Origin of the sequence: Actinomadura sp. 6N118 (genome assembly GCF_044326415.1) — a bacterium.
GTDB lineage: Bacteria > Actinomycetota > Actinomycetes > Streptosporangiales > Streptosporangiaceae > Spirillospora.
In genome coordinates this window covers 54451-111578 of sequence record NZ_JBIRAZ010000030.1, presented here as the reverse complement: position 1 = coordinate 111578, position 57128 = coordinate 54451, and the positions used below count along the sequence as shown (strand labels likewise).

The 57128-nt window shown below is 67.2% G+C and carries 53 protein-coding genes (1 of these 53 running past the window's edge); 34 read left to right on the top strand and 19 right to left on the bottom strand.

The features are described from left to right. Both ACH34W_RS48585 and ACH34W_RS48580 read left to right on the top strand, forming a co-directional pair. The coding region (locus ACH34W_RS48585; protein ID WP_395968060.1) for a hypothetical protein at positions 1-195 on the top strand (195 nt) is incomplete at its 5' end. A 486-nt stretch (positions 196-681) separates the two neighbouring features. Continuing rightward, positions 682-1410 carry a cutinase family protein gene (locus tag ACH34W_RS48580; protein ID WP_395968059.1) on the top strand — a complete coding sequence of 243 codons (729 nt, stop codon included), beginning with the start codon at positions 682-684 and terminating at the stop codon, positions 1408-1410. Between the two features lie 361 nt (positions 1411-1771). Here ACH34W_RS48580 and ACH34W_RS48575 read toward each other — a convergent pair whose 3' ends face one another. The 4 genes from ACH34W_RS48575 to ACH34W_RS48560 all read right to left on the bottom strand — a co-directional run bounded on the left by ACH34W_RS48575 (position 1772) and on the right by ACH34W_RS48560 (position 4313). Continuing rightward, entirely contained in the window at positions 1772-2053 is a 282-nt protein-coding gene (locus ACH34W_RS48575; protein WP_395968058.1) for a DUF6504 family protein, read from the bottom strand. 202 nt (positions 2054-2255) lie between these two features. Continuing rightward, the gene (locus tag ACH34W_RS48570) at positions 2256-2645 is read right to left on the bottom strand and encodes a nuclear transport factor 2 family protein (RefSeq protein WP_395968057.1); all 390 of its coding nucleotides are present in this window, start codon (positions 2643-2645) and stop codon (positions 2256-2258) included. Between the two features lie 289 nt (positions 2646-2934). Further along, entirely contained in the window at positions 2935-3840 is a 906-nt protein-coding gene (locus ACH34W_RS48565) for a phosphotransferase family protein (protein ID WP_395968056.1), read from the bottom strand. Positions 3841-4106: 266 nt separating this feature from the next. Then, positions 4107-4313 carry a hypothetical protein gene (locus ACH34W_RS48560; protein ID WP_395968055.1) on the bottom strand — a complete coding sequence of 69 codons (207 nt, stop codon included), beginning with the start codon at positions 4311-4313 and terminating at the stop codon, positions 4107-4109. 382 nt (positions 4314-4695) lie between these two features. On the opposite strand from ACH34W_RS48560, the gene ACH34W_RS48555 reads away from it, so the two are divergent. Continuing rightward, on the top strand, positions 4696-5379 hold the full coding sequence (locus tag ACH34W_RS48555) for a lysophospholipid acyltransferase family protein (RefSeq protein ID WP_395968054.1): 684 nt from the start codon (positions 4696-4698) through the stop codon (positions 5377-5379). 191 nt (positions 5380-5570) lie between these two features. On the opposite strand, the gene ACH34W_RS48550 is transcribed toward ACH34W_RS48555, so the two are convergent. Next, complete coding sequence (locus ACH34W_RS48550; RefSeq protein ID WP_395968053.1) at positions 5571-6020, bottom strand: carboxymuconolactone decarboxylase family protein; 450 nt, start codon at positions 6018-6020, stop codon at positions 5571-5573. 83 nt (positions 6021-6103) lie between these two features. On the opposite strand from ACH34W_RS48550, the gene ACH34W_RS48545 reads away from it, so the two are divergent. The 3 genes from ACH34W_RS48545 to ACH34W_RS48535 all read left to right on the top strand — a co-directional run bounded on the left by ACH34W_RS48545 (position 6104) and on the right by ACH34W_RS48535 (position 9699). Beyond that, positions 6104-6982 (top strand): sigma-70 family RNA polymerase sigma factor, encoded by an 879-nt coding sequence (locus ACH34W_RS48545; protein ID WP_395968052.1) that lies wholly within the window; start codon positions 6104-6106, stop codon positions 6980-6982. Positions 6983-7377: 395 nt separating this feature from the next. Next, positions 7378-7551 carry a hypothetical protein gene (locus ACH34W_RS48540; protein WP_395968051.1) on the top strand — a complete coding sequence of 58 codons (174 nt, stop codon included), beginning with the start codon at positions 7378-7380 and terminating at the stop codon, positions 7549-7551. Positions 7552-7794: 243 nt separating this feature from the next. Further along, positions 7795-9699, top strand: coding sequence for a 1-acyl-sn-glycerol-3-phosphate acyltransferase (locus ACH34W_RS48535; protein WP_395968050.1), 1905 nt, complete (start codon positions 7795-7797; stop codon positions 9697-9699). A 105-nt stretch (positions 9700-9804) separates the two neighbouring features. On the opposite strand, the gene ACH34W_RS48530 is transcribed toward ACH34W_RS48535, so the two are convergent. From ACH34W_RS48530 to ACH34W_RS48520, 3 genes are all read right to left on the bottom strand, one after another. Continuing rightward, positions 9805-11019 (bottom strand): hypothetical protein, encoded by a 1215-nt coding sequence (locus ACH34W_RS48530; RefSeq protein ID WP_395968049.1) that lies wholly within the window; start codon positions 11017-11019, stop codon positions 9805-9807. Continuing rightward, positions 11019-11591: an RNA polymerase sigma factor gene (locus tag ACH34W_RS48525; protein WP_395968048.1), complete on the bottom strand. Its 573-nt coding sequence runs from the start codon at positions 11589-11591 to the stop codon at positions 11019-11021. The genes ACH34W_RS48530 and ACH34W_RS48525 overlap by 1 nt, the downstream gene beginning before the upstream one ends. A 163-nt stretch (positions 11592-11754) precedes the next feature. Next, on the bottom strand, positions 11755-13266 hold the full coding sequence (locus ACH34W_RS48520) for a DHA2 family efflux MFS transporter permease subunit (RefSeq protein WP_395968047.1): 1512 nt from the start codon (positions 13264-13266) through the stop codon (positions 11755-11757). A 190-nt stretch (positions 13267-13456) separates the two neighbouring features. Between ACH34W_RS48520 and ACH34W_RS48515 the strand changes: the two genes are divergently transcribed. Continuing rightward, complete coding sequence (locus ACH34W_RS48515; protein WP_395968046.1) at positions 13457-13894, top strand: hypothetical protein; 438 nt, start codon at positions 13457-13459, stop codon at positions 13892-13894. Between the two features lie 10 nt (positions 13895-13904). On the opposite strand, the gene ACH34W_RS48510 is transcribed toward ACH34W_RS48515, so the two are convergent. Then, the gene (locus ACH34W_RS48510; RefSeq protein WP_395968045.1) at positions 13905-14927 is read right to left on the bottom strand and encodes a LacI family DNA-binding transcriptional regulator; all 1023 of its coding nucleotides are present in this window, start codon (positions 14925-14927) and stop codon (positions 13905-13907) included. A 200-nt stretch (positions 14928-15127) separates the two neighbouring features. Between ACH34W_RS48510 and ACH34W_RS48505 the strand changes: the two genes are divergently transcribed. The 12 genes from ACH34W_RS48505 to ACH34W_RS48450 all read left to right on the top strand — a co-directional run bounded on the left by ACH34W_RS48505 (position 15128) and on the right by ACH34W_RS48450 (position 28723). Then, complete coding sequence (locus ACH34W_RS48505; protein WP_395968044.1) at positions 15128-16636, top strand: sugar ABC transporter ATP-binding protein; 1509 nt, start codon at positions 15128-15130, stop codon at positions 16634-16636. Then, positions 16633-17718 carry an ABC transporter permease gene (locus ACH34W_RS48500; protein ID WP_395968043.1) on the top strand — a complete coding sequence of 362 codons (1086 nt, stop codon included), beginning with the start codon at positions 16633-16635 and terminating at the stop codon, positions 17716-17718. Before ACH34W_RS48505 ends, ACH34W_RS48500 begins: the two co-directional genes overlap by 4 nt. Positions 17719-17755: 37 nt before the next feature. Next, the gene (locus ACH34W_RS48495; RefSeq protein WP_395968042.1) at positions 17756-18751 is read left to right on the top strand and encodes an ABC transporter permease; all 996 of its coding nucleotides are present in this window, start codon (positions 17756-17758) and stop codon (positions 18749-18751) included. Beyond that, complete coding sequence (gene rhaS, locus ACH34W_RS48490; protein WP_395968041.1) at positions 18751-19812, top strand: rhamnose ABC transporter substrate-binding protein; 1062 nt, start codon at positions 18751-18753, stop codon at positions 19810-19812. The genes ACH34W_RS48495 and rhaS overlap by 1 nt, the downstream gene beginning before the upstream one ends. Before the next feature lie 24 nt (positions 19813-19836). Then, positions 19837-20157, top strand: coding sequence for an L-rhamnose mutarotase (locus ACH34W_RS48485; protein WP_395968040.1), 321 nt, complete (start codon positions 19837-19839; stop codon positions 20155-20157). 26 nt (positions 20158-20183) lie between these two features. Next, entirely contained in the window at positions 20184-21359 is a 1176-nt protein-coding gene (gene rhaI / locus ACH34W_RS48480; RefSeq protein WP_395968039.1) for an L-rhamnose isomerase, read from the top strand. Positions 21360-21365: 6 nt separating this feature from the next. Next, on the top strand, positions 21366-23396 hold the full coding sequence (locus ACH34W_RS48475) for a bifunctional aldolase/short-chain dehydrogenase (RefSeq protein WP_395968038.1): 2031 nt from the start codon (positions 21366-21368) through the stop codon (positions 23394-23396). After that, complete coding sequence (locus ACH34W_RS48470) at positions 23396-24124, top strand: (Fe-S)-binding protein (RefSeq protein WP_395968037.1); 729 nt, start codon at positions 23396-23398, stop codon at positions 24122-24124. The genes ACH34W_RS48475 and ACH34W_RS48470 overlap by 1 nt, the downstream gene beginning before the upstream one ends. A 23-nt stretch (positions 24125-24147) precedes the next feature. Then, positions 24148-25530: a lactate utilization protein B gene (locus ACH34W_RS48465; RefSeq protein WP_395968036.1), complete on the top strand. Its 1383-nt coding sequence runs from the start codon at positions 24148-24150 to the stop codon at positions 25528-25530. After that, positions 25527-26150 carry a lactate utilization protein C gene (locus ACH34W_RS48460; RefSeq protein ID WP_395968035.1) on the top strand — a complete coding sequence of 208 codons (624 nt, stop codon included), beginning with the start codon at positions 25527-25529 and terminating at the stop codon, positions 26148-26150. Before ACH34W_RS48465 ends, ACH34W_RS48460 begins: the two co-directional genes overlap by 4 nt. Continuing rightward, positions 26147-27586: a rhamnulokinase family protein gene (locus ACH34W_RS48455; RefSeq protein WP_395968034.1), complete on the top strand. Its 1440-nt coding sequence runs from the start codon at positions 26147-26149 to the stop codon at positions 27584-27586. The genes ACH34W_RS48460 and ACH34W_RS48455 overlap by 4 nt, the downstream gene beginning before the upstream one ends. An 861-nt stretch (positions 27587-28447) precedes the next feature. Further along, complete coding sequence (locus tag ACH34W_RS48450) at positions 28448-28723, top strand: hypothetical protein (protein WP_395968033.1); 276 nt, start codon at positions 28448-28450, stop codon at positions 28721-28723. Positions 28724-29321: 598 nt separating this feature from the next. Here ACH34W_RS48450 and ACH34W_RS48445 read toward each other — a convergent pair. After that, a complete protein-coding gene (locus ACH34W_RS48445) occupies positions 29322-30326 on the bottom strand; it encodes a helix-turn-helix transcriptional regulator (protein ID WP_395968032.1) in 1005 nt (334 codons plus the stop codon). Between the two features lie 103 nt (positions 30327-30429). Between ACH34W_RS48445 and ACH34W_RS48440 the strand changes: the two genes are divergently transcribed. Continuing rightward, the gene (locus tag ACH34W_RS48440) at positions 30430-31953 is read left to right on the top strand and encodes an MFS transporter (RefSeq protein WP_395968031.1); all 1524 of its coding nucleotides are present in this window, start codon (positions 30430-30432) and stop codon (positions 31951-31953) included. Positions 31954-32079: 126 nt separating this feature from the next. Then, positions 32080-32529: a hypothetical protein gene (locus tag ACH34W_RS48435; RefSeq protein ID WP_395968030.1), complete on the top strand. Its 450-nt coding sequence runs from the start codon at positions 32080-32082 to the stop codon at positions 32527-32529. Between the two features lie 141 nt (positions 32530-32670). On the opposite strand, the gene ACH34W_RS48430 is transcribed toward ACH34W_RS48435, so the two are convergent. Continuing rightward, the gene (locus ACH34W_RS48430) at positions 32671-33081 is read right to left on the bottom strand and encodes a C40 family peptidase (RefSeq protein WP_395968029.1); all 411 of its coding nucleotides are present in this window, start codon (positions 33079-33081) and stop codon (positions 32671-32673) included. A 1210-nt stretch (positions 33082-34291) separates the two neighbouring features. Between ACH34W_RS48430 and ACH34W_RS48425 the strand changes: the two genes are divergently transcribed. Together ACH34W_RS48425 and ACH34W_RS48420 are read left to right on the top strand one after the other, a co-directional pair. Further along, entirely contained in the window at positions 34292-35059 is a 768-nt protein-coding gene (locus ACH34W_RS48425; RefSeq protein WP_395968065.1) for a hypothetical protein, read from the top strand. Between the two features lie 2 nt (positions 35060-35061). After that, positions 35062-35568 carry a hypothetical protein gene (locus ACH34W_RS48420; RefSeq protein ID WP_395968028.1) on the top strand — a complete coding sequence of 169 codons (507 nt, stop codon included), beginning with the start codon at positions 35062-35064 and terminating at the stop codon, positions 35566-35568. Between the two features lie 100 nt (positions 35569-35668). Here the strand turns inward: ACH34W_RS48420 and ACH34W_RS48415 are convergent, their stop codons facing one another. Continuing rightward, positions 35669-36088 carry a VOC family protein gene (locus ACH34W_RS48415; protein ID WP_395968027.1) on the bottom strand — a complete coding sequence of 140 codons (420 nt, stop codon included), beginning with the start codon at positions 36086-36088 and terminating at the stop codon, positions 35669-35671. Positions 36089-36321: 233 nt separating this feature from the next. Next, entirely contained in the window at positions 36322-37719 is a 1398-nt protein-coding gene (locus ACH34W_RS48410) for a condensation domain-containing protein (protein ID WP_395968026.1), read from the bottom strand. Between the two features lie 195 nt (positions 37720-37914). On the opposite strand from ACH34W_RS48410, the gene ACH34W_RS48405 reads away from it, so the two are divergent. Both ACH34W_RS48405 and ACH34W_RS48400 read left to right on the top strand, forming a co-directional pair. Continuing rightward, entirely contained in the window at positions 37915-38166 is a 252-nt protein-coding gene (locus tag ACH34W_RS48405; protein WP_395968025.1) for an acyl carrier protein, read from the top strand. Next, entirely contained in the window at positions 38163-39383 is a 1221-nt protein-coding gene (locus ACH34W_RS48400) for a beta-ketoacyl-[acyl-carrier-protein] synthase family protein (protein WP_395968024.1), read from the top strand. Before ACH34W_RS48405 ends, ACH34W_RS48400 begins: the two co-directional genes overlap by 4 nt. Positions 39384-39571: 188 nt before the next feature. Here the strand turns inward: ACH34W_RS48400 and ACH34W_RS48395 are convergent, their stop codons facing one another. Together ACH34W_RS48395 and ACH34W_RS48390 are read right to left on the bottom strand one after the other, a co-directional pair. Then, on the bottom strand, positions 39572-39814 hold the full coding sequence (locus tag ACH34W_RS48395) for a hypothetical protein (protein ID WP_395968023.1): 243 nt from the start codon (positions 39812-39814) through the stop codon (positions 39572-39574). 361 nt (positions 39815-40175) lie between these two features. Then, on the bottom strand, positions 40176-41129 hold the full coding sequence (locus ACH34W_RS48390) for an alpha/beta fold hydrolase (RefSeq protein ID WP_395968022.1): 954 nt from the start codon (positions 41127-41129) through the stop codon (positions 40176-40178). A 336-nt stretch (positions 41130-41465) separates the two neighbouring features. On the opposite strand from ACH34W_RS48390, the gene ACH34W_RS48385 reads away from it, so the two are divergent. The 6 genes from ACH34W_RS48385 (at position 41466) to ACH34W_RS48360 (ending at position 48252) form a co-directional block, all read left to right on the top strand. Next, a complete protein-coding gene (locus ACH34W_RS48385) occupies positions 41466-41906 on the top strand; it encodes a DUF6653 family protein (RefSeq protein ID WP_395968021.1) in 441 nt (146 codons plus the stop codon). Positions 41907-41913: 7 nt separating this feature from the next. Next, entirely contained in the window at positions 41914-42639 is a 726-nt protein-coding gene (locus tag ACH34W_RS48380; protein ID WP_395968020.1) for an immunity 26/phosphotriesterase HocA family protein, read from the top strand. A gap of 893 nt (positions 42640-43532) precedes the next feature. Next, positions 43533-44219 carry a hypothetical protein gene (locus tag ACH34W_RS48375; RefSeq protein ID WP_395968019.1) on the top strand — a complete coding sequence of 229 codons (687 nt, stop codon included), beginning with the start codon at positions 43533-43535 and terminating at the stop codon, positions 44217-44219. Between the two features lie 1684 nt (positions 44220-45903). After that, positions 45904-46794 (top strand): ParA family protein, encoded by an 891-nt coding sequence (locus ACH34W_RS48370; RefSeq protein WP_395968018.1) that lies wholly within the window; start codon positions 45904-45906, stop codon positions 46792-46794. Positions 46795-47120: 326 nt separating this feature from the next. Continuing rightward, on the top strand, positions 47121-47582 hold the full coding sequence (locus ACH34W_RS48365; RefSeq protein WP_395968017.1) for a hypothetical protein: 462 nt from the start codon (positions 47121-47123) through the stop codon (positions 47580-47582). A 544-nt stretch (positions 47583-48126) separates the two neighbouring features. Then, a complete protein-coding gene (locus ACH34W_RS48360; protein ID WP_395968016.1) occupies positions 48127-48252 on the top strand; it encodes a hypothetical protein in 126 nt (41 codons plus the stop codon). A gap of 38 nt (positions 48253-48290) precedes the next feature. On the opposite strand, the gene ACH34W_RS48355 is transcribed toward ACH34W_RS48360, so the two are convergent. The 4 genes from ACH34W_RS48355 to ACH34W_RS48340 form a co-directional block, all read right to left on the bottom strand. Continuing rightward, positions 48291-50411, bottom strand: coding sequence for a hypothetical protein (locus ACH34W_RS48355; protein ID WP_395968015.1), 2121 nt, complete (start codon positions 50409-50411; stop codon positions 48291-48293). A gap of 2306 nt (positions 50412-52717) precedes the next feature. After that, positions 52718-52945 carry a hypothetical protein gene (locus tag ACH34W_RS48350; RefSeq protein WP_395968014.1) on the bottom strand — a complete coding sequence of 76 codons (228 nt, stop codon included), beginning with the start codon at positions 52943-52945 and terminating at the stop codon, positions 52718-52720. A 273-nt stretch (positions 52946-53218) separates the two neighbouring features. Then, on the bottom strand, positions 53219-53557 hold the full coding sequence (locus ACH34W_RS48345) for a hypothetical protein (protein WP_395968013.1): 339 nt from the start codon (positions 53555-53557) through the stop codon (positions 53219-53221). Between the two features lie 867 nt (positions 53558-54424). Beyond that, positions 54425-54790, bottom strand: coding sequence for a winged helix-turn-helix transcriptional regulator (locus tag ACH34W_RS48340; protein WP_395968012.1), 366 nt, complete (start codon positions 54788-54790; stop codon positions 54425-54427). A gap of 112 nt (positions 54791-54902) precedes the next feature. On the opposite strand from ACH34W_RS48340, the gene ACH34W_RS48335 reads away from it, so the two are divergent. The 3 genes from ACH34W_RS48335 to ACH34W_RS48325 all read left to right on the top strand — a co-directional run. After that, positions 54903-55409: a luciferase family protein gene (locus ACH34W_RS48335; protein ID WP_395968011.1), complete on the top strand. Its 507-nt coding sequence runs from the start codon at positions 54903-54905 to the stop codon at positions 55407-55409. Positions 55410-55814: 405 nt separating this feature from the next. Further along, positions 55815-56786 (top strand): zinc-binding dehydrogenase, encoded by a 972-nt coding sequence (locus tag ACH34W_RS48330; protein WP_395968010.1) that lies wholly within the window; start codon positions 55815-55817, stop codon positions 56784-56786. A 302-nt stretch (positions 56787-57088) separates the two neighbouring features. Beyond that, a protein-coding gene (locus ACH34W_RS48325; RefSeq protein ID WP_395968009.1) for an ATP-binding cassette domain-containing protein crosses the window boundary here: on the top strand, positions 57089-57128 show its beginning. Its footprint extends 866 nt past the window's final position; only the first 40 of its 906 coding nucleotides appear in the window; it begins with the start codon at positions 57089-57091; the stop codon falls past the right edge of the window.

Here is a 57128-nt window from a genome sequence, read left to right as displayed (position 1 = left end):
ACCGACATCGACAAACTCGCCCTATGCTGCGGCTGGCACAACCGCTGGAAACACACCCACCCCCACCAGATACACATCACCACCACCGACGACGGCCGCTACCGATACCGGGCACTGCCACCTGACGAGGTCGCCAGATCCAGACACGGCAGACCCGTCCAGGCCGACAACCCCTGGCACGACCACGCGGCCTGACCACCCCGCACACCCCCAGCCCTGTAGTAGCCCGGCGCACCCCCAGCGCCGGGCCTACAGGCACGCCCCCACCCCGGCACAACCACCCCCATGACCCCACCAACCCGCAGCACAGCCGGATCCAGATCGGCAGATCTCAACAGCCATACGTGTCAGCGCTTAACAGGTCGTAATCAACGCCAGCCCGCCAAGTGAGCTCACCGCAGGTGCACGCGCTATCCGGGAGGGTCAGCTTCGGCTCGCGCTCTACACCGCGGCAGCGTCCGTGCGGCTCGCTACAAACCGGGCTGAGATTCCAATAGGCCCCATGCGCAAAACGCGACGCTTCCCTTAGCGGCGAGCTGACAACGCGCTCGCCATCTCGGCGAAGGTGGCTGTTCATGACAAATGGCCAAGGCTTATTCGCTCAGTTGGACGCGTAGTACGGCGCTGGCGTCGTCGCGACACTTCGGCCGAATCCCCACCCCGAGCGGAAGGAGCCGCGTCATGCGGTCCGTCACTCACAGATCCGGCCGGCGAATCCTGACGGGCGCCGCCGCCATGGCCCTGGCCGCCGGAGGCGTCGCCACCGTCACCGCGGTGCCCGCCGCCGCGGCCGAGTGTAAGGCGGTCAGCGTCATCTCCGCCCGCGGCACCTGGGAACCCCAGGAAGGAAGCTGGCTACAGAAGCCGATGGGCGACCTGATCCTGCAGAAGTTTCCCGGCCAGGCCAAGTACACCGAGCTGACCTATCCGGCCCAGCCCTCGTTCAACACCAGTGCACCCGTGGGAGTCGGCAACCTGATCAGCACCCTCAACTCCGAGACGCAGGCGTGCCCGAACCAGAAGTACATCCTGCTGGGCTACTCGCAGGGCGCGGGCGTGGTCGGCGATGCATTGGCCGCGACCTCCGCCCGCATCTGGGGCGCGGACAAGGGCACGGTCAGTTCCGCGGCCAGCAGCCGGATCGCCGCGATCGTGATGTTCGGTGACATTCGCTTCCGGGCAGGCGAGCCGTTCAACGTCGGCACCTTCGAGCCGGGCAAGCAGTCGGGTAACCCCCCGCCCCGCCCCCTGGGTGCGCTCAACACCTACAGCTCCCGCATCCAGAACTACTGCGTGCGCGACGACTTCGTCTGCCAGGGCAGCACCGGCAACTTCATCGCCCACCTCTCGTACTTCACCAACGGAATGACAACTCAAGGCGTGAACTACGCCGTCGCAAAGGTCGGATAGCCGAAGAAGTGACGTGGGCGTCCCCCTGAGGACGCCCACGTCAGAAACCCTCGCTCAGACGCCTCCCGCCTCGACCAGAATCGGTAGCCAGCGCCTTAATCGCGCCAGATGTAGTCAGCAGCAGCCGCGGCACACCGGCGTACGCGGCGGGTGCTTCCATTGGGCGAAGTCCCCTCGCTTCGGCTGTGATGACCAGCCGCTGGTAGTTCATCTTGTCTCCACTGACCCGCGTCCAGGTGACCACACCGCGCCACTCCCCTGTGTTCTCGTGCTTGACCCAGGCGAGCAGATACCCATGCGCCTGAACGCCCGACAGCCAGACGAGGGGTGGGCAGTAGAGGTGTCCTTCGAACCGCACGGGTCAGTCGACCAGCCCGATGAGCCGCCAGGTCATGGACGCCTCGTCCAACGCCAGTTCGGCTTGCCCGGAGCCGCCGCTACTGGAAGCCTCTACCAGCCAGTGGCGGATCTGCTGTGACTCCCCGCCGGCCAGGGACACCTCCTCACGCCACCAATCACGGGTGGTGACCCAGTAGTCCAGCACCGGCCCGGCCTGGTAGACGCGACGTCGCCACGTCCACCGCAACGGTCTGCCGATCTGATCGGTCTGCACACCCGTGATCCGCTCGTTGTAAACCCTCACACCCCGCATCATGTCGAACATGCGTTCTAAACGCCACTCGCGCAACCGATTCGCCATCAACGGCTGACGTGTGTGACGGCCATCGATACCTGTCACATGCCAGCGCTTTCTGTCACCGTGATCGACTATCCGGCCCTCCGGTCGCCAGTCGCTCGGCGTAGAGCGCGGCGATTCGGTCGATGGGGCCGCGCGCTGGGTGTGCTCAGGCCGATGCCGCTGTGGTGATGTGGCTGAGGACGCACAGCCAGCGGCCACTCCGGTGGACGAACACGTCGGTGGTCCACTCGTCGGCGTCGAACCGGTGGCCCTGGTGGTGTGCGGTGTTGGTCACCCGCCCGGTGAGAACCGCGGTCTCGTCATAGATCCGAACGCGTGGCTCGCTGACGAGGTCCATTGCCGAGTGGGTCAGCTCACCGGAGGCGACCAAGGCCAGGAAGTCCGCCTTGGATGCGACGCCCGACTCCGAGACGATCACCCAGTCATCGGACATGAAGTTCGCGATACGCGTGGCATCGTTGGACACGATCGCCGCTGCCCATTGCTGGGAGGTGGCGACCAGCTCGGCATACTTCGCCTCGGCGGGATCAGGCATTCCTGTGCCCTCGCTCATAAGCTGCCCGACTACTGAGAACCGCGAGATGACAACTGCCTCTGGTAAGCAGTGACAGCTATCGATGGGAACCCGACACAAACACCCAGCATACGGCCCAGGCCAGGTGACACTATCGATGGGGGTCACAACGTGACTCACCACTTCAGTTGGCCACTCCACTGGCGAGGTGCCAGTTGCCGCTTGCGACTCCAGCTATAGATGGCAGCTCCCAGCTTTTGTTGGCGGCTGGGGCTTAAGGACTACTCGTAGCGGTCGGGCTCGTGCGGCCTCACATCTGGAAGGTCAGCATGTCGATCTCGCCGCCTGGCGCGGAGGGGTCGAAGCCGTGCTCGATCAGCCAGCGGATCGGTCGCAGGGTTCGTAGCGACCACCATGCGCGGATCACCTCGAGGTCGACGTCGGTGCCGTAGCCGGCGATGACGTCGCCGAGGTGTTCCTGATGTCCGAGTGTGAGGGTGGCGAGGTCGAACAGGGCGTCGCCTTGGGCCGCCTCGGTCCAGTCAATCACGCCGGTGATCTGGTCACCGTCGGTGAACACGTGGGTGACCTGGAGGTCGCCGTGGGCGAACACCGGTGTCCATGGCCGGAGTGCGGCCTCGGCGATCTGGCGGTGGCGCGTGACCACGTCGGCGGGAAGGACGCCGTTGGTGATGAGCCATTCGCATTCGCCGTCGATGTGCGCTGCGACCTGGTCGGGGCTTCGACCGGGCCATGGCGGCAGCGGTGCCTCGTGCAGCTTGCGTACGGCGGCGCCCGCCGCGGCCCACGCCGCCGACGACGCGGTCGACGGTTCGCCCAGGCGGCCGAGTGCCTTCCCTGGGAGGGCGGCGAGCGCGAGCACGGGCGGCTTGCGCCACAGGATCCGCGGCGTCGGGATCGGCGCCAGAGCCATCGCCTCGACCTCGACGTCGGTACGCGCCTGGTCAGCGTCGATCTTCAGGAACACCTCGCCGACCCGCAAGGTCGCGCACTCGTGATGGGCGACGACGACCTCGACCTCTTCCACGTCGGCCATTATCGCGCGGTGATCGCCGACGTCACCGGGTTTATCCGTGCGACTGCGCTCTCCGACGGGCAGGCTCATAAGCTCCCGGATGAGGTCCAGCACGTCCTGGTCGGCTTCCCTGTGGAGCTTCAACCGGGTGATGTCGTCCAGGACCAGGGCCGTGGTCATAGATCGCGTTCTTTGCTCGGCGCCGGTGCGGTGGCGGGTCTCGGCTGGTGCGGATGACGTGATCGACCGACAGCGGCCCGGCCAGGGCGACGAACGCGGCCGCATTGCCGTCGGCGAACTCCTGGACCTCAACGCCCGCGGCTTCGGCCAGCACGTTCTTCAGCGAGTTGTCGTCAGTGCCGGTCTGGAGACGGACGTGCCCGCCACGGCGCAGGAGAGCCCCGATCATCTCGACGACGACCTGGGCTCTCCGCGAGCGACGAAGATCAGGGCTGGAGGCAGCCCACCACCGGTACCTCAGCCGGGACCTGGAGGGCCGAGGGATCGATGAGAGCCGTGACCTTGCCCACGTCGCCGGCGACGCACGTGACAAGCGCACTCGGGTCGACCTCGGCGGAGGAGGGAGCGGCCGTCAACATCAGGATGGCGGCGGGAACCAGGACAAGAGCAGCGGAACGTGCGAGGACACGCACAAGTGGCTCCTTTTCAGGCGGGGACAGGGCCGCAATTCCAGTCGAAACAGCGGAATGCTTTCAACACACTACTTAAAGTAGTCACCCCCTGTGGGGGCATCGAAAGACAGGAACGATGGCCTTCGGGGTCAAGGATGTTCACTTCCACGCCAGAGACCTCGAGTTCGGGATTGGCCGGAAACTCGATGGCCCCGGCACCTGGGATCCAGGACGAGATCGCCGCTGTCGTGGTGGCCAGGCTATTTGCCGCCCGTGATCTCATGAGCTGCCCGAGGTGTGTCTGAGGAGCGGGCAAGTACGGAGATCTACATGTTTCCGGCGTGTGATCTTGTAACTGGCCGCCACCGCGCCGCCGTGGTCGCGGACCGTAGTGTCCCGGGCCATGGATGTTGAGCGCCTGATGTATCCGTTGGTGAAGTACGTGGTGTTCGGCCCGGCGATGCGGGTCATGTTCCGACCTCACGTCAGCGGATTGCACCATGTTCCCCGCCGGGGACCGGTCATCTTGGCGGCCAACCATCTCGCGTTCATGGATTCCTTCGTTCTGCCGCTGGTGGTGCCACGGCGGGTGCGCTTTCTCGGTAAGCAGGAGTACTTCACGCGCTCGGGCGTCCGAGGCAGGGCGATGGCCGGCTTCTTTCGCGGCCTCGGCGCCATCTCAGTCGACCGGTCCGGCGGACGCGCGGCGCTGGAAGCACTCGACACCTCGGCTCGGGTGCTGGAGGGCGATGGGGTGTTCGCCATCCACCCCGAAGGCACACGATCCCCGGATGGGCGCCTTTACCGAGGGCACACCGGGGTGGCGCGACTGGCGCTGCGCACCGGTGCTCCCGTCCTGCCGGTGGCGATCGTGGGAACCGACCGGGTCCAGCCGCGCGGCCGGGCCGTACCGAAGATCGGCCGCATCGGGGTACGGATCGGTGCCCCAATGAGCTTTGCGGAACGGAACGCGGGCGCGCCGCGCGGCCGGAGGTCCCGCGAGGTCACCGACGAGATCATGCAGGCGATCCAGGGGCTGTCGGAGCAGGAATATGTGAACGAGTACGCACCCCGTCCCGCCGCCTGATCCCCACGCGGCCATCGATCGCCCTGCTGCCCTAGATCTCCCACGTCCTGCATCTGGTTGAAGGACCAGGCGGCTTTGCCGACCTCCTCACGCCACCCCCGCACACCTGATCGTCAACGTTCTCGCTCATCGCACTCCTCGAGGTCATCTAGGAGCTGCCAAGGGCCGGGCCAGCTGCCAGGCCGCCCGGGTCACCAGGTTTTGCCGGCCTGTTCCCGGACGGTGTGGTTGAGCCGGTTGAAGAAGTTGGTCAGCGCGATGTTCAGGATGATCGCGGATAGCTGCTTCTGGTCGAAGTGGGCGGCGGCTGCGTCCCAGATTTCGTCGGTCACGCCTGATGCGCCATCCTGGATCCGGGTGGCGGCCTCGGCCAGCGCGAGCGCTGCCCGTTCCGCCTGGGTGAAGAAGGGTGTTTCGCGCCAGGAGACCACGTTGTGCAGGCGCTCGTCGGACTCCCCATGCTTCTTGGCCGACGCGACGCCGGCAAATACGCAGGGGCTGCACCCGTTGATCTGGCTGGCCCGCAGGTGGACCAGTTCGATCACGAGAGGGTCGGCGCCACCGGCGTGAACCGCCTTGTTGAGCAGCTGGATCGCCGTCATCACGTCGGGATTCACCGGGCCGTTCATGCGTGCTTGCATCGATCTTGCTCCTTCGTCGGTTACCTGTGCCCGTCCGGGGCCGTCATCACCTATGACGGAGCAGATCCAAGGAAGGTAACGACATGTCCGACACCAGCCCGACGGACCCGGTGGCTGAGGCGTTCCAGAGCCAGCGCGACCGGCTGCGCGCGGTCGCCTACCGCATGCTCGGATCGCACGCCGACGCCGAGGACGTGGTCCAGGAGGCCTGGTTGCGGCTCTCCCGCCAGGACGCAGCGACCATCCACAACCTCGCCGGCTGGCTGACCACGGTGGTCGGCCGGATCAGCCTGGATGTTCTGCGATCGCGCCAATCCCGCCCTGAGGCGTCCTATGACGACCGGCTGCCCGAGCTCGTGGTGACGGTTGACGATGGCCTTGCGCCTGAGGACGAGGTGGCGCTCGCCGACTCGGTCGGGCTCGCGCTGCTCGTCGTCCTGGAGTCGCTCGGGCCGAGTGAGCGGCTGGCGTTCGTTCTGCACGACCTGTTCGGGGTGCCGTTCGACGAGATCGGCCAGATACTCGGCAAGTCGACCGCTGCCACCAAGATGCTCGCCAGCCGCGCCCGCAGGAAGGTGCAGGTGACCGAACGGCAGGCGGTCATCGGACAGGAGCAGCGAGAGGTGGTCAACGCCTTCCGTGCGGCGGTGGTCAGTGGCGATTTCGAGCGGCTGCTGCGCGTGCTCGACCCGGACGTGAAGCTGATCGTCGACACCCCCGACGGCGTGGTCGTCACCCTCGGCGCCACCAAGGTCGCCGCCGGCGCGCAGATGTCCTCCGGCGCAGTCGCGCGGGAGCGCGCGGTGCTTGTCAACGGCCTGCCCGGGTTCGTCTCCTGGCGCGAGAACGGAACTCCGCTCTCGGTCATCGCGTTCACCGTCATGGACGGCCGGATCGCCGGCATCACGGTCCTGATCGACCCGGCCAAACTCGCGTCGATGGACCTGCCGGATCCGGTGTGAGTCACGGTAACGCCCGCCATCCTGTTATGTCTCCGTCAAGGAACTCTCCCGAGGAGACGTCCAGGGCTCGGCAACCGAGGACCTGGCCGATCTCGACGACGATCGGCACCACGTCGTCGCCGACTCCACCAGGCCCCACGTCGGGTCTGACAGATCGATCAGGGGCACGTGTCGCCGCAGCAGATCCTGCACGTCTCGCAACGGGCCGATAGGCCCCGGGTCGAAGTCCTTGGGCAATTCATCGACACCGACGACTTCGCCGGGGGCCTTCAACACCAGCACATCCCAGCTCACAACAACCTCCGCATTGACTCCACCGCAACCTACGATGCGGCCTGGCGCCGGCGGGTTGCGGACACCAGGAATGTTGCGGACACCAGGAATAGTGTCCACGCATGGAGGAGAATCCCCTCGTTCGTGAGGTCTTCCCCGACCTGGTCGCCGAGTTGGTGGCCCTGCTGGAGGAGGAAGGCGAGAACATGCTGGCCATCAGCGCGTGGGATCTCCGCTTGGTGGCCGAGTGCGGTTGCGGTGACGACTTCTGCCAGAGCCTCATACAGCAGCAGTGATCCCGGTCCCGACAACGGCTGCAGGAGCTCCGGGCAGACCCTGACCTCAACGCCTCACCCGCAGTTGACCCTCTGCAAGCCCTGGTGCCGGTAAGTTCTAACCTCACCACTCTCCGTATCTTTTCATGTCGCGAGAGTAGGCAACCGTCTATCGGGATGCGGTGGAACGGGCCGGCGCAGGCCCCCGCGCCTGCGCCGATCTGGCGTCGTCCCCACAGTCCTGCGTCGAGAACGGAAGGGGCCATGAGGAGAAGCAGTCTCGGACCTGTCATCAAGGACGTACTCGGCGCTCCGGCGGTCCAGGCCGAGGCCGCCGGGCTCGCCGCCCAGCTGGGGCTGTCTACAGGTGACGCCGAGGAGAAACTCGAAATCTACCTGCGGCTCCTGGTCCCGTCACAGGAAGAGCGAGCCACACGCCTGCTGCACGCGATTTCACATCCGGTGGTGTGCTGCTGGAATCTGCAAGCGGAACGTTCCGCGGCAGCCGAGCTCCGCCGCCTTGCCGAGCGTCACCCGCTGGTCTTCCTGCCTGCGCACCGCTGTTACGCCGATCCCATGGTCCTGGCCACGACCCTTCGGGCAGTCGGGCTCCCACCGACCGTCCGGTTCACCGGGGACACCATGGCCTTCTGGCCCATCGGGCATCTGGGCCGTCGTGCGGGTTCGGTGTTCATCCGGCGCAGCCTCGCCGGGGATCCCCTGTACGCGCTGGCTGTACGCAGTTACCTCAGGTACGCGGTGCGTCATGGATACAACCTGGAGTGGTATCCCGAGGGCGGCCGCTCACGGACTGGCCGGCTGCGCCCGTTCCAGCACGACCTGATCCGCGATCTGGTCGATGTACTGGACGACAGCCCGTCCGGTGATGCCTACGTGGTGCCGGTGACCATCGCCTACGAGCTCCTCCCCGATGCCGAGAGGCTGGTCGCTGAGGACGCCGGACTCGCCAAACGCCGCTGGCTGTTCGGACAATGCCGGACCAGCCGGCGGTTGCGCGGTGGGCGTGCCTGGATCTGCTTCGGCACACCGTTCTCGGTCCGGGAATGCACCGGCCCATCCCCAACCGGGCGAAGCACCGATGCGATAGGCGTGGGCTGCGAGGCGGCTGAAACGCCCACCAGCGGGTGGAGGGCCACCCGTGCCGTGGGCGCCGAGCTGGCACGCCAGCTCCAGGCAGCGACGCCGGTGACCCCGAGTTGCCTGCTCATCCTGCTCCTGAACGGGGGGCACCGCGAGCCGCGCGATGTGTGGCAGATCATGCGTGAACTCAAGCCGCTCATGGCGTTCATCAGCGACCGCAGTATCCCCGCGGTCAACCTGCATTCACTGACCTCACAGGGCGAGGTCCAGCGGGCGCTGGGCCGGCTGATGCGCGCCGGCGCCGTCACCGCCGAAACCCCTCGCCCCACCTCCCCCCGCCGCTACCGGATCGGCCCTGAACAGGCCCACCTGGCTGCGTTCTACCAGGAACAGGCCGCCCATTGGTTCGTCCCGCGCGCCATCGCCGAACTCGTCCTCGCCACCGCCGCCGACGGCACGGCGTCCGCAGTCGAGTCACGAGCACTGCGCCTGCACGCGATGCTCGACGGCCTGATCCCGCTGCCCGAGCCGGCAGAGTTCCTGGAGGCGCTCCGCCGCGAACTCGCCGCGATCGGCTGGACGGATGGAGAAGTGGACGCCGTCGTGGCGCCCAACTCCCCCACCCGCCTGCTGGCTGCCCAGCCGTTCCTGCTGGCCCACCGCCTGCTCGGCGGCCCTCTAGAGGCGGCGCTCGCAACGGCCACGGCCCTGGCCGAGAGCGATGTGCAGGCGGAACGCTGGCAACTTCCGCCCGGTCAGGGAGCACTCACCGGACGCTGGCCCGAATCACGGTCACGAGAACGATGGCGCGCCGCGACCATTGCCGCCGACAAAGCCACTACCGGCGAGAACGCCCCAGCCATGGACACGGCTGACTCTTCCAGAGAAAGGCGGCGAGCATACGCCGCCGAACTGGCCGTCCTCGTCCACGGCCTGGACATGGCCGCCGACCTCGACGCCCACGCCGCCGGCGGCCCACCTGCGCCCCTGCCCCGCGCCGACAGCAGGCCCGTGGCCAGCAGCAGCCATGATGCAAGCAGGAACGACGAAGGGCAGGAGAGGCCATGACCGCCACCGATCCCAGGCACCCTGCCCAGCGCCAACGGCCGAGCAGGCCCCGTCTCGCTCCCGGGCCCTCCGCACACCCGGTAGCGAGGTAGTGCTGCTCGCCAGTCAGCGCGGCGGTTTCCCGCGATCGAATTCCCTCACCCAGGCCGGATAGAAAGACTCGGGATCGGCGTTCGTCCACTCGGCCCTCTTGACGACCTCGAAGAACTGGCGGATGCCCGGCTTGAGGTTTGCGTTCTTCGTCCCGGGGGTGACCACCACGGCTTGGCTCGCGGTGAGGAGCCCAGTCGTCCGTTCGATGAACAATTGCCACTCCAGCGTCCCGAACGCGGTGTCGGTCTGCCGCATCGCGATGGCCTGCCCCTTCCTGCCCATGGGATCAGTCGCGGTCACGATCTGGACGCCCTTGAGGCTCGCCAGGATCCGGTACGTGGCGACGCGCACCCGATCGGACACCGGCCGTTCGATGAGCAGCATCGACGCGCGCGTGAACAGGTAGAGGTCGGGGTCCTTGAGCCGCCTGTGGTCGAACTTCGTGGCGTAGTTCAGCAGCCACGCACGCAGCTTGGACGGGTCGGCCGGCAACTTCCGTGCGGTCTCCACATCGAAGTCGAGATGCGCGCCCTCACCGATCACCGGGCCCCTCTCGGACTGTCCCGATGCCTCGACACCGCGTTCCTCCAGCGTAGGACGCCCGTCGACCCCGATGCCTCCGGTCGGTCCGTGGCTCACGGTGGGGCCGGGACGGCCATCCTTGACCCACAGCCTCCGGTCTTCCGGGCTCACCGGCCGCACGCCGATCTCGTGCTCCTCGTCGCTCCAACCCCTGGACGACATACCGTTGCCCAGGGCGTTGTCAGTCGTACCGGAGATTTGGTACTCGCCGCCCGTGACCTCGACCGTGTAGGGGCCATGCGCGGACCGTACGACCGCTGTTCGGCCCCCCACCAGATGCGTGTACCAGTAGCGGCCTTCCTTGATGTTGCGTTCCTTCGCGTTTGCTGCCGCCAGCATGAAGTTGGCCGCAGGGCCACTGTGCCCTGCGAGCGGTTCCGGGCTATACAGCGGTCGCGTGCTCCACAGGTGATACGCCCCACCTGCTGCCAGTGCGACGGCGGTCATCCCCGCGACCAGCGCCAACCTGAAGCGCGGCTGGGTCGAGCGCCTCCACGGTCGAGCCTGGCCCGCCCACGGTCGAGCCTGGCCCGCGCGCTTCCTGGTGGCCTCATTGGTGAGCCGCCGCCACACCTCCTCCTTTGTCTGCGGCGAAGCAGGCCGCTCCTCGGTCAGCGCGTCGCTCAGCATCTTCAGCTCGTCCATCACTGACCCTCCGTCATCGGATCGACGCCCCCGAGCGCCTCACGTACCTTTTTCCTCGCCCTGCTCAGCCGCGAAGCGACCGTCCCGTACTCCACACCAAGCGCCTGCGCGACCTCCGGGTAGGTCAGGTCGGCCAACGCGACCAGCAGCAGCGCATCCCGCTGCCCGCTGGACAACTTCGCCAGAGCCGCCCCCAACTGCCCCCTCACAGCGGTGGCGGACACCTGCGCCGCCACCGCCTCCTCATGGCCCTCCTCTTCTGGCGCGTCCTGCTGCATCCGGGCCATCGCCCGGTAGCGGCGTACCTCGTTCCGGCGATGGCGACTGACGAGCCTGGTCGCGATTCCGTACAGCCAGGACCGCACCGCCCCCTGCTCGGGATCGAACTGGTCCCATTTGCGGAACGCGATCATGAAAGTCTCCGCCGCGATGTCATCGGCGGTGTCCGCGCCCAGCCGACGGTCCACGTAGCGGTGGATCTCGTCGTAGTGGTCGTCGAAGATCGCGGCGAACCCGTTCGGCAGATCTGCGGGTCTCCCGCGCGGCCGTCTGAAGGCCTGGATGGCACTCATATCCCTACTCGCCCGAAGCCCGCACATCCCATCCCATCCGTACGAACCGTTCCATCCTTCCGGCTCATCCGACGAGGAAAGGCGAGGGCGCCCGTGAAGCGATCCGTGCGATCAAGCCGGAGACCACCACACTCGCTGGCCTACGGATCGACAAGGCGTGGCTTCACGCGGATCGCCCGGCCACGTCCGGCGATGCGGTGTCGCGGACGCCGGCGGCTGTCGCCTGTGGTGGCGCTGTCATGGCAACCGGTCGTTTGGCCGGTATGCCGAGCGCGACGAGCATGCCGATGAACGCGAGTGCCGAGAGCGCGCCCATCGCCGCCGCGAAGCCCTCGCTGAACTCCTCGGCTGACGCGTAGCCACCCACGCTCGCGAAGATGGCGACGGCGACGGCGACGCCGAACACACCGCCGAAGATCCGCAGCATCATGAACGCGCCGGATGCCTGGCCGATCTCCTGTGGTTGCACCGCTCCGACGACCGCCTTCTGTGCCGCGGGCATGGCCATGGTCAGACCGACCCCGCCGACGATCAGCGCGGGCAGCAGTTCGAGATAGCCGGTGTCGGTGTCGGCGACCACGGCGATCCAGCCCGTTCCGACCGTCTGGAGCAGCAGGCCGCCGACCACGAACACCCGCTCCCCGATCCTGTCGGCCAGCGCGCCGGCGATCGGCGCGCACACCATCAGCGTCGCGGTCCACGGCATCAGCCGCAGGCCGGCACCGAACGGCCCCTCACCGAGCACGGTCTGGAAGTACTGCGCGAGGAAGAACAACGTCCCGTACAGCGAAGCGAACACGGCGAAGTTCGCCGGGTTGGCCGTGGCGAACGCCCTCACCCGGAAGAACCGCATCGGCAACATCGGCGCCTTCGTCCGTTGCTCCCAAAGCACGAAGGCGACCACCAGCGCGACTCCGAGCACCAGCGCGCCCACGACTTCCGCGCTGCTCCAACCCGCCGCGTTCCCGCGCACCAGACCCCAGACGATGCCGAACGCGCCCAGCGTCACGAGCACGACCCCTCCCAGGTCGAACCGGCTGTTCGGGCCGACACTCTCGTCCACGCGCCGCGCCGTGAGCATGATCGTGATCAGGCCGAGCGGCAGGTTCAGCCAGAAGATCCACTGCCAGGCCAGCCCCTCGGCGATGACACCACCGATGAACGGGCCGCCGAACGTCGCCAGGCCCGTCAGGCCCAGATACAACCCCATCGCCTTGCCCCGCTGCCTCGGCGGGAACATCGCACTGATCAACGTGAGCGACAGCGGCAGCACCATCGCGGCGCCGACACCCTGCAACGCCCGGGCCGCGATCAGCGACCCGATGTTCGGGGACACCGCGCAGGCCACCGACGCGACGGTGAACACCGCCAGGCCGGCGACGAACATCCGCCGGCGCCCGAACCGATCGCCCAGTGCCGCTCCGGTCAGCAGCAGCACCGCGAACGTCAGGTTGTACGCGTTGACCGTCCACTCAAGTGATTCGAGCGATGCCGTCAGATCCTGCCGGATCGTGCTCAGCGCCGTGGTCACGATCATGCTGTCCAGGGCCATCATGAACGACGCCAAAGAAGCGAGCCCCAACACCCATGCCTGCTTGGGCGTCATTCGCCCTTTCTCATTACCTATTACGTCGGTGCTCAACCGTTCATCCTCTCCCGGTGGGTCCTCTCGCATGGATGGACACCACCAGTCCGGAAAACTGGTCGCTGTCGGCCGTACCAGACTGTGGCGCCAGGCTGTGGCCCTCTTCTCCGGGCCAGGATTCGGTGTGGATTGGGTTGGGCGGTGGTTCGCCCGGGCTGGGGCTGCCAGGGTGCCGGTGAGGATCGCTGATGTTCACCTGTCGAAGAGAGGAAGCACCAGCATGAAGGGTTCCCTTCGCGTGGCGGGCCTGCTCTTGGCCACCGCCGTGGCCACCACTGCGCTGCCAGCGGCGCTGCCGGGCGTCGCTGTCGCGGCCAGCGGCATTCCCGCTGCGCCCGCGCCCACTTCCGCTGCGCACGGTGCCGGCCAGGGTGGATCCGACCCTGAACTGGCCCGCTTGCTCGACAGGCTCACGCGGCTCGACCTGCTGCAGAGGCTTGGGGTCCTGAAGAAGATGAACGCCAAATACCCCGGCATCGGCGCCTTTCTCGACAGGCTTCAGGCGATCTCTGTGACGGAGCTCCTGGGCCAGTCCATCCCGGCGTCACCCGAAAACAAGTCGGCCACCAACCAGCTGGCCGATCCCACCTACAGGGGCGCCATGGACGGCTTCAGGGCCCGCCCCAAGCACAAGGTCCTGAAGGAGTCAGTGGACTAGCGCGCCCAGGTCAGCGGGTGGTGGACTCGCGGATCACCAGCTCGGGCTGGAAGAGGATCTCCTGGTGGGCGTGGTCGTCGGGGTTGTCGCACTCCTCGAGGAGGAGTTCGGCGGCGATCCGTCCGAGCTGGTACGTCGGCTGGCGGATCGAGGTGAGCTGGACGGCCGAGGCCGTCGCGAACTCGATGTCGTCGTAGCCCATCAGCAGGACCCGCTCGGGCACGCGGACGCCCTGTTGCAGGAGCGCCCGCAGGACTCCCATGGCGAGCAGGTCGTTGGCGCAGAAGATCGCGTCGGGGAGTTCGGCCAGCAGATGTTCGGCGGCCTCCTGGCCCGAACGGGGGGTCAGGTCGGACGCCTCGACCTCGCGCAGCGTCGCGCCGGGGATCTGCCTGACCGCCTTGAGCGCGCCCGCGCGGCGGTCGGCGCACTGGCGGATCGTCAGCGGCCCGGACACGTACGCGATGTCGCGCGCTCCTTGGTCCAGCAAGTGGGCGACGGCCGTTTGCCCGCCGGCGATGTCGTCGACGCTGACCGAGCACTGCTGCGGGCGGGTGGCGGCGTGGTCGAGCATGACGGTCCCGATGCCGCGTTCGTGCAGCAGCTTGAGCCGGTCGCGGCCGTCCTGCACCGGGGTCACCAGGACGCCGCGGACACCCTGCTCGGCGAGCATCCGCACGTTCCTGTCCTCGCGCTCGACCGAGGTCGCGGAGCTGCAGAGGATCACCGCGTAGCCGCGTTCGCTCATCAGGTCCTCGACGCCCGCGGCCAGCGCGGTGAAGAACGGGTTGGCCAGGTCATGCACCATCAGGCCGACGAGCTTGCCCTGACCCGCCCTGAGGCTGGAGGCCGATCCGTTGCGGACGAAGCCGAGCTCGCTGATGACCTGCATGACGCGGGCGCGGGTGCCGGCCGCGACTCGTTCGGGCCGGTTCAGCACGTTGGAGACCGTCCCGGGTGAGACCCCCGCGGCGAGCGCGACCTCCTTGATGCCGATCGTCCCGTCGCGGTGGTCGGGATCACTGCTCGCCATGGGCCCTCGCTGGCTGTCCGTGGGTGAACGGGTGAAGCATGCCACATGCCGGAGCGCGAAGTAAAACGTGTCAATCGGTTAGGTCTCTTTGCTCTCCGGGTCTTGACTGGTGTCCCAGCTCACATCTACTGTCCACACCACATTCGGAATTAAAACGATTTTTACCTAAGGGACCCAGAGATGAGACCAGGAGGCCGCAGGTGAGCGATCCGACGCCCGTGCTGGCGCTTGCCGACGTGAGCAAGTCGTTCGGCGCGGTCAAGGCTCTGCGCGGGGTCCGCCTGAGCCTGTTCGCGGGGGAGATCCACGCACTGGCCGGGGAGAACGGGGCGGGCAAGTCCACGCTGGTGAAGACCTTCGCCGGTGTGCACCGCCCCGACGACGGCCAAGTCCTGCTGAACGGCGAACCGGTGGTCTTCCACAGCCCGGCCGACGCCCAGCACGCCGGGCTCGCGGTGATCTACCAGGAGCCCACGCTGTTCCCCGACCTCACGGTCGCGGAGAACATCTTCATGGGCCGCCAGCCACGCGGCGCGTTCGGCCGGCTCGACCGGGGCGCGATGAACGCCGCCGCCGAGGAGCTCTTCGCCCGGCTCGGGGTGGTGCTGGATCCGGCCGGGCCCGCGCGCGGCCTGTCGATCGCCGACCAGCAGGTCGTCGAGATCGCCAAGGCGATCTCCCGCGACGCCAAGATCCTGATCATGGACGAGCCGACGGCGGCGCTGACCGGACGCGAGGTCGATCGCCTGTTCACCGTGGCCCGAACGCTGGCGTCCCAGGGCTGTGCGCTGCTGTTCATCTCGCACCGGCTGGAGGAGATCTTCTCGCTCTGCGAGCGCGTGACGATCCTGCGGGACGGCGCCTGGATCGCCACCGAGACCGTGTCCGACCTCACCGAGGACGACCTCGTCCAGCGCATGGTCGGCCGCGAGCTGACCGAGCTCTACCCGAAGGTGGCGGTCGACCCGGGCGAGGTCGCCCTGGAGGTGTCCCGGCTGACCCGCGAGGGCGTCTTCACCGACGTCTCGTTCAACGTGCGGCGGGGCGAGATCGTCGCGCTCGCCGGGCTGGTCGGCGCGGGCCGGTCCGAGGTCGCCCGGGCGATCTTCGGCGTCGACCGCTGGGACGCCGGGTCAGTGGCGGTCGAGGGCAAGCCGCTGCGCACGGGGTCACCGACGACCGCGATGGCCGCCGGTGTCGCGCTGGTGCCCGAGGACCGGCGGCAGCAGGGCCTGGTGATGGAGCTGTCGATCGAGCGCAACATGGCGGTCACCGGGATGAAGCGGCTGCGGCGCGGCCCGATCATCCGTGGTTCGGCCGAACGCGCCCTCGCCACCGACTGGGCCACGCGCCTCCAGCTCAAGTACTCCCGCCTGTCGGACGCCGTGGGCGTCCTGTCCGGCGGCAACCAGCAGAAGGTCGTCCTCGGCAAGTGGCTGTCGACCGGCCCGAAGGTGCTCATCGTCGACGAACCGACCCGGGGCATCGACGTCGGGACCAAGGCGGAGGTCCATCGCCTGCTGTCGAACCTGGCCGCCGAGGGCCTGGCCGTTCTGATGATCTCGTCCGACCTGCCCGAGGTGCTCGGCATGGCCGACCGGATCCTCGTCATGCACGAGGGACGGCTGACCGCCGAGATCGCCCGGGCCGACGCCACCGAGGAGAAGGTCATGGCCGCCGCCACCGGACGCGGGGAGGCCGCAGCGTGAACGCCACGCACGTGAACGTCGCGCGCATGAACGGCACCCTGGAACGCCTGGGCCGGATCCGCGAGCTCGGCATCGTCGGCGCGACGGTCCTGCTGTTCGTCGTCACCGGGCTGGCCAACTCCGGGTTTCTCTCGTTCGACAGCTTCCGCGACATCCTGCTCAACGCCTCGATCATCGGACTGCTGGCCATCGGCCAGGCCATGGTGATCATCACCCGGAACGTGGACCTGTCGGTCAGCTCGATCACGGGACTGTCCGCGTTCATGGCGGGTGTGCTGCTGGCCGACCACAAGGGCCTGCCGGTGATCGTGGTGGCCATCGCGTGCATCGCGCTCGGCGCGGTATGGGGTGTCGTCAACGGTGCCCTGGTCGCCTATTTCCGGATCCCGGCGCTCGTGGCGACGCTCGGCACGCTGTACGTGATCCGCGGTGTCGACTACTGGTTCGCCGGTGGCCGCCAGGTCAACGCGGCCGACATGCCCTCGGGCTTCCTGTCCCTCGGCACCGCGAAGATCCTCGGGATGCCGGTGCTGCCGCTGATCACCCTGGCGGTGCTGGCCGCCGTCGGCTGGGGGCTTGCGAACCTCCGGTCGGGCCGTGAGCTGTACGCGATCGGCTCGAATCCCGACGCGGCGGTCCTGGCCGGCGTTCCGGTCACCCGGCGCCTGCTGACGGTGTTCGTGCTGAACGGGGCGATCGCGGGACTCGCCGGAGTGTTGTGGGCGGCGCGGTTCGGCACGCTCGACGCCACCGTGGCCACCGGCAAGGAACTCGACGTGGTCGCCGCGGCCGTCGTCGGCGGCGTGGCGATCTCCGGTGGCGTCGGCAGCGCATGGGGCGCGGCGCTCGGCGCGCTGCTGCTGACCTCGATCAGCAGCGCCCTGGCCGTGCTGAAGGTCGACTCGCTCGCCCAGTACGCCATCAACGGCGCGCTGCTGCTCGCCGCGATCGTCCTGGACCGGCTGCTCGCGCTGCGGCTCGCCGCACGGTTGCGCAAGAAGAGCCGTGAACGGTCCGTCGAGACCACCCCCGATGGCCGCGGCGGCGGCCCGATGAACACGGTCGCGGAGGCAACCCGATGAACGTCGACACCGCCCCGATGGTCGCGGAGGTGACCCGATGAACGATGTGAAGAACAGGCTGATGTCGTGGGAGAGCGCGCTGCTGGTGCTGCTGATCGGCTCCTGGTCGGTCGCCTCCCTCACCGTGGAGGGCTTCGCCGGCACGTCGAACATGTCGTTCCTCCTGCTGGACGTCTCGGAGATCGCACTCATGGCGATCCCGCTGACCCTCGTCGTCATCACCGGTGAGATCGACCTGTCCGTGGCCTCGACACTCGGCCTGACCAGCGCGATCATCGGCACGCTCTGGGACGCGGGCCTCACCCTCGAGTCGATCTTCGCGATCGCGCTCGTCGTCGGCGCCGTCTGCGGCCTGGTCAACGGGCTGCTGGTGACCCGGCTCGGGCTCCCCTCGCTGGCCGTCACGATCGGCACCCTTGCCCTGTACCGAGGACTGGCGTACGTGGTGCTCGGGGACAAGGCCGTGGCCGACTTCCCGCAGGCCTACACCGGCTGGGCGACCGGCTCCATCGGCCCGATCCCCAAGCCGATCCTGCTGGTCGCTGTCCTCGCCGTGATCGCCGGGGTGATCCTGCACGCGACCCCGCTCGGCCGGTCGGTCTTCGCGCTCGGCTACAACCAGGAGGCGGCCTACTTCGCCGGGATCCGGGTGAAGCGCATCAAGCTCTGGCTGTTCGTCGCGTCCGGCGTGTTCGCCTCCCTGGCCGGGATCGTCTACACCTTGCGCTACTCCAGCGCCCGCGCCGACAACGGCACCGGCCTGGAACTGGCCGTCGTCGCGGCCGTCCTGCTCGGCGGGGTGTCGTTCTTCGGCGGCCGGGGCACGCTCCCGGGCGTCCTCACCGGCGTCCTGGTGTTCGGCGTGCTGCGCAACGCGCTCATCCTCGCCGACGTGTCGAACGAGGTCCTCAACTTCGTGACCGGCCTCCTGCTCATCTCCTCCGTACTCGCTCCCAACCTCGCCACGCTCGTCCGGAATCGCAAGTCCCGGACGGTCACACCACCACCCCTCATGGAAGGAACGTCCGTCTGATGTCACTTTTGCCAAAGCTCACGGCACTGGCCGTGGCGAGCGTGCTGCTCACCGCCTGCGGCGGAACCACGAAGGACGACGCGAAGACCGAGGCTCCGGCGGCGGGCGGCGGCGCCAGCGCCAACCCCAACGCGCCGCTCAAGTCCGGGCTGAAGATCGCCTTCCTGCCGAAGCAGATCAACAACCCCTACTTCACGATCGCCAACAAGGGCGGCGCCGACGCCGTCTCGGCGTTCAAGGGCGAGAGCAAGGAGGTCGGCCCGTCCGACGCCAGCGCCTCCAGCCAGGTGTCCTACATCAACACCCTGACCCAGCAGAAGCAGGACGTCATCGTCATCTCCGCCAACGACTCCAACGCGGTCGTCCCGGCGCTCAAGAACGCACGTAACGCGGGCATCAAGGTCGTCACCTACGACTCCGACGCCGCCGTCGCGGGCCGTGACGTCTTCATCAACCAGGCCAGCGCCGAGGACATCGGCCGCACCGAGGTCCAGCTGCTCGCCAAGCAGATCGGCAACAAGGGCAAGATCGCGGTCCTGTCGGCGACGCCGAACGCCACGAACCAGAACACCTGGATCGAGTTCATGAAGGACGAGCTCAAGAAGCCCGAGTACAAGGACATCCAGCTCGTCAAGGTCGCCTACGGCAACGACGACGACCAGAAGTCGTTCACCGAGACCCAGGGCCTGCTCAAGTCCTACCCGGACCTCAAGGGCATCATCTCGCCGACCACCGTCGGCATCGCCGCCGCGGCCCGGTACCTGTCCGGCTCGCCGTACAAGGGCAAGGTCGCGCTGACCGGCCTCGGCACGCCCAACCAGATGCGCAAGTTCGTCAAGGACGGCACGGTCAAGGAGTTCGAGCTCTGGAACCCCGCCGACCTCGGCTTCCTGGCCGCGTACGCGGGCGGCGCGCTCGCCTCCGGGCAGATCACCGGCAAGGAGGGCGAGACGTTCGAGGCCGGCAAGCTCGGCAAGAAGACGATCGGCAAGGACGGAGTCGTCATCCTCGGCCCGCCCACCGTCTTCAACACCGGGAACATCGACCAGTTCGACTTCTAGAGGTTCTAGAGGCCGATGGCTCCCATGCGACGGGTTTGTTTTCTCCTGAAGGTCCGCCAAGACCGGCTTGAGGAATACCGAAGGGCTCACGAGCGCGTCTGGCCCGAGATGCTGGACGCGCTCCGTGAGACCGGTTGGCGCAACTACTCCCTCTTCCTGCGCGAGGACGGCCTGCTCGTCGGCTATCTCGAGACCGACGACTTCGCCGCCGCGCTCGCCGGGATGGCCGCCACCGACGTCAACGCCCGCTGGCAGAACGAGATGGCTCCCTACTTCGAGGACCTGGACGGCACCGCTCCCGACACCGGGATGGTGCCGCTCACCGAGGTCTTCCACCTTGACTAGAAGCGCTGATTCGGGGATGAGAGACGATGACTGACAGCACCCCCCCGCCGGGCGGCATCGCCGGCCTGGACGATTTGATGATCGAGACGCCCTCGTGGGCGTATGGCAACTCCGGCACGCGTTTCAAGGTCTTCGCGCAGCGGGGGGTGCCCCGCGACCCGTACGAGAAGATCGCTGACGCGGCTCAGGTGCATGCGTTCACCGGCGCCGCCCCGACCGTCGCTCTGCACATCCCCTGGGACAAGGTCGACGACTACGCGGCGCTCGCGGAGTACGCGCGCTCGCTCGGGGTCGGCCTCGGGGCGATCAACGCGAACGTCTTCCAGGACGACGACTACATGCTCGGCTCGGTCACCAACCCCGACCCCGGCGTGCGGCGCAAGGCGATCGACCACCTGCTCGAGTGCGTCGACATCATGGACGCCACCGGGTCGCGCGACCTGAAGTTGTGGTTCTCGGACGGGACGAACTATCCGGGCCAGGACGACATCCGCACCCGCCAGGACCGTCTGGCGGACGCCCTTGCCGAGGTGTACGAGCGGCTCGGCCAGCACCAGCGGATGTTGCTGGAGTACAAGCTCTTCGAGCCGAGCTTCTACACGATGGACGTGCCGGACTGGGGCACCTCGTTCGCGCACTGCGTCGCCCTCGGCCCCAAGGCGGTCGTCTGCGTCGACACCGGCCACCACGCGCCGGGCACCAACATCGAGTTCATCGTCGCGATGTTGCTGCGCGCGGGGAAGCTCGGGGCGTTCGACTTCAACTCCCGCTTCTACGCCGACGACGACCTGATGGTCGGCTCGGCCGACCCGTTCCAGCTGTTCCGGATCATGCACGAGGTCGTCCGCGGCGGCGGGCTCGACCCGGCGACCGCGGTGGCCTTCATGCTGGACCAGTGCCACAACATCGAGCCGAAGATCCAGGGCCAGATCCGCTCGGTGATGAACGTCCAGGAGGCCACGGCCAAGGCGCTGCTCGTCGACGCCCCCGCGCTGAAGGCAGCGCAGGACACGGGCGACGTGCTGGGCGCCAACGCCGTGCTCATGGACGCCTACAACACCGATGTCCGCCCGCTGCTCGCGCAATGGCGCGAGGACAAGGGGCTGTCGGCCGACCCGATCGCCGCGTACAAGGCGTCGGGCTACTTCGAGAAGATCGTCGCCGAACGCGTCGGCGGCACCCAGGCCGGATGGGGGGCCTGAACGACCATGAGCATCGTCGAAGAACTCCTGAACCGCAGCCACACGCTCGGATCGGACCCGCGCAACACCAACTACGCCGGAGGGAACACCTCCGCCAAGGGCGCCGAGACCGACCCGGTCACCGGCGAGCCCGTGGAGCTGATGTGGGTCAAGGGCTCGGGCGGTGACCTCGGCACGCTGACCGCCGCGGGCCTGGCCGTGCTGCGGCTGGACCGGCTGCGCGCCCTCGTGGACGTCTACCCCGGGGTGGACCGCGAGGACGAGATGGTCGCGGCCTTCGACTTCTGCGCGCACGGGAAGGGCGGCGCGGCACCGTCGATCGACACCGCCATGCACGGTCTGGTCGAGGCGGAGCACGTGGACCACCTCCACCCCGACAGCGGCATCGCGATCGCGACGGCGGCCGACGGCGCGGCGCTCACTCAGGCGATCTTCGGGGACCGGGTCGCGTGGGTGCCGTGGCGGCGCCCGGGCTTCCAACTGGGGCTGGACATCGCGAAGATCAAGGCGGAGAACCCGCAGGCGATCGGCGTGATCCTGGGCGGCCACGGCATCACCGCCTGGGGTGAGACCTCGGCCGAGTGCCAGGCCAACTCCCTGGAGATCATCCGCACGGCCGAGACGTACCTGGTTGAGCACGGACGTCCCGACCCGTTCGGGCCGGTGCGTTCTGGCTACGAACCGCTGCCGGAGGCCGAACGGCACGCCCGGGCGGCCGAGTTGTTCCCGCTGCTGCGCGGGATGGCGTCCACGGACCGGCCCCAGGTCGGGCACTACACCGACAGCGACGTCGTGCTGGAGTTCCTCTCCCGCGACGAGCACCCGCGACTGGCCGCGCTCGGCACGTCCTGCCCAGACCACTTCCTGCGTACGAAGGTCGCGCCGCTCGTCCTCGACCTGCCTGCGAACGCACCGCTCGACCAGGTCAAGGAGAGGCTGGGCGAGCTGCACGCCGCCTACCGGGTGGAATACGAGGCCTACTACCAGCGCCACGCCACCCCCGACTCGCCCGCGATGCGCGGCGCCGACCCCGCGATCGTGCTGGTGCCGGGCGTGGGGATGTTCTCGTTCGGCGCGAACAAGCAGACCGCCCGCGTGGCCGGCGAGTTCTACGTGAACGCGATCAACGTGATGCGCGGCGCCGAGTCGGTCTCGTCCTACCGGCCCATCGACGAGGCCGAGAAGTTCCGCATCGAATACTGGTCGCTGGAGGAGGCCAAGCTCCAGCGCATGCCGAAGCCCAAGCCGCTCGCGACACGCGTCGCGTTCGTGACCGGCGGCGGATCGGGCATCGGCGCGGCCACCACCCGGCGGCTCGCAGCCGAGGGCGCCTGCGTGGTCGTCGCCGACCGCGACCTCACGTCGGCGGAGAAGGTCGCGGCCGAGCTCGGCGGGACCGACGTGGCGATCGCGGTGGCAGCCGACGTGACCAGCGAGGACGACATCCGCTCGGGCCTGGCCGCCGCCGTCCTGGCCTTCGGCGGGGTGGACCTGGTGGTCAACAACGCCGGCCTCTCCCTGTCGAAACCCCTCCTCGAGACCACCATCGCTGACTGGGACCTCCAGCACGACGTCATGGCCCGCGGCTCGTTCCTGGTGTCCCGGGAGACCGCCAAGATCATGATCGACCAGGCCATGGGCGGCGACATCGTCTACATCTCGTCCAAGAACGCGGTCTTCGCAGGCCCCAACAACGTGGCCTACAGCGCCGCCAAGGCCGACCAGGCCCACCAGGTCCGCCTGCTCGCCGCCGAGCTCGGTGAACACGGCGTCCGCGTCAACGGCATCAACCCGGACGGCGTCGTCCGCGGCTCGGGCATCTTCGCGTCCGGCTGGGGCGCCAACCGTGCGGCGGTCTACGGCGTCGAGGAGGAGAAGCTGGGCGAGTTCTACGCCCAACGGACGCTCCTCAAGCGCGAGGTGCTCCCAGAGCACGTGGCCAACGCGGTCTTCGCGCTCACCGGCGGCGACCTCACGCACACCACCGGCCTCCACGTCCCAGTCGACGCCGGAGTCGCGGCGGCGTTCCTCCGCTGATGAAGATCGCACTCTTCGTCACCTGTGTGAACGACACGCTCTTCCCGGAAACGGGCAAGGCTGTCGTCACCATCCTGGAACGCCTAGGGCACGAGGTGGACTTCCCGCTAGCCCAAACATGCTGCGGCCAGATGCACCTCAACAGCGGCTACCCCCACCACGCACTCCCCCTGGTGGAAGCGTTCACGACAACCTTCGAAGGCTACGACGCCATCGTCGTTCCATCAGGCTCCTGCGCCGCGATGGTCCGTGACTGGCACAGCACTGTCGCCCACGAGGCCGGACGACCAAAGCTGGGCAAACGCGCGGAGTCGCTCGCCCCACGCGTTCACGAGCTCTCCGAACTCCTCGTCGACGTCCTAGGCGTCACCGACGTGGGCGCGGTCTTCCCGCATCGGGTCACCTACCACCCGACCTGCCACGGCCTGCGGATGCTGAAGCTCGGCGACCGGCCACAACAGCTGCTCAGGGAGGTCGACGGCCTAGAGCTGGTCGACCTCCCCGACGCAACCGAATGTTGCGGCTTCGGCGGCACGTTCGCCCTGAAGAACGCCGACGTGTCGGCGGCCATGTGCGCTGACAAGGTCGCCGCCGTCAAGCAGACCCGAGCCGAGGTGCTCTGCGCCGTGGACAACTCCTGCCTCATGCACATAGGCGGCACGCTCACCCGCCAACGCAGCGGCGTCCGCGTCATGCACCTGGCCGAAATCCTGGCGAGCACAACATGACCGCCCCAGGCGACGCGGGGAGGATGCCTACTTATGTCGGGCTGCCCTCGTTCCCGAAGGCGGCTCGCGAGGCGGTCGCCGACACCAGGCTGCGGGCCAACCTCGCCCACGCCACCGGGACGATCCGGGAGCGGCGGGAGCGGGCCGTCGCCGAGCTGCCCGACTGGGCGGAGCTGCGGGAGTCGGCTCGGCAGATCAAGGATCACACGCTGCGGCATCTCGACCACTACCTGCGGATGCTGGAGGAGAAGGTCACCGCGGCCGGTGGGACGGTGCACTGGGCGCGTGATGCCGACGAGGCCAACGCCATCGTCGCCCGGCTGGTCGAGGAGACCGGCGAGCGGGAGGTGGTCAAGGTCAAGTCCATGGCCACGCAGGAGATCGGGCTGAACGAGGCGCTCGCCGAGCGTGGCATCACCGCGTACGAGACCGACCTCGCCGAGCTCATCGTCCAGCTCGGCGACGACCGGCCGTCGCACATCCTCGTCCCCGCCATCCACAAAAACCGGGCCGAGATCCGCGAGATCTTCCAGCGGACAATGCCGTCGGCACCGGCCGACCTCACCGATGAGCCCGCTGCGCTGGCCGAGGCCGCGAGGCGGCATCTGCGGGCCAAGTTCCTATCGGCCAAGGTCGCAGTCTCAGGCGCGAACTTCGCGATCGCCGAGACCGGCACCGTCCTGGTGGTCGAGTCGGAGGGCAACGGCCGCATGTGCCTGACGCTTCCGGACACTCTCATCACCGTCATGGGCATCGAGAAGCTCCTGCCGACCGCCCGCGATCTCGAGGTCTTCCTGCAGGTACTCCCCCGCTCCTCGACTGCGGAACGGATGAATCCCTACACCTCGGCCTGGACCGGGGTGCATGCCGGAGACGGGCCGTCGGCGTTCCATCTCGTGCTGCTCGACAACGGGCGGACCGCCATCAACGCCGATCCCGTGGGACGCGAGGCATTGCGTTGCATCCGCTGCTCGGCCTGCCTCAACGTATGTCCCGTCTACGCGCGCGCAGGCGGGCACGCCTATGGCTCGCCCTATCCCGGGCCCATCGGCGCGATCCTGTCACCCCAGATCAGGGGCATCGGGTCTGACGTCGATGCCTCACTTCCCTTCGCGTCGTCTCTGTGCGGAGCGTGTTATGAGGTGTGCCCCGTCGCCATCGACATTCCTCGAATCCTCGTCCACCTGCGGGCCCGGGCACCCAAGAAGGCGCCCGAGCGGCTGGCGATGAGCGCCGCCGCTTGGAGCCTGCGTACTTCCAAGCGGCTGGCCGCCGTACAGCAAGCCGCTATCCGGGGGCGGCGGTTCGCCCGTCACGTCCGGGTGCCCAGGGCCTGGGCGGATACGCGTGACCTGCCCGTCCCGCCCGCCCAGTCGTTCCGCCAATGGTGGAAGGAAGGCCGTTGACCAGCGCACGCCAAGCCATCCTGGACCGGCTCCGCAGTTCCGGCGCAGACGATCCCGCAGCCGACTCCGGCGTTGGCGATCCGGCAGCCGAGTACGACCAGATCACTCGCGGCTACCTGATCCGCCATCACGAGCATGACCTCCGCGAGCTGCTGGCCGAACGGCTCGCCGACTACCGCGCCATCGTCCACGACGCGCCGGTCGGCGAACTCCCCGAGGCCCTGCTCAACGCGCTACGCGAAGGACCGTACGTGATACCGCCCGACCTCCCGGCCGAGTGGATGACCGGACTCGCGGACCGCATGGTCACCGAGCCGTACGACCTGGAGGCCGTCGCCGGCGTGATCACCGGCTGCGCTGTCGCGATCGCCGAGACCGGAACGATCGTGCTGGACCACGGGCCCCGTCAGGGACGCCGGGCACTCACCCTCGTTCCCGACCATCACCTGGTCGTCGTCACGCCCGACCAGATCGCCGCCGACGTCCCGGAAGCCCTGGCACGCCTCGACCTGACGCGTCCCTTGACGTTCATCTCGGGGCCCTCGGCCACCAGTGACATCGAACTGTCCCGGGTCGAGGGAGTCCACGGCCCCCGCACGCTGGAGGTATTCCTCAGATGACCACGTTCGCCGCGGTTGATCTCGGCGCGTCCAGTGGGCGCGTCATCACGGCGGACGTCGGGCCTGACCGGCTCGACATCACCGAGGTGCACCGCTTCGCCAACCGGCCGGTCCACGTCAACGGGACCTTGCACTGGGACGTGCTGGGCCTGTACCGCGACATCGTCGACGGGCTCACACGCATCGAGTCCGACCGCCTGGCTTCGGTCGGCATCGACTCATGGGCCGTCGACTACGGGCTCGTCGACGAGGATGGCCGGCTGCTCGGCAACCCCGTCCACTACCGCGACGGCCGTACCGCCGCGGTGATCGACAAGGTGCACGCGCGCATATCCGCTGAGCGGCTCTACCAGATCAATGGTTTGCAGTTTCTCCCGTTCAACACCCTCTATCAGTTGGCGGCCGAGCCGTTCCTGGCCCGGGCGGACACCTTCCTGCTGATTCCTGATCTGATCTCCTTCTGGCTCACCGGTGAACGGGGGGCGGAATGGACCAACGCCTCCACCACCGGGCTCTGGCAAGCCCGTACTGGAGGCTGGTCGGATGAGCTCATCGGCGCTCTCGGCCTCCCGCGCAAGATCTTCCCGGAGCTGCGACTGCCGGGTAGCCCCGCGGGGAGGCTGCTGGATCTCGGCCGACTCACGGGCACCCCCGTGACAGCCGTCGCTTCCCATGACACCGCGTCGGCGATCGCCGCGATCCCCGTCACCGACCAGAAGTTCGCCTACATCTCGTGTGGCACCTGGTCGCTGGCCGGAGTCGAGGTCGACGCACCGATTTTGAGTGAGGAAGGACGAGCCGCCAACTTCACCAATGAGGCTGGTGTCGACGGCACCGTCCGGTATTTGCGCAACATCATGGGGCTCTGGCTGCTCACCGAATCACTGCGTACCTGGAACCTTGGTGCTTCCGATCTACCTGCCCTTCTCGATCGCGCAGCTGAGGTGGCGGCCTTGCGCTGCGTCATCGATCCCAACGATCCGTCGTTCGTGTCACCGGGCGACATCCCCGCCCGTATCGCGTCCTACTGCGAGCGCACCGACCAGCCGGTACCGCACACCCGCGCCGAATATGTCCGCTGCATCCTGGACAGCCTCGCCCTCGGTCACCGGACCGTGATCCACCAGGCGGCAGAGCTGTCCGGGCACGAGGTCGAGGTCGTCCACCTCGTCGGCGGGGGGTCCCACAACCCCCTCCTCTGCCAGCTCACCGCCGATGCCCTCGGTCTGCCCGTCATCGCCGGGCCTGCCGAAGCCACCGCATTGGGCAACATCGGTGTGCAGGCACGGGCGGCCGGGCTGATCGGAGACCTCAGCGATCTGCGCGCGCTCATGGCCCGAACACAGCCCCTGCGTCGCTACGAGCCCACCGGCTCGCTGACGCCGTGGGAGAACGCGGCGCAAACCCTGGCCAGCAGGACGAACGAATTGGCATAAGACTCCTGTTTCCCGGCGCCACGAATTCGGGGCGTAGAGGACGTCCCGACCCGGGGCACCTGTAGGTCGGCCCTGACAAAAGACACCCTTGAATGGAGCCGCCCAACGGTGGGTTCACACCGCCTGCGGGGCGGCTATCCATTCAGCAGGAAGAGCGCAGGCAAGCCGCTCTCCCGCCGGAGGAGGGCATCGATTCGGGCCCTGAACGGCGACCCGATGATCCTTACCAGTCGGTAAGTAATGTGTGTCTGACATTCGGCTGGAGGGCACCGATCACGACGGCCCGGTGGCGGCCGGGCGTTCGGGGTGGATGCCTGCTACCAGCGGCCCATGTGTCCACACGCACTGTGTCCACACGCACTCCGCGGCCGCGTCATCGACCTGCTGTCTGGCGGGGGCGGAGTGGAGTTCGAGAAGCGTGGAACCGTGCCGGGCCAGTGACGCATTGGGGCACGAGGCCAAGGCGACGTCGGCGCTCTGCTGATCAAGGGGGCGTGGGCGTCTGTGATCTCCTCCGGGGAGCTGCGACAGGGCTTTGCATGTCCGGGTGGGTTGTTGATGTTCTTGCCCTGGAAGCATACCTCTTCTTGTGGCTCTCTGTAGCTTGTTCGCTACCGAACGCCATTCTTGGTTCATCTCGAACGTCCTGGCTTTGCCTGTATTTGAGCCGCAACAAGGGGGCCGAGGCGGAGCGGCGCTCAAAGAAGTGCCTGATCAGAACCGTGATCAAGGAAGATCTACCGGACATATCTTGCGACACTGCACAACTCGGGCTTATCACTGAGAGTGAGATATCAGTCACAAACAGTGGTGGAGCGGGCATTACGCAGCGTCTACCGCTGCGACACAGAGGAGAGCAGTGTGAACACCAGGCACCTTCTTGCGGGCACTGTCGCGACAGCCGGGATTCTCGCCGGTGTCCTTGCCACGACGTCTCCCGCTCAGGCGAGCACCATCAACGCCTCAACGGTCAAGCCGGTCACATCCACCGTCAGCCAGGCCGGCTGCTGGGACGACGAATGCGACCACCATCACCATCACAGCCGCCACCATCACGGTCATGGCCACGGCGGCGGGCATCACGACGTGGATATTCAGCAGTGCTTTGGCCTGCTTCTGTTGCTGTCCTGCACCTGACAGCAGCTAACCAGCGCAGATCAGAAGCCCGGACGGGAAGCTTCGCTCTTCCCGCCCGGGCTTTGCGGACAAGCCAGCCAAGTCCGATCCCAGCCATCTCGGACTCGCACGTTGGGCTAGCCGGCGTTCGGCGGCCTCTCCACCCCGCTCAGAGGATCACCCTGTCGCGTACCGCCCGAGTCGTATCCCTCAGTGGCGCTGCCCATGCCGGGGACGACTCTCTCCCTGGGCTGGCTTTCCGCTCCGGAACTCGCTCCCGGGCCCCGGTCCATCGAAGTGCCCGCCTCCAGCCTCCAGCCGCCTCCCTTGCAACCTTCGGGTAGCGGGGGGAACGGATCGCCCTTGACGTCGCTACTCCAACGGTGGCCACAGCCGGAATCACATGCGTAGACCGCGATCCGTTCGGCGGTCTCCCCCGGTTGAAAAATCTTGTCATCGGCCATGGTCAGCGCTCACCTCGTCCGGTGTCCGTCGACCAGGCCCTTCTCGTACGCGTTCGGCGACCTCACGTGCCGTCCGCCCTGCGCTGCGCGGCGGGACTCTGCCATCTCTCCCCCTCCGTATCAATGGCATCTGCACTGGTGGGATCCCCTACCCGTCAATCGCCACCCATACCTCTGGCGACATCCCATCCCAAGTGCCCGGCAGCATCCCGCGTGTCTTTGTGCTGCGGGTCAGAGCGTTGATGACCGCGTGGTCGCGCTTGCGCCCTGCGTAGGGTCAGGCGGCTGTTCCGGGCGTACTCGGAATCTGGGGAACGCTGCTCGCTGACCTGGTGCGTCAGGATGCGCAGCGCGTCGGCGGAGCTCGTGTCGTTCGGGGTGAAGATCTCAAGCCGGTGGTCGGGACTGTCGGGCTGGAGCCACACCTGGTAGTCGACGCTTGCAGATCCGACGGTGGGATGTTGCAGATGCATGGTCCCAACGGTGCAATCGGCGACGTCACCGGTGGCCCAGAGTTCCGCGAAGTCGTCGCTGCGCATCGTGAGTTCACCGATCAGTTCTGCCAGGCGCGCGTCCGTGGGGTATCGGCCTGCGGTGAGCCGCAGGTGGGCGACGTGGATCTGGGCCAGCTCGTGCCAGTTGCGATACAGCTCGCGAACGAGGGGGTCAAGGAAGAACATCCGTGGGATGGACGGGCGGCGTGCCGAGTCTTGTGGGGCGTCAAAGGCGAGGTGTTCGGCGACGAGTGCATGTCCGGTGCGGTTCCAGGCGAGGACGTCTCCACGGCGGCCGAGCACGCGGGCAGGCGTTGCCTCACCCAGGGATTTCAGGAGCGCGAGAACTCGTGGGTGAGGTTGTTCCCGGCGCGGTTCGGACAAGCCTGGCATGGCGGACTGCCGAGCGAGATTGTGAAGGTGCACGGTCTCGATCTGATCAAGCTGGAGCGCCCGGGCCAGCGCGTCCAGGACCTGCTCCGAAGCGGTCTCGGCCTGGCCCTGCTCCAGGCGCGTGTAGTACCCGGCACTCACGCCGGCGAGCTGGGCGAGTTCTTCACGGCGCAGGCCTGGGACGCGGCGGGACGTTCCGTAGGTGCGCAGGCCGATATCGGCTGGCGTGATCCGATCACGGCGGCTCTTCAGGAACGCTCCAAGACTCTCCACGAGTCGAGCCTAGATCGCCCGGCCGGCGGGCTGCCTGCACCTGCTGGGTGTACCCACGACAAGGGCATGGTTGCTGAGCGCGTAGTGCCGCCATCGTCGGGACATGTCCCAACAGCGTGCGCACTCCCCCGGCCTGCGGGCCTGGCTCGGGCTCCTGGTGGTCCTCGGCCCGGTCCTTCTCGTGTCCATGGACGGGTCGATCCTGTTCCTGACGATGCCCCGGATCAGCCAGTCACTCACCCCTACAGCCGATCAGGCCCTGTGGACCTTGGACGTCTACGGCTTCGCGGTCGGATCCCTGCTGATCGCGTTCGGCAACATCGGTGACCGCTACGGCCGGCTGAAACTGCTCATGATCGGCGCGACGGTGTTCGGAATCGGGTCGGCCGGCGCGGCGTTCGCGCCGAATCCCGAGCTGCTCATCGCCTTCCGGGCACTCATGGGAGTGGCGGGAGCCACTCTCCTGCCGTCGGCGCTCGCGGTGTTGAGCGAGCTGTTCCCTGACCCACGCCGACGGGCGCAGGCCATCGGCATCTTCGCGGCCGCGTTCGCAGCCGGGTTCGCGATCGGCCCTGTCGTTGGCGGCACTCTGCTGGAACGGTTCTGGTGGGGCTCGGTCTTCCTGGTCAACATCCCCGTGATCGCCCTGTTCCTGCTGCTCGCCCCGGTCCTTCTCCGTGATGTGCGCGCCACCCGGCCGGGTCGCGTCGATGCGCCAAGTGTCGTGCTCTCAGCCGGCGGTCTGCTGCTCACCATCTACGGGATCAAGCACGCTGCCGCGGAAGGCCTGTCGATCGTCCCTGTCACCGCAGCGATCGCCGGGGTGGGCCTCCTGGCCTGGTTCGCCCGCCGCCAGCGGCGCCTCGAGCACCCGCTGATCGAGTTCTCCCTGTTCCGCGATCGCATCTTCACGATTGCGATCATCACCGGTCTGCTGCCGTTGGCGGCGTGGTCGGCAGCCGCCTATCTGGCCGGAATCCATCTCCAGTCCGTCCTCGGCACGTCCGTGTTGTACGCGGCGTTGCTGGCGCTTCCGGGGGCGGCGGTGCTCACGACCACCTGCATCGTCACTCCGGCAGTGGTCGGCCGCATCGGTAAGAGGACGGCGCTCATCGTCTGCCATTTCTCCATCGCGGCTGGCCTGCTGCTCCTGCTCCCAACCGGCGTCACCGAGGGGATCGGCTGGTACATCGCCTCGACGGCGGTCGCCGGCGTCGGGTACGGCATCTCCTTCAGCGTCGTCGCCGACACGGCCGTCGCCGCAGTGCCCTCCGAACGAGCGGGCTCGGCGGGTGCGATCGCTGAGACCAGCAACGAGCTCGGTAACGCCCTTGGCATCGCGCTTCTCGGTTCGCTCGCGGCACTGATCTTCCGCATCCAGGGGCCGGACCTCGCCCCCACCCTTGACGAGACACTCCAGCTGCCTGACCTCGCGCCCGCAGTTGCCGCGAAGGCGAAGGCGGCCTTCGTCACCGGCCTGCATACAGTCGCGGTCGTTGCCAGCCTGCTCCACGCGGCCCTCGGCATCCTCGCCCTGCGCTGGCTGCCCAGGTCCGAGAACGGTGAGTACAGCTCTGAGACCCCACCCTCGTTCGAGGCGGTCCGAGCGGGAGAGCACGTTCGATGACGCACGCCAAAGCATTAGCACCCTCATAGGATCATCACCATGAGTAGTGATTCAGACTCATGCCGTGATGATTCGGGGAGTTCGGTGCCGGGTCCGGGTTTGTGGTCCTTGGACCTCCGGGGTGCGGTGACGTCTGCCGCCGGAGCCCTCGTTGCTGCGGTCCTGCTGCTCCAGCTGGGCTTCTTCGCGTCCTCCGTCGGAGCTCTGCTCACCCCGTTCTCGCACGAGATTTCCACCGCCGTCGTCGCTCCCGCGCAGTCGAGGGACCAGATACTCGCCAAACTCAACAGCCTGCACGGCAACCCCGTGCACGCCGTCGCAGTCAAGGACGAGGCGACCGCGCGTTCCCAGATCGAGCGCCGGGAAGTCGACGCCGCGTTCGTGATGGATCCCGCCGAGAAGACCGACACTCTGCTCATCGCGATGGCGATCGGCCCTGCCGAGGCCGACGTCGCCGCCCAACTGGCCATCGTCCTGGACGAGGACTTCGACCGGCAGATCAAGGTCGTCGACATCAGTCCGCCGGCAGAGGGCGACAGGCACGGCCTGTCCTCGCCCGACCTGATGGTGGGTTGACCCCCGACCTCATGGTGGGTTGACCGGCGTCCGCTGCGCACAGCTTGTCCGATGCGCAGCGGACGCCGGGTGTGGCTGTGTGGCGCCATCCCGCGCCGCAGGACCGGGCCGGTCGGGCCCGGCTTCGGGCGGACGGTCAGGTCAGGGAAGCTTTGACGGAACTGTCGGCAAAGGCCGCCACCCAGGGCGGACGGCTCCGACATAGCGCTCGCGGTAATAGCCCCTCAACCGGTCGACGCTCACCCGCCGTCCCGGCCGCGGCGAGTGGATGAATCTCGAAGCGCCCACGTACATGCCCACGTGCCCGAGCCGGTTGAAGAACACAAGGTCACCGGGCATGAGCCGGTGCCGGCCGACGCGATGCCGGACTTTCCTGTACTGGTCCGCAGCCACCCGCGGGATCGAGACTCCGGCGCGCCGCCAGGCTTGCTGAACGAGCCCGGAGCAGTCGAAGCCCCGAGGGCCGGTGCCGCCCCAGATATACGGCCGTCCTTTCTGGGCGAGGGCGAACTCGATCGCCCGGTCGGCCCGGCGCCGCCATTGCGTTTCCATCCGCGTCCGTCGCCGGTGTACCGACTGCTGAAGAGAAGCCAATAACCGGGCGTTCGTCTGATGCCAGCTGAACTGCGAACGGCGGTGTTGCCATCGGATCCATGTGCGGTGGGACGTCTTATGGTCGTGTGCCGTGCTTCTCCGGCTGGATGTCTGAGCGTCCCGGCCCGGGTCATTGGCCTCTCGGGCTGCCGGAGCCCGCTCTTTATCAGCCTGGGCATATTCGACTACTTCTGCGGCCGCTGGGGCCAGTGAAAGCGCCACTGTGGCCGCGCAGCATGCGGCCGTTGACGAAACGAACATCTCCGTTCACCTCCAACGGTGAAGATCGACATGGCATGGCTTACCCAGGACTTTCAAATCACACTCGCCAAAACAACGATAAAGTTCGTTCAAGAAGCCCAGCCGCTTCCCGTCCCGTCCGGCTTTGCCCAAATAGCGGACGCCCAGAATCATGGCCGCGGCAGCCGAGTCACATCCGGCTCGCCGAATGCCGGGTCACTTCGGCTTGCACACCGACGGCGGCGAGAGTCGCTATGACGCGACAGATAGAACGCCAACTCGGGCCTCCCCGGTAAGCGAGCCGAGCTCCTAGCGAGCCGCGCCAACCCCCTAGCGGACTGGGTCTGGGCCGCGTCAAGCCCCTAGCGAGCCGGGCCTCTGGCGGACCAACACCCCCTGGGGGACGGGCAGCCGACGGCCGCGCCGCCACTTGATGAGTGGCGAGGCGACACCCCTTAGAGAAGAGCCAATTTACTTTCGCCAGGTGTCCCCGCAACGCGGTGCGATTTGACCTCGCAGTGTGAGCAGGAAGGCGATGAGAGTCCGGCACTTCGATGGCTTTGCTGCACGCTGGGTGCAGTGTCGGCAAAGCCCCTGATTTGCCCGATTCATACTTGAACGAGTGCGACTACGGCAGCTACTTCAGCGACCAAGACCCACATCCATGCTTCAATCCGTCAACGCGCTCGAAGTGCTACTTTTTCGACATGGACATGCCGAAACCTCGAGTGGACGAAGGCGAATATCAGCGCGGATGTACGGATGGCCCTGCGGGTCATCCAAGTGATCCGTAGCCAAAGTCGAATCGGTATGGCGACGTTCGATGCGCGGCTCGGCAGGTCGATAACCCATGCCCATGACATCGCAATGCAACCCCATACCAAAATATAGCCCACGGTCACGTCAAGACTACGATAGGTAGTTGAGTATGACCGTGTATCTCATCACCGCCGCCTCGGGCGCCGGCCTGGTGATCATCGCCGCCCTGCTGTTCCGCCGGCTCCGTTCCGCCACCGACGACGACCTGCTCACCGGAGCGACCACCAGCCACACCGGGTCCATGCTGTCGGCGCTGTTCCTGCTGGCCTTCGCCATCGCGATCGTCGTCCCGTGGACGACCACCGACGCGGCCCGGCTCAACACCTACACCGAGAGCCAGGCGATCGTGGAGAGCGCCTGGTCCGGCATGGACCTGCCCGCGGCCCAGAGCACCCGGATCCGGACCGAGTTGCTCGACTACGCCCAATTCGTCCGTACCCAGGAATGGCGGCTCATGGCCGACGGGAAACTCAGCCCGGACGGCTGGACCCGGTTGGAACAGCTGCGCCGCGAGGTCGCCGCGTTCCCCGCCAAGGGCCGAGACGCGAAGGACGCCCAGGCCGCGGTGCTGGACGACATCGGCGACATCACCTCCGCACGGCGCCAGCGGGCCATGGACGCCAAGGCGAGCCCACCCCCGGGCCTGATGGTCGTCACATTGCTCACCGGGCTGATCGTCCTGCTCTTCCCGCTCCTGGCCGGCGCACGTCCACGTGGCATGAGCATCGTGCCGCTGGCTCTGATGGCCGCCTTGCTGGGCGTCGGCATGTATCTCTGCGTCGACATCTCACGCGCGTTCGCCGGAGGGCTGGCCGTCAAGCCAGACGCCTTCACCACCGCCATCGCCGAACTCCAGCGCATCCCCGGGAGCGGCTGACCATGCCCGCCACCCTGGTCGCGGCGCTCGGCGCCAGCATGCTCACCGGACTGGGCTCCTCGGCCATGATCGTCGATCCGGAGCCACCGGGAGTCACGGTCTGCGTGGACATAGAGGTCACCGTCTCGATGGATGCGGACGCCGACGTCTGCGTCAGCGTCAACCGCACCCGCTGCTGCCGTCCCCCAGCTACCCCTCCCCCACCTCCCCCGGAGCCCGCTCCTCCCCCGCCGACCGAGCCCCCGCCACCGCCACCGCCACCGCCTCCGCCGCCCACTCCATCTCCGCGCCCTCCGCATCCGGTGGCCGCCCCGATCCCCATCCCACCCGCACCGACCAAGGTCACCATTCCTCGTCGACCGGTGGCCAAGGCCAAACCCGCCCCACCTCGCCTCAAACGTGAGCGAGCCGAGCCGCCCCAGCGCCGCAGACCACTGGGCGCACCTCTGGTCATCGTGGTCCTGGCAGTCGCCATCAGCGCGGCCAGCGCCATGGCCTTCGCCCGCTAACAGAGCGTTCGGTCTTTGAAAGATGGTGGTGGTATCTGGCGCTTCGAGGGGTGATCGTTGGCCGCAACTGACCACGGATGCCGCTAGGCCTCGCGCATCCCTAGGCCTCGTGCATCCACGGTTGGTAGGAGATCCCCACGATCACGCCCTCGGCGCTCAACACCCGGACCACCGTCTGGCCCCACGGCTCGGTACGCGCGGGGTGCAACACCGTGTAGCCGTCGGCCTCGAGTTCCGCGCCGGCTTCGGCTACCGCGGTCTCGCTCGCGACCTCGAACTCGAAGCACGCCTGCGGGACCACACGGTCCGCCGGCCATTCCGTGGTGCCGAAACACGCCTCGGCGGCCTGCGACAGCGGCCAGACGCCGAAATGCTTGGCGCCCTGGACCGCCTCGCTGAAGTAGTACTCATCGTCGGCGTGCTTGGTCAGCGGCAGGCCGATCGCGTCCACGAACAACTTCCGGCTCAACGGTGGATCGGGCGTCACGACCGCGACGCTTGCCACGAATTCGATCTCCATCTCCAGCACTCCGCAGGTTGACGGCCACCAGATCTTCTTGTTGTCGATCCAATCTCAGACCGCAGCGCCAGAACGAGCGCACTCCGCAAGACGATCTGTCCGGTCGCGGCCACGGCCAGCGGCCGCCGCCGAGCAAGGCGGGGCGCGGAGCTGGTTTGCGGGTCCTCGGCTGCGCTCGACGAGCCGCCGCCCGCTGTTCCGGCTGCTACGTCTGCGGGCGGATCGGTTCTGAGCTATTGCGCCAAGGGGGCGTCGCCGTTGTGGGCCACTTCTCGCAGAACGGTTCGTACGAGCTCGGCGTAGCGGTGGACGTTCTGCCTGGCCACTGTCGTATCGGGGTGGACGGCGGTGAAGGTGGTGCGGTGCCAGTCACGGTTGATCCAGATGAAGACCTCGTCGAATTCGCTGTGGCCGGCGATCACCTGGAAGCGAGCCGCCTCGAAGTCCTTCGAGGCGGGGGCGCGGCGAACGTCGATGTACGAGGTCATCGGAACCACTGAACGGGGGTCGCTCAGCAGACTCATCTTGTCGGCGAGAATCTGGGCGACCCAGTAAAAGGGGATGTCGTTCAACTTGGTGGCCCTGAGGATCGCCAGCTGGGCCTTCGGCAGAAGGTCACCGAATCGGCGATGTCCGGCGACGGGGAACTGCACCGGGACGAGATTGACGAACCACCCCTGGGCGACCAGCCATTGAGGTTCGGTGCGGGTGTGGAGGGTCATCATCCCGCGATAGTGATCCTCACCGGCGAGCCGCTGGTTGGCGATGCCGAGGGTGGCGAGGAGGCCACCGGAGAACCTCGCACCGCCACGCAGGCACGCGGCGTTGAAGGCGTCGGCCTCGGCCGCGTCGAACAGCTCCATCGCGTACGACACGCCTGGGGCTCGTTCTCCTGGTGGAAGCCCCAGGTCGAGGGGGAAGCCCGGAGGGGTACCGCCGCACGCCTGCGCGAACTCCAACCACGTGCCCACGGCGGACGAGTCGCTGGAGATCTCGGAGGCTTGTGCCACCTCCGACGCGCAATAGTCGACGTGGCTGCCGACCTCCGGAAGGTCGGCTCTCGTTCCGGTCCGTTCGGCCTCGTACATGTCGCGCACTTCGCGGAAGATCCGGAACAAGGAATAGCCATCGGTGTGCGTGTGGTCGACGGCGAACAACATGGTGGTGGAGTCCGCTCGTTCGATCCCCGCCACGACGAAGGGCGGCCAGCTCAGGGGATCGATGCGCGAGTCGAACTGCTTCTGCAGGTAGTCCCGCATGTCGTCCCCGGCGTCGAAGGTGCCCAAGACCGCCGGGCGGAGGCTGAAGTCCGCGGGACGGATGGCATATCGCTGCAGCCGCCCGTCGTCCAGCCGGAACCAGGTGAGCAGGGTCGGGTGCCTGCGTACCCAGTTTTCCAGCGCTGTCGCCATGGCCGCGGCGTCCAGCCGTCCAGGAAGATCGAACACGGCCGTCAGCCATGAGGAGTGCCTGGCTCCGTCTCGCACGTTGGCCCGGTGCCAGTCGATATGGAACTTCTGGGAGTACGAGGGCGGCGAGGGGTCGGGCGAGGCGGCAGCCACCATGGCCGCCGCGTCCGCACCGGCCGTCCACTCAACGAGGCGGCCTGGTCGGGGCGTGAAGTCGTCCATCGAGCTCAGGCGCACTGCATGGCCTTCATGAGATCACGTTCCTCGGGATTTACTCAGCGTGCGCCTGCACAGGTGATCGTGGTTGTTGCGTCGCCACGATCAGCCTGTGAAACTATACGCAGTCGTCTTGCCACTCATAGTGACCGTATTGGGATTCTCGCCCTGTCGCACCAGTTCAAAACCGCGGAGGAAGGCGTGTTCGCCGAGCTGAAGACGTTGCTCGTTCAGAATCTGAAGCTGGATGAGCGCATGGTCCTGCCGGAGTCACTGCTGGAGGACGCGGGCATCGACTCCCTCGCCCTGGTGGAGCTGGGCTTGCTGGTCGAGCAGCACCTCGGCGTCGCGTTCAGCGAGGAGGAACTCGCCGGCACCGCGTCGCTGACGGTCGGGCAGTTCTCGGACCTCCTCGCCGCACGCCGTCAGGGATTGCAGGAAGTCACGCCTTGAGCCGTTCCCGGGCCGCCATCACCGGCATCGGCCTGCTCACTCCCGCCGGGATCGGCACCAAGACCAGCTGGGAGACCGTTCGCAACGGCACTAAGACCATGGCGGCGGTCGACCCGTCACTCTGGCAGATTCCCGCTGCGCTCAGCTGCCGCGTACCCGGCTTCGACGGCGAGGCGCTCCTCGAGCCGCTGCTGGCGCGAAGGACCGACCGGTTCACCCAGTTCGCCCTGGTGGCGGCACGTGAAGCGGTGGCCGACGCGGGCCTCGATCCGGCGGACTGGGACGGCGCCCGAGTCGGTGTCGTCCTCGGCAACACCGCCGGAGGCATGGAGACCGTCGAGGAACAATGCTCCATCCTCCAGAAGGAGGGTGCCCGTTATGTCTCCCCGCTGCTGATGCCCAAGATGCTTCCGAACATGGTCGCCGGCCAAGTCTCGACCCTCCTCGGCGCCACCGGCCCCGGCATGGTCGTCGCCACAGCGTGCTCTTCCGGATCCACGGCCATCGGCGTGGCCCGCGACCTCCTGGCCGCGGACCGCTATGACGTCGTCCTGACGGGAGCCACGGATGCACTCGTCACACCGGCCGTCATCGCGGGGTTCGCCCGGCTGGGCGCCCTCTCTCACCGAGATCACGATCCGGCTGGGTCATCCCGCCCGTTCGACAAGGGCCGGGACGGTTTCGTCTGCGCGGAAGGCGCAGGTGTGCTCGTCCTGGAACGCGAAGCCGACGCACGAGCACGGGGTGCCATTCCGCACGCGTTCGTGGCGGGGTTCGGTGCCAGCTCGGACGCCCACCACGTCACCCGCCCGCGTCCTGATGGGCAAGGTGCGCAGGCCGCCATCGAAGCCGCCCTCCGCGACGCGGACGCGATCCCGGCAGACGTCGGCTACGTCAACGCCCACGGCACGTCCACCCCGGTCAACGACCGTCTCGAAGCCGCGCTGCTGGCCAAGAACCTGCCGCACAGCCCACCGATCAGCTCCACCAAGGGAGTCACCGGCCACCTCCTCGGAGCGGCCGGGGCGATAGAAGCAGCCTTCACGGCTCTGGCCCTGCGGGAGCAGATCGTTCCACCCAACGTCAACCTCACCGACCCAGAGCCGACCGACCTCAATCTGCCCACCTCCCCCGAGCAACACCGCCATGACCTGGCTCTGAGCCTCTCGGCAGCCTTCGGCGGCCAGAACGCCGTGCTAGCCATCACAAACCACTGAGCCGCAGCCTGCCGATCCGCCGCCGTCGCGGTCGCAATTGCCATCGCCGTCGTGATTGCCATCGCCGTCGTGATTGCCGTCGCAGTCACCGTTTCCGTTGCCCTCGAACGGCGTGTTAAGGGCAAGCCCACCGCCAAACCGCGCCTCCTTGGAACGCGGGAAGAGACTCAAAACTTTGCTTCCCGCCCCTACGAACGAGGGGCAGGTGGATGGAAGCGCCAGTCCATGAGGATGATGTAGGTGAGATCACCGGTGTCGAACACGGCGTAGGGGCGGCCGAGCAAATGCGCAGCCCGGTCCCCAAGTTGCTTGAAAAAGCTGCGTTGCGCATGCGTGTGAAGACGGGCTACGACACGGCCTTCTCGGCGGAGCTGGTCGGCGTATGCCTCAATGGTGTCCGCGAAGTCATCGGGACGGAGGTCGCTGTCCATCGAGCAGATTCCAGGGCGCGGGGGCAGTTACCAAGAAACAGTGTGCCCGCCGCAGGCCCAGTCGTACCAAGAACCCGACACCACAACACACGAAGGGGCCCACCGTCTCCTGGTTGATCAGCAACCGTGATGACCGGCCTTGCCCTGCCTCCGGGCACGACTGCGCCTCGGCGACCTGATCGCGAAGCCAAGCCGATCCGCCGCCAGGACGCCGCCGCGCCACCCGATCTGCCGCCAGGACGCCGCCGCGCCAACGACCCGGTGCTAGGACGCCGCCGCCGCGCCAACGACCGGTGCCTGCCCACACGGTAGCAACCAGTCTGCGTTCAGACAGATGCCCACATCTTGCCTGGTCACGGGTTCACTTATATCCCGACAAGAAGTCGATCAAAAGCGCGTTGACCTCGGTGGGACGTTCCTGCTGGATCCAGTGGCCGCAGCCGGGCAGGACGACCGAGTCGCGCAACTTCGGCACGTACTGGCGCATGGCATCGGTGTCCATGAAGCGTGTAGCGGTGTCCATCTCACCAGTGACGAACAGCACCGGCTGGCGGACGGGGGTAGCACCCAGGGCTGGCAGTTCCTGCCAGTCGCGGTCGACGTTGCGGTAGCGGCTGAGTGCGCCGGTGAAGCCGGTGCGGCGGAATTCCTCCACGTAGTAGGACAGGTCGGAGTCGGTCAGCCAGGACAGCGGGCGTACGGGCTCGGGGATCGGGTCGAGCAGCCGCGAGCCGGCGGGCAGGCCGGTCAACAACCTGACTGCCAGGCCATCGGGCGCGTCCCCGGATAGCGCGTAGCTGATAAGGCGCATCGAACGCTCGACATCGGCCTGCAGCTCGGCTTCGGCGACGCCCGGGGTTTGGAAGTACAGCAGCCAGTTGAACCTGTCGCCTGCCCAGCGGCGCAGATCCTGGGTCATGGGGGCGGGAGTGCGCCGATGGTAAGGGACGCTGAGCGCAGCCAAGGCCGGGAACCGTTCGGGGACCAGTTGCGCGCAGGCCCAGGCGATCTGGGCACCCCAGTCATGGCCGACGAGTGCGGCGGTCGGCTCGTCCAACGCATCCAGCAGGCTCACGACATCGTCAACCATCGCGCGCATGCCGTAGGCCTCGACGTCGGGCGGGATAGCGCTCTGGCCGTAACCGCGCAGGTCGGGAGCGATCGCATGGAAGCCGGACGCGGCCAGGGCAGGCAGCTGGTGGCGCCACGAGTACCAAAGTTCCGGGAAGCCGTGCAGCAGGATGACCGGCGGGCCGTCCCCGGCTTCGGCGACATGGACATCGATGCCGTTGGCATGCAGCTTGCGGTGTCTCATGGTCTGAATGTTGGCAAGCGCGCCTAGGGGTACGCGTCGTACCGCGGTCGACTCCTGGGATACTCCCGCCGGAGTAGCGCCAGGAGGTAAGGAGGCACGCCAGCCATGCTGTCGTCCGCAGATTGTTCCTTGCCGTACACGGCGTCATCCAGCGAATCCGTGGATGGCGTACCACAACGGCGGCCGCCGGAGGGTGTTTTAGGGGCTGGCGACCGCACGAAGGTGTGTGCCCGTCGGCGTGCTCATCTAGATACGGCTAAGCCTCAGTGGGCAGGAACTAGATGAGTAATTCCCCACGTCGTCAGTTCGATCGAAACTGACAGGAGCACATTGAAGATGAGGTCTAGAGGGGCGTTCGCCCGTGTTCGCAGCGCGGTTTTCGCCAGGCATTCGAACCCTTGGAGCGCGTGGTCCCGCTGGGCGACGGCACCCTTGCTCCTGGTTCCGGTGTGGACGCGAAGCTGGCCGCACGCGGCCGTCGTCGGCGCGTGGTTCGCGGTGAACCCGGTGCTCTTCCCCGAACCTGCCGACCAACGGGCCTGGGCGACGAAAGCCGTGCTCGGGGAGGAACTCTGGCTTCTCGACCACCGCAGGGATGCGGGATTGGCCGTGGACGCCGCGGCCAGCGGTGCATTGATGATCGCGCTGTTCGGGGCGTGGCGTCGCCGTCCAGTTTCCGCGGCTGTCGCGACCGGCGCGCAGATGCTGCTGTTGCTCGTGTACTGGGAGCTCATGGCCCGCTACTACGAAACGCACCGGGACGCCGAGACGAGCTGATGAAGGCGTGCGTCATCCCACCGCGCCCCGCACCGGAACCCAGCCGGCCATCGACCCGCGCTTGCCCCTTCCCCGCAAGCCTCGCTCCCGAAGCAAGACCATCGTTCCTCAGACAGCTTCTCGACGGGCAGAGCGGCGGGCCCAGTCGGCGAGGGCTTCGGCGAGCGGCGTGTTTCTGGTTGTCGATAGCTTGAGGCGCGCGAGTGTGAGGGAGCTTGAGGTGCACGATCAGCCGCCAGCCAGCCGCAAAGTGGTCAAAGCTCGCGCTAACCGAGCTCCGGGACGTGTCGTACGCATCGATCTAGGTGATGGACGGTGTGCGTACGGGCGGCAGCTCACCGGTGTGATCGTGGAGTTCTATGACCGTGTGGGCGGGGCGGGCGAAGCAGTAAATCTGTTGGAGCTCGTGGTCTCCCCCGTCGCCTTCAGGGTCTGGGTCGTGGACTCTGCCTTCCGTCGTGGCAACTGGGAACTGCTGGACGTGGTCACGCTGGACGAGGACGAGGCGACGAGGATTCACTACTTCGCCAAGCAGGACATCAGAGGGCGCATCAGCGTCCACTGGAGCAATCCGGTTTCGGGTGGCTCTGGTGAGCGTGCTGCATCCTTTGAGGAGTGCCGTGACCTGGAGATTGCAGCGGTCTGGAGCAGGGAGCATGTGGAGGACCGGCTCCGGGACCACTTCGATGGACGCCCGAACAAGTGGGTGGAGTCTTTGCGGCTCAAGCCGTGAGTGCGGTGGTTGGCCGACAACAGGCACCCGCGCTGCCACGACGACGGCAGTCGCAGACGGCAGTCGATACCTGACGGCTTTCCATGAACGTGGGCTGCGCAGGGCAGCCGCGTTTGAGCGAGCGAGCTGTTACCCTCCTTGCGGCTACTGCGAACAGGCCGCAGGGCCCGCCTTGCAAAGTAAGGCTGGAACGAGTGCCGCTGCATGGCCCTCAGGGCAACACACAGGCCCCTTCTGCGCAGCTGAAGGTCCAGACATGCGGTCTGCCGAGTTTGCTGGCCAGTGGCCGTTTCAGAGCCTCGAATTTTGGGGTATTGCGTGCACATTTGTCTTATTTGTCTATTCGCACGTTCTAGCAGGTCAGCACCGGGCGAGCGCCAGCGTCGAACATCGTTTCTGGCCCCCAGGCGGGTGAACTTGTGGCAGTCGATGGCGGCGACGCGCGTGCCATGGCGACACCATGTCTCGGTACCGCGTCCGCCGGCCTCCACGCCTGCCGCTCGCCTTTGAGAAGCATGTGCATGGCCCTTACGTCCCATGGAGAGCATGTGAGGCGGTCAGCATGCCTGCGGCACAAGCGCAACGATCCGGGGACGGCCATCAAGCTCAAGGCACAAATCCGTGGACGTGCTGTGCCGCGTCGTCATGGTGCCGGTTTCTGCGGGTGGCGGATGTCTTCGGCTCAAATCTCCAGTGGCCGCGTAGCCTGCGGCCAAACACCCGTAGCACTCGGCCGATCTATTCCGAAAGGCCTTGTGACCTGGCTTAATAGCCCCTCGGCTTGTCCTGGACGTCGCGGCTCACAGGTTGCCGACTCGGACTCAGCAAAGCCGGGACGTGTCTCTTGTCTCAAACCGTCAGCAAGATGCTGACGGTTTGGCAAGATGACCACTATGCGGAAGGCGATTCCCCTGCCTCGACACCTCAGGGCGGCAGATGTCATCGAGGCGATCCAGGCTCGTCACCAGGAGGATCCGCAGGTGGCGACGCATCCGGCGCCAGAAGACCTGATGGCTTTCGCTGCATGGGCGCTCGACCACCGTAAGGCCCTTCCGGCTCCTGATGCCCAGGCAGATGTACTGGACGCCATCAGACTCATTCGGATGGCCCAGCAACAACTGGACCGGCTCATGCTCCGTGCCCTGCTGACAGCAAAGGCCGACGGCATCAAGACACCGAGGCTGAGCGAGGCGACCGGAATCCATTCCCGGCAGGGCACTCATGACCGCATTAAGGCCCTGACCAGGGAAATTGCCGCCGCACGGCTAGCCGTACCAGCAGATGCTGTCGAGGATGTCGCCCCTACTCCCGACGTGGCGCTAGCCCACCTGAAGACCGTCGCTCACAAGCTGCTCGAAGAGTGGGAAGACCTCACCACCAACGAGGATGCCGACGAATGGGCTGAAGGCATTGAGCTCACCATGCGTTCGAGTGAATTCACGGATCTGACTGCTGCCAGCCTGTCGGTCCAGCTCCGTTGCGCCACCGACCAGATAGTTGAGCTCGCCGGCACACTTGGTGTCCCTCCGGCCCGGACACCAGAAGCCCAGGCTGCGCTTGAGGCAGCACGTACCTTGTAGCCGGGGTCGCCATACCGGCATGTCGTGAAGCGCCTCGGCCTGGGAGATGTCCGGCCACTGGCAGCAACTCCACAAATCACCTTCACACCAGCGGCATGCTGAGGATGCCTTCGGCACAGCAGATTCTCAGCACAGGCTGAGGGCCCTCCGACACAGCAGGTTCTCAGCACAGGCTGAGGGAATGCGCTTTCGGGACTGTACGCACAGTCTCGAGTAGAGCTCTCGGTGGAAGTGCTAACGCTGCACGGCCAGGGGAGAAGAGCCTAAGCGGCGCTCTATTGGTGCAGTCCCGGTGACCTCAGGCTCTTGATGCGACGGCCCAGGAAGCGCTGCGCCCCTCGCATGTGTGCAGGAGGAAACGAGTTCTCGACAGCAAGGGATTCCACTGTTCTGAGGTCTTCACACCTGATTGGCGCTTCTCCCAGCCAACAGTCGAAGGTACAACGCTGCTAAGTCCGACAGCGGTCGCGCCCGCAACGCTGCTGAGTCTGATAGCGATTGCGGCCGTTCGGCCGCCCCTCCCCCGCCATCGCGCGGGCTAGGAGGTCCGCTCGTCCCGGCCGCGCCGGGACGATCACCCGGCTTGAGCGGCATGGAAAGTTAAAAGCCGCAGGTCAGCACCGATAGTCCTACCAGTAGACCCACCGACAGACTGACTGATGTGAGAGGCAGTAGTGCAGTAGACAGGGCAGGCAGTAGTCCCCTAGCGGGGAGCAGGGATTAACCAGAAGCGGTGACATACGAGTCCGCCACTGGTAAGCCAAGGGCTTAGACACAGGAGAGAGTAGATGCGAATGAAAGTGAGGATGACATCGGTCATGGCGCCGATAACCCGATCGATGCTGGAAGTGGGAGACGCAATGACGCTGGAAGTGATGCTCCAAGTAATGCATACAGCGGGAGGACCCAGCGATATTCCAGTAGTAGGCCAGTTGGACGATAGCGGAGATGACTGACTGATCGAGGGACCGCATAGGTCAGCGGTAGTAGGTCACATGGGACGAGCAGTACGAGTACTGAGAGATGGTGAGGCGGGTTGAGTGATAGCCCGTTCGACCAAAGCGATGAGCAAGGGAAGAGTCGAGCACTCCCCCACCAGAGGGTGAGAACGAACAGGCGGAACTTGGGAAGGAGGGGGCGGGGGAAAGCAAAGCAAGCCCACAACCGATAGATGCGTACTACAGCCGGTAGATGGACTCCGCAACCGATAGAGGCGTATCGCAACGGAGGCATGCGCAAAACGACAGACCGGAGCCCAGGGAGGAAACGTCACCCAGAGGGGGAGTGACTAACGAAGCAGGGGAGTGGCTCACCAGGCAGAGGAGTGGTTCAACAAGTGGGGGAGTAGTCCAACAAGCCCGGGCAGGATTGACGGCCCGACAGGAGCGGTGGTCAGCCAGGGAGTGCAGGAGGCGGAGGGATCGGGTTAAGGAGCACCAGCCGAAGGCCGGGGGAGTGGCTCGTAAGGAGGACTGGCAGCCAGCCAGAGCCATCGGGAACAGGACATCGAGATCAGAAGGGCGCTGTCACCGCGACACGGGCACTCAGGTGCTTGAGGGGCCAACTGGGCCTCTGCTAGGAAGAGAGTCCAGAGCAATCCGGGCACGAGAGAATCGCTGGGGTCATGACAGTCACAACGGACTGGGTGAAGGACCATCGAAGCCGCGCAGTAGCGCTCCGTCGAGTGGTTGCCGCCATCAACGAAAAAGGCGGAGTCGGGAAGACCTCGATCACGGCCAACCTGGCGGGACAGGTAGCGGCAACGGGTCGTCGGACCCTGGCGATCGACCTCAACCGGCAGGGCAACCTCAGCCGCGACTTCGGCATTCGCCGGACACCGCAAGACGACCAAGGTGCGGCTCTGCGCAGTGCCATCGTCGAAGGCACCGCTCTTCAGGTCGCCGCAGACGTCCGGCCCAACCTCGATGTCGCGGTCGGCGGGTCCAAGCTCGAAGACCTGACCCTGACCATCACGATGTTGCTGACCCGGGGCGACTTCCACGAGGCGTACCTGAAGCTGGCCGCCGCCATCGCCCCGATCGCGCACGAGTACCAGCTGATCGTGATCGACTGTCCGCCCGAGTCACCCGTCCTGGACAACCTCGCGCTCGCCGCGGCGCGCTGGGTGATGATCCCGACCAAGTCCGACGACGGCAGCCTCGACGGCATGGAACTGGTCGCCCAGCGTTTCCAGCAGATGCGCCAGATCAACCCCACGATGCAACTGCTGGGCGCGGTGCTGTTCGCGACGGGGACCAACGCCAAGGCCATCCACGGCAAGGTCCGCAAGAGCGTCGCCGATCTGTTCGGCGGCGAAGACAAGTCTCCGCTGTTCCAGCAGCACATCCGGCACGCCGAGCGGGTCGCGGTCGACTGCCGGGAGATGGGAATGCTCGTACACGAGCTGAAGGACTTCGCCGAACAGCAGCCGAACTACTGGACGGCGAAGCGGTCCGGCCTCAACCCCCGGCCGATGTCCGCGGCGCTGGACGGACTGGCCACCGACTACCTCAACCTCGCTAAAGAGCTGCTGATGGTCATCGCGCAGTCTGAGCAGCGGGGTGCGCAAGCATGACAAACGGAACCCAGGGCGGCCTGTCCGACATCTTCGGAGGCTCAGCGAAGGCAGGGGACAGCTCAGACCCGTTCGCGTTCCTGGGAACGGTCGATGATCCGCCCGCGGCACCCGAGCCACCTCCGGCCGAGCCGGTATCCGCGCCCGCGCCCGCACCCGTTCCGCCGACTCCCCGAGCCCCAGCCCCCCGCACCCCAGCTCCAGCGCCGCCGAGTCGCTCGGTTCCGGCGCCATCCCCGCCGACCGCCGAGCCGGAAAAGGTTCCTGCTCAGCCAGCTGGCGGACGTCCGCGCCGGCGTCGGGCCAAGCCCGCCGAACCAGCTGAGGTGCGTCCTGACGAGCTGGACGATGTCGCCGAAGAAACAACCAGCCAGGTTCAGATCTACCTGAAATCCTGGGCCAGGAAGACTGCCGCCAGGCTCGCCAAGGCCGAGGGGCTGTCGAACGCGCAGATCGCGTACGACGCCGTCGACGAGGCGCGGCGCGCCAACACTCTGCGCGCCCTGGTCGAGGCCCGTCGTGTGGATCCGCGGCCGGCGGACAGCGCGTTCCCCAGCCGTTCCACCCGACGCCGACCCCGGCACTGGGCCGACGAGGGCGGCGCCCGGAGCCTGTGGTCGATCCAGGCAACCCCTGCCGAACGCGACGTTCTCGAACGGTTCGTCGTCGAGTACGGCGCGGAGAGTGTGAGCCAGCTCGTTTCCGCAGCCGTGGAGGCGTTCCTGGAGGACAACCCGCTTCGGTTCGCGGAGGTAGACCTCAAGCAAGCCAGGCGACCAACATCCTGACCGGGCCTGCGCCTGGAGCTCCGGGCATCTGCAAACAGGTCGTCGGCTTCCAAGAAGCCGACGGCCTGCCGGAACGCTGCAGGTCCACAGTCAGGCGTGGACGCTGCAGGTCCACAGTCAGCTACAACTACTCGCGTTGCGCCGAAGGCACCCTCCTCCACGGGCCGGGACAGAGCCGAGCTCGGGCAGAGCCGGCCGGACAGGACCGAGCCAGAGCAGGACCGAACCAGCCAGGACCGAGCGGGGCCGAGCCAGACCCGAGCCAGACCCGAGCCAGACCCGAGCCAGACCCGAGCCAGACCCGAGCCCGGGCAGGACCGAACCAGCCAGGACCGAGCGGGGCCGAGCCAGACCCGAGCCAGACCCGAGCCCGGGCAGGGCCGAGCAAGGCCGAGCCCCAGCCGGGCCGGACCGGGGCGCCTGGACCGGGCCAAGCCGGCCACTCCCGCCAACAGCGCATCCCTTCACCCAGGAGCTCGCTGGCCCTGTCTCAGCCCAGCAGCGTCGAACGCGCCGAGGACGAGGATCACGTCCTGCCGCCCCCGTGGACACGCGGCAGGACGAACGACACGCCGAGGACGAAGGCCTCTGCGTGGCTGCCATCGACGTGGTCCGCGACGGTGATCCCGGGACCGGCGAACTCGTCGAAGAACACCTGGTGACGGGTTGAATCTGTTCGGTGATCTCGGCCGGTTCATCGATCTCGGCTCAGGGGCTGGGACCTGCTCGGAGGGTTGGGCGTGGGGGAGATGGGCCGGTACGCGTAGTACGGATGACGCGGCCGCCGAGCTCGTTCAGCACCATGGCCAAGACCGCATCGAATGGGTCCTCGGCGTGGCTGACGGGCTGCGGGGGAGTCGCGGCGTCGAGCAGGGCCGCCGGGGTATCGGGCACGTCGACCGGGCCCGCGTCGACGTCGTTGGCAGGATCTGCGGCCAGGGACTCGGCGATCTCGGCAGTAGAGGGCCACTCTGCCGGGTCGCCCATGACACCGAGGAAGGCGTGCCATTCGGCGCGGTGTTTTTGATAGAGAGTGACTCGTTCGGCGAATCGCGTGTGCGCGTCAAGCTTGTTCGCGACTTCGTCCAAGGTTGCGGGGCCCCGCTGCCAGCCCTCCTCGGGATCTCGTTCGGCCAAGCCGTAGGACGCCAGCGTGACCAGGGCCTTGCTCACCGCTGAGTCGGACAGGACAGCGCGGCGTTGGAGCTCCACAGGCCGGGCCGGGCGGGCGTTGAGCGATTCGTACAGCAGCGCACAGACCGGGCCCAGCTCCAGGAACGCCGGGTGCCCCGTCTCAATCCGGCCGGCCTCCCAGACGTACCGGGTGGCCTGATCCCGGTAGGCATGGGGAACGCGCAGCGCATAGACGTCCGCGTCCCGTTCGACAGCACGGCGAACGAGGTCAACCAGGGGATCTCGTTCGTCTCGCAGGTCAGCTAGGGCTGTTGCCACAGTCCGCCACGACAGCCCCGACATCAGCGCAAGCGAGCGGACACCGAACGCAGTTGTGTTGGCCCCGGTGAGCCGAGAAGCCAGGGCTAGAGCACGCAGGACCAATCGAATTGACAGAGCACGCCGCCCCCAAGCTTTACAGCGTACAGGGTCCCGCTCTGCCAGCCATACCGCAGTACTCCAAGTCTGCAACTCAGTGTAGTTCTCCGGTGACGTGATCGGGGTATCGATGATCAGACGGGGGACCGGCCAGCGCTCCTCAAGCCCTGCCCCTCCCCTGGGGGGTGTGTAATTCAAGCTGGTGTGCGACTTAGAGGCACGCCGGCGCGTTTCAGCCTCCTTCACGGCTCGATCCCAGTCGAACCGGACGACAGCTCGGCGCTGCGAGGGAGAGCGGGCCCCGAGCAGTGCTTCCAGTCCTGGCCAGGTGCCACCTGGACGCATCTCGGCCAGCACCTCGGTCAAGCGCCAGCCGCGTGAGGCCAGTGATCGCATGACGGCGTACCGAGCCTCGGAGGGGGAGGCGTACGGAATGGCGTCGGGCTGCAGGTGGGGGGCTTGCCAGGCACCGGTCTCTGCGAGCTCAGCCAGACGCGCGGGAAGAGGGCGGCGGCCGCCGTTCAGCGGGAGCCAGGGTCGGCCGTCAGTGTCGATGTGGCAGGACCCAGGCGCCGCCAGTGACAGCGCAGGCTCGCGGGTCGTCAGCTCTGCGGTGAGCTCGCGCTGCAGCCGCTCCCAGACCTTGAGGCCGCATGGGTGGCGCAGGACGTCGACGGCGTTGGCAAGAGGCATGGTGAGCGCCATGTAGCCCACCAGAGGACCGGTGCGGGCCCAGCCCCCCTTGCCATCAGCGCGGATGGCCCTCTTGTAGGGGCAGCCCGCAACCCGGATCTGTCCCTTGGGCGAACGCATCGGACCTGCGTCGAAGGTGACGTAACGAGCAGCTAGGGCCTCGGCAACGCGACGCAGATCCTCGAACGGGACTGCCTGGCGGAGCTTGAGGTAGACGTGGCGGCCCTGTGATGGCGAGATGTCATGCACGACGCGGCCGCCACACCTCGCGACGAGTGCGGCGAAGTCGGCGGCTTCGGCGGCCACCATTGCGGCAGGATCAGCGGCCCCGGCCTTGTGAGCCTTGCCGATGTCGAAGTCGCCTGCCAGCAACCTTCCGGTGCCGTCTGGGGCGTAGATGGAGATGGTGACCGGCTCAAGCGGGAAGTCTTCGCCGAGCCGGACCGCCAGCCGCCGTCCTTGAGGGAAGTTGGCACCGCCATCGGGGGAGCGGCGTCCATAAGGCTCGGCGGCCAGCAGGGAAGGAACGGCGCGCCAGGTTTCGGCGGCGTCGGCGGCCGACGCCGGGTCTGCCTGGCTCCCCATCCTCGGGTCCGTGGTGTCTGCAGGGGCCGGGAGCCGCCGCCTGCCGGCCGCCCGGGCTACCGCGGACGGCACGACAGAGCCTTGTCTGTGAAGGTCAGGGGGCTGACCGGGCCAGGTGGGATGAACGTTTCGTCCAGCGAGCCGAACTCACTGCACCGCTCTGCGGCGATTCCCACGCCGGAGTCGGGGGCGGGGGAGTGGTCGGCAGACCTGTGGCAGGTGAACGCGCCTCGCAGCCCAAACCGCACCACTCTGGAGGGCTTACGCCGCACCGCTCTGGAAGGCTGACGCCGCGTCACGTCCGACAGCTGATGCCCCGCCGCATCCAACGACGCGCGCCGCGCCACGACCAACAGCAGCTCAAGTCGCGCCACGAGCAACGGCACTTGCCACGCCACGCCCGACAGCGCGCGCCATCCCACGCTCCACGGCGCACGGCGTGCCACGTCTGGCGGGGCAGGCTGCGCCACGCCCAACGACGCACGCCACTCGATGTGTCGCATCTCACACTGCGCCACGTACCGCTGCTTGCGGTGCGTTACATCCAGGAGTGCACGGCGGCGCGCCATGTCCGGTAGCGCACGGCGCGCCACGTTCAGCGGTGCGGAGCGCGCCACCCTCGACGGCATACGGTGCGGCACCCTCGACGGCCTGCGGCGCGCCGCGCTCGACGGCGTACTGTGCGGGAGATTTGGCAGTGCATGGCACACCACGGTCCGTGGCACACGGCGCGGCATGTTCTGGAGCGGAAGACGCGCCGCGTTCCACGAGATTGGGCTGGTGGGGGCGGTGTGGTGCCGCGGAAGTTCGGTTGGTTTGGGGCTGACGGTTGGCCTGCGGCCGGCGTTCGGAAGTGTCCGGTGGTAGGCGGCGGGGGAGTGGCCGTTCGGGCTAGCGGCATCGGGCAGCTCGGGGAACGGCACCGACCCGCGCATGCGGCAGTCGCCGCAGTTGGGAAGGCTTCTGCCGCCATCCGGCGAAACCCAAAGGTTTCCCGCCGGCACCGGCGCCATGACCCGCCACACTTGCTCCGCCTCGTTACGGAGTGTGAACGGCTGATCCCGGGGAATGACGATTCCGGGCACGTCGAGGACGAGCCGACCTGTGCCATCGCAAAACAGGGGATGGCGTGACTGGCCAGCCGTCGGACTACTTGCTATTGTCAGCTCCGACGTTGGTAAGAGGTCTGAGCCCGATTCGTTTCCGGCCGCCACCGGGAATCAGGTCAAGACCGATGTGAAGTTATCTGGGTCCGAGGGCGCCCCACTGGGGCGCTTTCGTCATTTCAGGGGTCTCCCAGCTGGGACGCGAGATGACAGGGCCCCGAGCTCGGCGGTGAGTCCGCCTGGAGCGCAGGAAGTCGTGTGGCTGGCGCGGGGCACCCTAGGACCGGGTGCAAGGCGCGCTACATCGCCAGGTGCAGGCAGAGCAAAGCCGCAGAACAACGCCCTGGCGCAATCGACCGTTTTGGGACGCGCAAGGTCTACTGGCGTGTCTGCCATCAACCGGGTCCCGGCATTCGGTACCCTCAAGACAGCCTCCTCGGTTGGGATGGGAATTCACCGATGGGGTGACGAGACCTTGAGCGGACTGCCAGGAACGCTCGGTCTCGCCAGCAGCGGCGGCGTTTCTCTGGCCATCGGGCCCTCAATCCGATGGTCGGAGAGCCGCCGTCACTGGTTTTCAGGGCACTTCGTCCCCTCGCAGTAGGACTCAGCGACCTAGGTGGGATCGTAGACCTCTGGTGTGACTGATGGGGCAAGGCGCGCCGACCTGTCCACACCCCGGGGAACGAGCCATCGAAAGCCTCGCCGCGAGCTGACGCAGGCCGACGATGTCCGTGTCGCGCGCCGCTGTCGTGCGGGAACGCGACCACGGCCGGCACCGTGCGGCCGTACGGGCTCACAGGTGTCCGCGTGTCGTCGCGAGCCTGGTCAGCGCGCATGCTGAACGCGCGGGCCAGCGGCTCCGCGAGGGTCGGATTATCGGCGAGGTCTCTGCCGCAGTTTTTGTGCGCCACACCCGAAGTGGGGCATGCGGGACTCACCAGTGGTTGATGTTCTATGATGCTCTCCGGACGTCATTGGACGCCCCGACACCACGGAGCACCGGCCAGCACGGCCTGGGATTGCCCCCACGAGGCAGCGCCGGACGGTGTAGGTGGTGGTCAGGGATGTTCGGGGAAGGCCTTCGCGCGGTAGCCGGCAAGCAAACGGCGCGGGGGCCTTCTGGCTTTTACGGGGTTCTCATCGGTCTCCTCCGCCGCGAGGGCGCGGTCGTCGTGTCGAGGGGGTTCAGGTGGGTCATCAGGCCGTGCGCAACCGCAGTTCCATGTCGCCGTTCCCGGCTGCGTCGGCGAGTTCGTCGGCTTCGATCAGCAGTTCCAGGTAGCGGGTGATCGAGACGCCCCGAGCCGCGGCGCCCCGCTCGGCCCTCTCCTTGATGCCGGGCTGGACCCGGCCTTGCAGGAGACGGTGCGGACGCCGATTGGGACGCGGACCCTTCACGTGGGTGAGTTCAGCGCTGGCAACCATGCGGGACATCCTGTCGGCTCACCAAGTGGCATGCCACGACCGCAAGGGCGTGTCGCGAGATCTGTGTACGCGGGATTGGTGCGTGGCAGTACGCAGGGGTGCTCGAACGAGCAGGGTCAAAGGTTTCGTCACAGGTGGCAGCTCTGGGCATCACCATGGGCTCAAGGTTTGCTCGGTGCCGGGTCACATGGGCTGACCTGCGGCGTTCGTTGTTCGGGTCCGTGCCGTACACCGAGCGGCGGACGACGCAGCCGTTCGAGCAACGCGATGAGATCAGGTCACGTACGGCTTGCGTGGGTCACCGAGGCCGAGTTCGCTGCGTGGGGGACGCGTGGGCGTGAAACACCGGACGCGGTCCTTGACGTTCTTCACCGATGGGTGTGGTGGCTGCGGGACAACACGATGCTGCTGCCGGGTGACGACGTCGGCGCGGGTGCGTACGTGCCGCACAGGCGCCTGGTGGAGGTGCTTGATGAACGTGGTCGGCGCCCGGCCGCAGTTCCGGATGAGCTGGCTGAAGTGGGTGACGTGCACGACCGGGATGTCATACCGGTCATGAAGGAAGTGGCGGCTGTCCGGCACGACCTCGTCCGGCACGACCTCGTCCGGCACGACCTCGTCCGCCCCGCTGGAGTCGGCCGGTGTCCGGCGCGAGGTGTCTGACCTGGTACGGGATGCAGGCGCGGGTGCAGGCGATGCGCCGTTAGGCTCCTTGCATGTGCGGCTCCGGGTGGCCATGGCTCAGGGTCCTGGCCGGTGCTCTGGTCATCTTCGGTCTGGTCATGTTCTTCATCAACGGCGAAGCGCTCGTGAACGGTGACGCAGTTGAGTGCGACGGAAGCCCGATGAGACCCGGTCAGTTTTGCGTGAGCGCAAGTGGCGGCGAACCCCTCAGCTTCGACGAGGAGAAGAGGAACGAAGCCCGTGGAGCACGCGTCGGCTACGCCGGGGCGGGCTTCGGCACTCTCGGCATCGTTCTCTTCATCAGTCATGGGATCGCCACGCGACGAAGAGGCCGATAACGCCCTGCGCGGTGCGGTGCGGTGCGGTCAGACCCTCCTCATGAACGGGGGCCCGCTGGAGCGCCGCAACAGACGCCGCATCCTCCACAAGCACGAGTTCCTCCGGACAGGACGCCTTTGGGTGTAGTCCCTGCCACGTTCAGCGGAGACCTGAATCACGCCGGGCGCATCCAGGCGCCGAGGGAGGCTTCGTAACCGCCGGTCCCTTGGCGCCCAGCGCATCGCGTTGGGCGCCCACTACCTGCGCTGGCTCTCTAGAAAACCCGCCGCCCGCGCCGGGGAGAACCTCCACCGTTGGTTGCGACACTTCGCGCTGCGAGCACCTGGCCGCCGATCGGCGCGCTGCTCCTGAACTCCAGGTCGAGTCCCGCCGTCGCTGCCTTGGCCGTTGTGGCTGGGTCGGCGACAGTACGTCCGCGTGTCACCGCCGAAGGCGATCCTGCTGTCTGTCGCTGACCTAACTGTTGGCCTCGTCGTAGGCGTGGCGGGCCACCTCCACGCTGCCCAGGTGGGTGTCGGACCACTCGGTGAGCACGGCGAAGACGGGGCTGAGGGTTCGTCCGAGATCGCTGATCTCGTACTCCACCCGGGGTGGGATCTCCGCGTAGTAAGAACGCGTGATGAGCCCGTCGCGCTCCAGTTGCCGCAACCGCTGCGTGAGCACTTTCGGCGTGATGGTGGGCAGGCGCCGTTGGATCTCCACAAATCGTTGCCGGCCGTGTTCTTTAAGGACCCACAGGATCGGTGTCGACCATCGGCTGAACACCAGATCCACCACCGGGCTGATCGGGCACGCCTCGACGGCCTCGACGGGCTTGCGCATTGCACCGCCTCTCAAAGTCCCGAAGGAGAGTCACTATCTTCTAGGAACCTAATATATCCATGATGTTAGCTTTCCTAACTCCGGAAACGTCCGGCGGGAAAGGAACGACATCATGACCATGCTCACCCTGCCCACTCGCATTGGTGACCGTCCACAGACCGGCCCCTCGGTACCGCACGTCCAACTCAGCCAGCACAGCCCAGACGACTTGCGCGAGCGGCTCAAGCAGTGGATGACCGATCACATGCACGGAGCGGTCATCCGCCCAAGCGAGATCTCCGAGCCGGGATCACTGGCCTTCTTCCTGGACGGCGCGCTCCCTCCGTCCGGCACGGTGCTGCTGCCGCCCCGCCTGAACGCCGAGTTCGTCCATGTCCACACCGACGGAAGCCTGCACCTGGCCCTGGCAAAAGAAGACCAGCACGAACTCATCGCCAAGGACTGGGGCGAGCGCCATCCGCTCTACTCACCCGTCATCAACGTGGTGATGCTCTACGGACCCCGTACCGACGAGGAACTGCAGATCGCCAAGACTGTGATCAAGGCGTCGTACCGGTATGCCACCGGCCACGGCCTTCCGGCGACACCCACCAGGGAGCCGGACGGCCAGCGCATCTGAGAACGAAGGACTGCATCCAGGACGGCACCGGCCTGTCGCCGGTGCCGCCGGGCCTCAGCTGGTCGTGCGGCTCAGATGACTCTCACGACCTCGGTCAACGCGTCTCAGGACCTCGGTCCAACGCGTGCATCGCCGCCGAGCACGCCCCGCTGCGGTGGGGGCAGTCAGCAAAGACGGCGGTGTGTCGCCAGCGCCACCGGCCAGTCCCCGCAGGACGGCGATCGCGCCTACGGGCTAAGGAGGAGCCCGCGACACGCTGCGGTGGTGACGCGGCTGGGCACCTCGAGGTCTCGGAAGCACACGGTCGGTGGCGTGTGATCGGCTCGAAGGGGTTGACCTCAACTTTGGTTGAGGCTGAAGGCTCTTCTATGCCGGTGCCGGGTCGAGCTTTGGAGAGTGATTTGCATGCGGGTTGTGCAGGCGGTGCGTTTCGGGGGTCCTGAGGTGCTCGTTCCCGGCGACGTTCCCGATCCGGTCGCCGGGCCGGGACAGGTGGTGGTCGAAGTCTCGGTGGCGGGCATCACGTTCGTTGAGACGCAGATCCGGCGCGGTGTCGACAAGTGGCACGCCAAGCCCGAGTTGCCGCACGTGCCGGGCGGTCTGGTGGCCGGCCGTGTGGGTTCGCTGGGGGAGGGCGTGGGGCCGAGCTGGCTGGGACGGCGCGTCCTGGCCGGCACCGGGGAGACCGGTGGGTTCGCCGAACGAGCGGTGGCCGAGGTCGGGGAACTGATCCCGGTACCTGAAGGGCTTGATCTGCCCGAGGCCGCTGCCTTGCACACCGACGGCAGCACGGCGCTGGGGCTGATCGAGGGCGCCCGTGTCCGTTCCGGAGAATGGGTGCTGGTCGAGGCGGCGGCCGGTGGCGTGGGCAGCATGCTGGTTCAACTGGCTCGGGTGTCCGGGGCCAAAGTCGTCGGGGCCGCACGCGGCGCGCGCAAGCTGGAGCTGGTCCACGAGCTGGGCGCCGAGGCCGTGATCGACTACTCCGTACCGGACTGGGCCGAGCAGGTACTCAAGGCGACCGACGGTGCCGGGCCCGATGTGGTGTTCGACGGGGTCGGCGGGCAGATTGGGCGCGCCGCGTTCGAGGTGACGGCCCGCAACGGCCGGTTCTCGGTTCACGGCGCCTCCAGCGGCCAGCCGACGGTGATCGAGTCTGCGGAGGCGCACCTGCGTGGCGTAGAGGTGATCGGGCTCGAGCAGTTGTACGGGTTCGGGCCGAAGATGAGCCAGTGGGCCGAGCAGATGATGGCCGAAGCGGCCGCAGGACGGATACGCCCAGTCATCGGGCAGACCTACCCGCTCGAACGCGCCGCGGACGCGCACGCGGCGATCGAGACCCGCACCGCCCTCGGCAAGACCCTTCTCTTTGTCTAACAGCAGCTCGCTGTCGGCGCCCCCCATGGCCCATCTCTGAGTCAGCGCCCTGGGCGTATGAAACCACTCCGGGATAAGTACGGGCACTATTTGCCACCGTGTTCGCGGCCGTCGTGTACTGCGTACCGCCGCTCGGCGTGCTCGGCACCGCCGCTCGGTGTGCCCGGCGCCGTCGCTCGGCCTGCTCGGCGCCGCTGTGTCGGCGGCGGCGTGGTCGTACGGCGGTATCAACCGATCGGCTGATGGCAGGACGAGCGGCTCGGGCGATGTGGGCGGGCGGTGACCGAGGCGATTCTCGAACCATGCCGATCATCGAAGTCAAAGGCCTGCGTAAGGCCTACG

Bases quoted from the DNA above. Each gene is read 5' to 3' on its own strand.
- ACH34W_RS48580 (WP_395968059.1), top strand. From the start codon at position 682: ATGCGGTCCGTCACTCACAGATCCGGCCGGCGAATCCTGACGGGCGCC.
- ACH34W_RS48570 (WP_395968057.1), bottom strand. From the start codon at position 2,645: ATGCCTGATCCCGCCGAGGCGAAGTATGCCGAGCTGGTCGCCACCTCC.
- ACH34W_RS48565 (WP_395968056.1), bottom strand. From the start codon at position 3,840: ATGACCACGGCCCTGGTCCTGGACGACATCACCCGGTTGAAGCTCCAC.
- ACH34W_RS48555 (WP_395968054.1), top strand. From the start codon at position 4,696: ATGGATGTTGAGCGCCTGATGTATCCGTTGGTGAAGTACGTGGTGTTC.
- ACH34W_RS48550 (WP_395968053.1), bottom strand. From the start codon at position 6,020: ATGCAAGCACGCATGAACGGCCCGGTGAATCCCGACGTGATGACGGCG.
- ACH34W_RS48545 (WP_395968052.1), top strand. From the start codon at position 6,104: ATGTCCGACACCAGCCCGACGGACCCGGTGGCTGAGGCGTTCCAGAGC.
- ACH34W_RS48540 (WP_395968051.1), top strand. From the start codon at position 7,378: ATGGAGGAGAATCCCCTCGTTCGTGAGGTCTTCCCCGACCTGGTCGCC.
- ACH34W_RS48535 (WP_395968050.1), top strand. From the start codon at position 7,795: ATGAGGAGAAGCAGTCTCGGACCTGTCATCAAGGACGTACTCGGCGCT.
- ACH34W_RS48530 (WP_395968049.1), bottom strand. From the start codon at position 11,019: ATGGACGAGCTGAAGATGCTGAGCGACGCGCTGACCGAGGAGCGGCCT.
- ACH34W_RS48525 (WP_395968048.1), bottom strand. From the start codon at position 11,591: ATGAGTGCCATCCAGGCCTTCAGACGGCCGCGCGGGAGACCCGCAGAT.
- ACH34W_RS48520 (WP_395968047.1), bottom strand. From the start codon at position 13,266: ATGCGAGAGGACCCACCGGGAGAGGATGAACGGTTGAGCACCGACGTA.
- ACH34W_RS48515 (WP_395968046.1), top strand. From the start codon at position 13,457: ATGAAGGGTTCCCTTCGCGTGGCGGGCCTGCTCTTGGCCACCGCCGTG.
- ACH34W_RS48510 (WP_395968045.1), bottom strand. From the start codon at position 14,927: ATGGCGAGCAGTGATCCCGACCACCGCGACGGGACGATCGGCATCAAG.
- ACH34W_RS48495 (WP_395968042.1), top strand. From the start codon at position 17,756: ATGAACGATGTGAAGAACAGGCTGATGTCGTGGGAGAGCGCGCTGCTG.
- rhaS (WP_395968041.1), top strand. From the start codon at position 18,751: ATGTCACTTTTGCCAAAGCTCACGGCACTGGCCGTGGCGAGCGTGCTG.
- ACH34W_RS48485 (WP_395968040.1), top strand. From the start codon at position 19,837: ATGCGACGGGTTTGTTTTCTCCTGAAGGTCCGCCAAGACCGGCTTGAG.
- rhaI (WP_395968039.1), top strand. From the start codon at position 20,184: ATGACTGACAGCACCCCCCCGCCGGGCGGCATCGCCGGCCTGGACGAT.
- ACH34W_RS48475 (WP_395968038.1), top strand. From the start codon at position 21,366: ATGAGCATCGTCGAAGAACTCCTGAACCGCAGCCACACGCTCGGATCG.
- ACH34W_RS48470 (WP_395968037.1), top strand. From the start codon at position 23,396: ATGAAGATCGCACTCTTCGTCACCTGTGTGAACGACACGCTCTTCCCG.
- ACH34W_RS48465 (WP_395968036.1), top strand. From the start codon at position 24,148: ATGCCTACTTATGTCGGGCTGCCCTCGTTCCCGAAGGCGGCTCGCGAG.
- ACH34W_RS48455 (WP_395968034.1), top strand. From the start codon at position 26,147: ATGACCACGTTCGCCGCGGTTGATCTCGGCGCGTCCAGTGGGCGCGTC.
- ACH34W_RS48440 (WP_395968031.1), top strand. From the start codon at position 30,430: ATGTCCCAACAGCGTGCGCACTCCCCCGGCCTGCGGGCCTGGCTCGGG.
- ACH34W_RS48430 (WP_395968029.1), bottom strand. From the start codon at position 33,081: ATGGAAACGCAATGGCGGCGCCGGGCCGACCGGGCGATCGAGTTCGCC.
- ACH34W_RS48425 (WP_395968065.1), top strand. From the start codon at position 34,292: ATGACCGTGTATCTCATCACCGCCGCCTCGGGCGCCGGCCTGGTGATC.
- ACH34W_RS48420 (WP_395968028.1), top strand. From the start codon at position 35,062: ATGCCCGCCACCCTGGTCGCGGCGCTCGGCGCCAGCATGCTCACCGGA.
- ACH34W_RS48415 (WP_395968027.1), bottom strand. From the start codon at position 36,088: ATGGAGATCGAATTCGTGGCAAGCGTCGCGGTCGTGACGCCCGATCCA.
- ACH34W_RS48410 (WP_395968026.1), bottom strand. From the start codon at position 37,719: ATGGACGACTTCACGCCCCGACCAGGCCGCCTCGTTGAGTGGACGGCC.
- ACH34W_RS48395 (WP_395968023.1), bottom strand. From the start codon at position 39,814: ATGGACAGCGACCTCCGTCCCGATGACTTCGCGGACACCATTGAGGCA.
- ACH34W_RS48390 (WP_395968022.1), bottom strand. From the start codon at position 41,129: ATGAGACACCGCAAGCTGCATGCCAACGGCATCGATGTCCATGTCGCC.
- ACH34W_RS48385 (WP_395968021.1), top strand. From the start codon at position 41,466: ATGAGGTCTAGAGGGGCGTTCGCCCGTGTTCGCAGCGCGGTTTTCGCC.
- ACH34W_RS48375 (WP_395968019.1), top strand. From the start codon at position 43,533: ATGCGGAAGGCGATTCCCCTGCCTCGACACCTCAGGGCGGCAGATGTC.
- ACH34W_RS48355 (WP_395968015.1), bottom strand. From the start codon at position 50,411: ATGGGGAGCCAGGCAGACCCGGCGTCGGCCGCCGACGCCGCCGAAACC.
- ACH34W_RS48350 (WP_395968014.1), bottom strand. From the start codon at position 52,945: ATGGTTGCCAGCGCTGAACTCACCCACGTGAAGGGTCCGCGTCCCAAT.
- ACH34W_RS48340 (WP_395968012.1), bottom strand. From the start codon at position 54,790: ATGCGCAAGCCCGTCGAGGCCGTCGAGGCGTGCCCGATCAGCCCGGTG.
- ACH34W_RS48335 (WP_395968011.1), top strand. From the start codon at position 54,903: ATGACCATGCTCACCCTGCCCACTCGCATTGGTGACCGTCCACAGACC.
- ACH34W_RS48330 (WP_395968010.1), top strand. From the start codon at position 55,815: ATGCGGGTTGTGCAGGCGGTGCGTTTCGGGGGTCCTGAGGTGCTCGTT.